The organism is Pseudomonas batumici (assembly GCF_000820515.1).
Taxonomy (GTDB): domain Bacteria; phylum Pseudomonadota; class Gammaproteobacteria; order Pseudomonadales; family Pseudomonadaceae; genus Aquipseudomonas; species Aquipseudomonas batumici.
In genome coordinates, this window is sequence record NZ_JXDG01000042.1 from 114,258 (window position 1) to 171,928 (window position 57,671).

Here is a 57,671-nt window from a genome sequence, read left to right on the forward strand (position 1 = left end):
TGGACTGCGACTACATTGCCGGCTGCGACGGCTTCCACGGCGTCTCTCGACAATCGATACCGCAAGAGACGCTGAAGATTTTCGAACGGGTCTATCCCTTTGGCTGGCTGGGCATCCTGGCCGAGACCCCACCCGTCAGCCACGAACTGATCTACTCCAACCATGAGCGTGGCTTTGCCTTGTGCAGCATGCGTTCGCCGACGCGCACCCGTTATTACGTGCAAGTGGGTGCCGAGGAACAGGTCGAGGACTGGTCGGACGAACGTTTCTGGGAAGAACTCAAGCGCCGTCTGCCGGCCACTGTCGCCGAGCAGCTGGTCACCGGCCCCTCGATTGAAAAGAGCATCGCGCCCTTGCGCAGCTTCGTCGTCGAGCCCATGCAATATGGCCGCCTGTTCCTGCTCGGCGACGCGGCCCATATCGTCCCGCCCACCGGCGCCAAGGGCCTGAACCTGGCGGCGAGCGATGTCAGCACGCTGTATCGCATCCTGCTCAAGGTGTATGGCGAAGGTCGCACCGACCTGCTGGAGAAGTACTCGTCAATCTGCCTGCGGCGGGTCTGGAAAGCCGAACGTTTCTCCTGGTGGATGACCTCGATCCTCCACCGCTTTCCCGAGACCGACGCCTTCAGCCAGCGTCTGCAGAAGACCGAACTCGATTACTTCACGGGCTCGGCGGCCGGACGCAAGACGATTGCGGAGAATTACGTCGGCTTGCCCTATGAAGCCATCGAGTGATGAGATTCGACCAGGCTCATGAGAGCCTGTCACGCCGGGCCTCGACTCGCTGCAGCGTCATGCTCGGCGTCTCATCGAACAACTTGCGGTATTCGCAGGAAAAACGCCCCAGATGACTGAAGCCCCAGCCCATCGCGATCACCGAGATATTGCGCGCCGAGCGGTCCTCGAGGATTTCCTGGCGTACGCCCATCAAGCGATATTTCTTCAAGTAGGCCATGGGCGACATTTCGAAGTATCGCTTGAAGTCTTCGAACAACTTGAAACGCGACACCCCGGCGGCGGCCTCGATATCGTCAAGGCTCAGCGCATCACGGGCATGGGAATGAATGAAGTCCTTGGCACGGACCAGGTAGTGCGGCAGCTTCACACCGAGACGCTCGCGTAACTCAGCGGAATAGTTGTGCGGCTGGGACAGGATCAGTCCCTTGAGCAAGGCGCTCTCCAGGTCACGATTGAAGAGCAGCTGGCCGTAAAGTTCGCTGCGCTCCATCTCTTCGATGAAGTGCTTGACCGTGCGCCACCAGGAGGCAACAGACCCGCTCACTGCATCCATTTCGGGCTCGAAACACAGGGGCGCGCCCAATGGATGCTGCAACAGGTCTTCCAGGGTCTTGCGCATTGCACTGCGGGTGATGACGACCTGCAGCTTGCGACAATCGCCGGTGATGCTCAATTGCTGGCTCTGGTTGGGCGAAACGATAACGCCATGGTCACGATCGGAACGTAACAGCACACCGCCCCTGCTCAGTTCCTGCTCGCCACTCAACGGCAGGCTCAGGCTGTAGCTGTTGAAGCTGTCGAGGTCCGTGACACCCACCGTGACATCGGTGCCGTACTCGATGATGCCCAGGGTGGTCGACATCGATTTGAGCACGTTGCCGCTGTGGTGGAACTGAATGCTGTGGGGTTTGCTCGCATGGAGCAGATGGGGACCGCAGATCGTGGACATCCATGAGTGCGCGCCGGCCAGATCGAAGTGATCGGCATGGATGTCTCGAAAATGATAGTTGGGCTTGCTACTCATCGGCGCTACTCAACAAGGCTATTTTCGATACGCGCTCTGTCGGCGCGCTGGCTTGTCCGGACGCAAGCTCTGTGCCATCACCGAGTCAAGGCAAGCACTCGATGATGTTCCGGATAGTCTTCGACCATCTTACACAACGCGCTGCCTGCGGAGGCTGCCCGGTGAACCGGCGGCTTTGTTTCGTGCATTTACTGTGCGATTACCGGCCACAAGAATGACTCGGACAGTTGAACGCCGCGCACCGTACACGCACACAAAATTTCCGGATGACCTTCGCCAACTATGTGGATAGACCGAAAGCGCCAGGCCCTCCTCTAATGCAGGTACCGATTCGCCCGATGAAACAGGTACCGACTCATGCATTATTCGAAAAGCGTCGCCCAATGGCAGGCCTTCATCCAGGGTTGCCTGGACTTCCGTCCGGTCGAGGGCATCTACCGTATCGCCCGTGACATGTTCACCGAACCCGAATTGTTCGATCTCGAGATGGAACTGATCTTCGAGAAGAACTGGATCTACGCCTGTCACGAAAGCGAGATCGCCCATCGGCACGACTTCATGACGATGCGTGCCGGTCGCCAGCCATTGATCATCACCCGCGACGGCGAAGGCCGGCTCAACGCCCTGATCAACGCCTGCCAACACCGCGGCACGACCCTCACCCGCGTGGGCAAGGGCAACCAGTCGACCTTCACCTGCCCCTTCCACGCCTGGTGCTACAAAAGCGATGGTCGCCTGGTCAAGGTCAAGGCGCCGGGTGAATACCCCGAGGGCTTCGACAAGGCAACCCGGGGCCTGAAAAAAGCCCGTATCGAAAGCTACAAGGGCTTTGTCTTCGTCAGCCTCGATGTCGAGGCCAGCGACAGCCTGGAAGACTACCTGGGCGACGCCAAGGTGTTCTTCGACATGATGGTGGCGCAATCGGCCACCGGCGAGCTGGAAGTGCTGCCCGGCAAGTCTTCCTATACCTATGACGGCAACTGGAAGCTGCAGAACGAAAACGGCCTGGACGGTTATCACGTCAGTACCGTGCACTACAACTACGTCGCCACGGTGCAGCATCGCCAGCAGGTCAACGCCGAGAAAGGCAGCGCCAGCGGCGATACCCTGGACTACAGCAAGCTGGGCGCCGGCGATGCCGAGACCGACGACGGCTGGTTCTCCTTCCACAACGGTCACAGTGTGCTGTTCAGCGATATGCCGAACCCGGCGGTACGCCCGGGTTACGCCAGCATCATGCCGCGCCTGGTCGAGGAATATGGCCAGGACAAGGCCGAGTGGATGATGCATCGCCTGCGCAACCTGAACGTCTACCCCAGCATGTTTTTCCTCGACCAGATCAGTTCGCAGTTGCGGATCATCCGTCCGCTGGCCTGGAACAAGACCGAGATCCACAGCTTCTGCCTGGGGGTCAAGGGCGAATCCGACAGCGATCGCGAAAACCGTATCCGCCAGTTCGAAGACTTCTTCAATGTCTCCGGCCTCGGTACCCCCGATGACCTGGTGGAATTCCGTGAAGCCCAGCGTGGCTTCCAGGCCCGCCTGGAGCGCTGGAGCGACATCTCGCGTGGCCATGACAAATGGGTCAGCGGCCCAACCCGCAACAGTGAAACCCTGGGCATCCAACCGGCCCTGACCGGCACCGAATTCACCCACGAAGGGCTCTACGTCAACCAGCACGGCAACTGGCAGCGCTTCCTGCTCGAAGGGCTGGCGCGCAAGGCCGCCGAAGAGCAACCCCTGAAACTGCGCGAGGTGTAACCATGAATTCGCAACTGCAATACCGTGTTGAACAATTTTGCTACCGCAAGGCCGAACTGTGCGATGCCCAGGACTGGGACGCCTACCTCGACCTGTTCAGCGAGGACAGCGAGTTCCACCTGCCGCAATGGGATTCGGAGCACGTCTACACCACTGACCCGAAGAAGGGCATGTCGTTGATCTACTACGCCAACCGGGGCGGCCTGGAAGACCGGGTATTCCGCTTGCGCACCGGCAAGGCCGCCTCGACCATCCCGATGCCGCGCACCCTGCACATGGTCAACAATATCCGCATCGCAGCGCTGGAGAACGACGAACTGGAGGTCAAGCTCAACTGGCAGACGCTGTATTACCGCATGGCCACCTCCGAGCAATTCTACGGTTACGCCACCTACCGCCTGCGGCCTGACGGCGAGAGTTGGAAGATTGCCCGCAAGCATGTGGTCCTGCTCAACGACACGATCAATTCGGTGCTCGACTTCTACCATTTGTAAGCCACGGAGTACGTTGCCATGAACCACAAGGTGGCTTTCAACTTTGCCGATGGCAAGACCGCGTTCTTCGAGGTCAAGCCCAACGAACTATTGCTCGACGCCGCCCTGCGCAACGGCGTGAACATTCCCCTGGATTGTCGCGAAGGCGTCTGCGGTACTTGCCAGGGACGCTGCGAGACAGGCCGGTACACGCAAGACTATGTCGACGACGAGGTGTTCAGCGAAAACGACCTGGCGCAAGGCAAGATGCTGTCGTGCCAGACGCGCGTGCAGTCCGCGGCGTCCTTCTACTTCGACTTCGATTCAAGCCTGTGCAATGCCGGCGCCACTCAGCGTATGCACGCCGTCATCACCCGGGTTGAACAGGTTTCCAGCACCACCGCCATCCTGCATGTCGACGCCAGCTCCAGCGAGCGGCTGTTGGACTTCCTGCCCGGTCAATACGCGCGCCTGAAAGTACCCGGCACCGATGCCTGGCGCTCCTACTCGTTCGCCAACCGGCCCAACCCGGGCAATCAGCTGCAGTTCCTTATCCGACTGCTGCCGGATGGCGTGATGAGCAACTTTGTCCGCGAGCGTTGTGAGGTCGGGCAAGCGCTGGAGTTCGAGGCCCCCCTGGGCAGTTTCTATCTCAGGCAGGTCAACAAGCCACTGGTGATGGTAGCCGGCGGCACGGGTCTATCAGCGTTTCTCGGCATGCTCGACGAGATGGCCGACCGGGGCGGATGTGACCAACCGGTCCAGTTGTTCTATGGCGTCACCCAGGACACGGACCTGTGTGAATTGAATCGCCTGGCGGATTATCGAACGCGCATCGAAGGTTTCGAGTATCACCTGGTGGTCAGCCAGCCGTCGCCGGCCTGGCAAGGCAAGACCGGCTGGATTCCCCAACACTTCGACCGCCAGGCGATGAACGCCAACCCGTTCGACATCTACCTGTGCGGCCCTCCGCCCATGGTCGAAGCCGTCAAGACCTGGTTCACCGAACAGCGTATCGACGGCTTCCATATGTATTACGAGAAGTTCATCGACAGCAACTCAGGGGCCTGAGGCAAAAAAGCAGATAGCGGGCCCTGGTGTTGGCTGACACCAGGGCCTCCAAGGCATTGGCCAGCGGGCCGACAGAGGCGGATCGGGATATAGCCCGATGCAAGCTTGTTATTCTACTTAATTAGTACAAATAGATTTTATAGTGCGTTTAAATCTATAGATTCTTCTTAAATAACCGCCCGAGTACCCGCCTTTGAAAAAGTCAGCCCTTCTGCCGCTTGGCCTCGCCCTGCTTGCTACCTGCTCGACCGCATTCGCCGGCTCCACGCTGGATCGAGTGACCCGGAAAGGTGAGCTCACCGGCGTCTTGATGGAGAACTATCCGCCCTTCTCCTTTCTTAACGCGCAAAACCAACTGGACGGTTTCGACGTCGATGTCGCCAAGGCCGTGGCCCAGCGCCTTGGGGTAAAACTCAAGCTGGAAACCCCGTCCTGGGACGTGATTGCCGCCGGCCGCTGGAGTGGGCGCTATGACATCTGCGTCTGCTCGATGACCCCCAGCAAGGCGCGCGCCGAAGTGTTCGACTTCCCGGTGGAGTATTACCAGTCGCCGGCGGTCATCGTGGTGAACGCCCAGAACAAGGACATCGCCTCGGGCAAGGACCTGTCGGGCAAGAAAGTCGGCGTGATCAGCGCCTCCACCTACGAGTCCTACTTGAACAAGGATCTGGTGATCGAGGGTGCCGAGGACAAACCCCTGAAGTACCCATTCGATCAGGTCCAGGTGGCGCCCTATGACAATGAAACGGTGGCCTTCCAGGACCTCGCCCTGGGGAACGGCGTACGCCTCGATGCCATGGTCACCAACCTCGTCACCGCCCGTGAACGCATTGCCCAGGACCCTCGCTTCAAGATCGTCGGCGAGACGTTGTATGCCGAACCCAACGTCGTGGCCATCGAAAAAGGCGATGGCGAATGGAACGCCAAGGTCACTCAGGTGGTTGCCCAGCTCAAGGCCGACGGCACGCTCGGCAAGATTTCGCAGAAGTGGATCGGTGCCGATATCAGCCAATGAACACCTTCGAACCCAACCCGCTGCAGGTGGCCTCGGCAGCCGACACCCAGCCGCGTCGCTGGCGCCCTCTGCTCAGTTTCCGGGCCCGACTTTATCTGACCTGGGCGATCATGCTCGGGCTGTGCCTGCTGTTTTTCATGAACTTCGACCTGAAGTTCTCGATCATTCTGGACAAGTGGCCGAACCTGGTCGGCCTGCGCCTGGGGCCGAACGGTTTTCTGCAGGGCGCCGCACTGACGCTGTTCCTGTGCTTCTGCTCGATCTGGCTGTCACTGCTTCTGGGTTTCGTCACGGCACTGGCGCGCCTGTCATCCAGCGCGGTGGCATTCGGCGTGGCCAGTTTCTACGCCTCGTTCTTTCGCGGCACACCGCTGCTGATCCAGATATTGCTGATCTATCTGGGGCTGCCGCAACTGGGTGTGGTCCCCGGGGCCATCAGCGCCGGCATCCTGGCGCTCTCCCTGAACTATGGGGCCTACCTCAGCGAGATCTTTCGTGCCGGCATCATGGCTGTGGCGCCCGGTCAGCGTGAAGCGGCAGCCGCCCTGGGCCTGCGACCCGCGGCGATCTTTGTGCGCATCGTCCTGCCGCAAGCGATGCGCACGATCATTCCGCCGACCACCAGCCAGTTCATTTCGATGCTCAAGGACTCTTCATTGGTTTCGGTCATGGGCGTCTGGGAAGTGATGTTCCTGGCGCAGTCGTATGGCCGGTCGTCTTATCGCTATATCGAAATGCTCACCACTGCGGCCGTCATCTACTGGCTGCTCTCCATCGGCCTGGAGTTGATCCAGGTGCGCCTTGAGCGGCACTACGGCAGAGGCTTCAAGAACCAACGCTGAGCCCACCCCTTCAACGACTTCATTCAGGAACGAAGATGTCTGATCCAAAACCGCTATTATTTGCCCTCTACGAACAAGCCAGCGTCGGCTGCGGCGGTGCGCCGAGCCTCTGGACGCACCCGGCCGACGAGCGCCTGGCAATCAACTCGCTGGGCTACTGGTCGAACCTGGCACGGATTGCCGACCAGGCCAACCTCGACATGCTGTTCTTCGGCGATGTGCTGGGTTTCTACGACGTGTTTGGCGGCAATGCCGACGCAGCGATGAAATGGGCCGTGGAAGCCCCGGCCAACGACCCGCTGATGATCATTCCGGCCCTGGCCGCGGTCACCGAGAATCTGGCCTTCGGCGTCACGGTCACCACCAGCTACGAACACCCCTTCACCCACGCCCGGCGTTTCAGCACCCTGGATCACCTGACCAACGGCCGCGTGGGCTGGAACATCGTGACCTCCTATCTGTCCAGCGCCGCCCGTAATTTCGGCCTTGAACAGATGATCAAACACGATGACCGCTATGAACGCGCCGAAGAGTTTCTCGATGTGGTGTACAAGCTCTGGGAAGGCAGTTGGGCCAACGACGCCGTGATCGCTGACAAGACCCGTCACCTGTATGCCCAAGGTGACCGGGTACGGCCGATCAATCATCTTGGCGAGCATTATCGAGTGGCCGGACCGCATCTGACCTCGCCGTCGCCACAGCGCACTCCCCTGCTGATCCAGGCCGGCTGGTCGGGTCGTGGTCGCGAGTTTGCCGCCAAGCACGCCGAGCTGATCTTCATCGCCAAATCCAACCCTCGGGAAATCCGCCAGGGTCTGGAAGATATATGGGCCAAGGCCCAGGCCCGTGGCCGTCAGCGCGAGGATGTGCGGTCCCTGACCGTGCTGCGCATTGTCACCGCCAGAACCGAGATCGAAGCCCAGCGCAAATATGACGTTCTGCAAAGCAACTACCATCTTCAGGCGCAACTGGTCAGTTACGCGGGCGATACCGGCATCGATATCAGCCGCTATGCCGACAACGAGGCCCTGTCGACCCATACCGAAGGCTTGACCTCCTATGTCATGCACCCCGATGGCAGTGGCAAGCCCTTGACCGCGGGCGATGTGAAGCAACGCTTTGCCAAGGTCACCCGCGGCAGCGACCTGATCCTGGTCGGCACCCCGCAGCAGGTCGTGGATCGGATCGAAGAGCATGCCCGTCTCTCCGGCACCAGCGGCTACATGATCAATCCGTTGATCAGTCCCGGCTCACTGGAGGATTTCGTGGAGTTGATCATTCCCGAATTGCGCAAGCGCGGCCTTTACAGAACCCAGCCGCACAGTGGAACCTTCCGCTCACGGCTGCGAGCGGACGGCGCCAGCCATTTGCCGGAGTCGGCTTACGGAGCCTCGTTCCGCTTCGACAATACACCACGCTGATCCCGATGAATCAGACCGTTCTACTGCGGGTACGGCTGGGAATGAACGACGTTGCTCGAGCGAAAGACCAGGCAACTGGCCGCCACTAGCACCCATGCCGCAACACCACCGTACAGCATGACCCAGCCGAACCCTTGCGCCAGTGCTGTGTTGGCGACATCAAGTGGAATCGCAGTCCTCTGAACAGTCTGCTCCACCCCTGCAAAGTTGCCGGCGGAAATACTCTCCGCCAGCAGCCTCAGTTGCACTCCCTCGGACAAGCCCGGCAACTGGTTGCGCAGGGAAGACAGAATACCTTCCACCAGAATGAACCCCATCAGGGCGATATTGATTGCAAGACTGATCATGCGCGCGCTGATATCGATGCCCGATGCCATGCCGGCACGCTCAACGGGCACCGATCCGGTGGTGGTATTGGTCACGGGCGTATTGGTCAACCCCAGCCCGGTCCCAGCGAGCAGGCAGCCCGGAAGCATCGTCAGCCAGCTGGCATCGGTGACACTGCTGCCCCATCTCATCAGCAGGAACCCCAGGCCAATGGTGAACAAGCCTGCGGGAATCACCACATCAGGTCGATAGCGCAGCGCCAACCGTTCTCCCAGCGGCGGAACCACGAGTGTCGGCAACGTATAGGCCAGCAATGCCAGCCCCGTGCCGACGCTCGCGTAACCCAGGCTATTCTGAAAATACAGAGGCAGGTAGATCATGAATGGCCAGAAGCTGAAGTTCATGCCCACCGCTCCCAGCAAAGCGCCCGAGAAGCGGCGAATGCGCAATACGGAGAAGTCGAACATGGGGGCGGCATAACGACGCTGCGCGACGACAAAGACAATGAAGCTGACCACCGCCACAATCAGACTGGCGATAGCCGAACCGTCGGAAAAACCCAAACCCGCGCCTTGAGTGATGAACCAGGAAGAACCCAACACTGCCAGCGACAATGAGATGATCCCCGGGATATCCAGCCTGCGACGTTCCGGATCGCGTGACTCGTCGACACCCGCGATCACCAGGGCCAGCGCGAGCACGGCCATTGGCGTATGCACCAGGAACACCCACTCCCAACTCGACAACGCCACGATAACGGCGCCGATAATCGGACCGAAGCCCAAACCGATGCCGAACACGATCCCCCAGGCACTGAACGCCTTGCCACGCACCGATCCCGACTGGAACCGCTGCGATAGCACCGCCACCTGACAGATCAACATGGCGCCACCGGACATACCTTGCAGGAATCGGCCGGCGATCAACACACTGGCGTTGTGTGCCAATCCGCAGACCAGAGAGGTCAGGCCGAAAAGCACCAGGCTAACGACGAACACCCGCTTGCGCCCATACCGATCCGCCAGTGTGCCGGTAGCCATCAGCACCGTGGTGCAGGCGATGGTGTAGGCATTCATGATCCACTGCAGCTCTTTGAAATCGCTGTGCAGAACCGACTCAAGCGTGGGCAGGATGGCCGGCACACTCGAGATTTCCAGGCCGAACATCAGCGAAGCCAAACAAACGGCGGCGATGGTGAAAACATCTTTTTGCGAAGAAGAGAGCGGCATCGTGATCTTCCAGATCCAGTTGATGGGCACTGGCAAGGCCCCCTGAATCCCCATCGGGGGAAGGTGCAATAGCCTCGCCAGCGTCACCCGGCACGAGTCCCAGTGACCGGCTGCATTCTGGAAACAATTAAAAAATGACAGAAATGATTTAATTTCGTACGTTTTATTAATATTCGTCATGAGTTGACTTAATGGACTTCGACCCCGCTCTTTTGCGTGCTTTTGTGGCGATCAAGGAGACCGGCAGTTTCACGCGCGCCGCGGAGCGGCTGCACTTGAGCCAATCAGCCATCAGTCATCAGATCCGACGCCTGGAAGAACAGGCCAATACCGCGCTGCTGGTGCGCACTACGCGACGCTTGACGCTGACAGAAGATGGAGAAGATTTTCTGCGCCATGCCGAGCACATCCTCAAGGCGCAAGACGCCCTCTCCCGACGTTTCGAGCCGTCCCCCGTATCCGGGGCCGTACGCTTCGGCGTACCGGAAAACTTCATCGGCGACGGCCTGCCGCCGTTACTCAGTCGGTTCGCCAGAAAATTCCCCGCCGTACGCCTGGATGTGACCGTCGGCACCTACCTTGATCTGCACGCGCTGGTGGATGCCGATGGGCTCGATCTGGCGGTGATCATGGCACTGCCAGGCGACCAGGTCGTCGGTACTGTACTGCGCGAAACCCGATTCGTTTGGGCGGCGGCGCAGACGTTCGAATGGACCGGGGATGCTGCCTTACCGCTGGCGTTTGCACCGGCCCCCTGCGTGCACCGCCAAGTGGCCGTCGATGCATTGGAACGTGGCGCCCTGGATTGGCGGGTTGCCTTCACCTCCCCGAGTCAACAAGGACTGCGAGCGGCGGTATTGGCGGGACTTGCCGTCACCGCCCTGCCGTTCGACGACCTGGCCCCCGGCATGGTGGTGATTGACGGCCAGTATGGCTTGCCACCACTGCCGGAAGCCGATTTCAGACTGATCTGGAGCATCACGGGAAAGACGCCGGCGGCCAATGCACTTGGGCAGCTACTGGTAGAGATGTCAGAGTCGCTATCAATCCAGAACACAAGCGCACATGACAGGTAAACACTTCAAAGTGATTCGCTGCATAAGCGATGGCGTGGAGGCCGTGGAAGCGGAAACCGACCGGGCCTTCGGACGCCATATGCATGAGCACTTCGGTATTGGACTGATCTCACGCGGCGCCCAGCAGTCGGCGAGCGGTCGCGGCAGGGTTGAGGCCATGGCCGGTGATGTCATCACCGTCAACCCTGGCGAGGTCCACGACGGTATCCCGATTGGAGACGGGGGCCGGCGCTGGCACATGCTGTATTTCGATCCCAAGTGGATCTCGGCGACTTTCGAGGAGATGGCGGAGAATGCGGGTATCCCGGCCCATGAATTCGCCTTTCCGGTCATTCGCGATACCCGAGCGGCGGATTCCTTTCGCGCCCTTTACCTGGCCATGGTCGACAACGGGGGCACGCCGGGCTCGTTGGAAGTGGACGAAACGCTGCTTTGTCTGTTCGATCACCTGTTGGAGCGAAAAAGCCCTGCATCGCGATCATGCAGCGGACGGATCACCCACGCGCAGGCCATGATCGACGACGACCCATTGGCATCGTTGTCGCTGTCGATGCTGGCGAAAGAGACTGAACTCAGCCGGTTCCAACTTGTGCGCGCCTTCGCGCGCCAGACCGGACTCACACCTCATGCCTATCTGTTGCAACGGCGTATCCAGCTGGCACGGCGCTTGATCGCTGCCGGCACTCCGCTGGCCGAAGCGGCGGCAGCCAGCGGCTTTGCCGACCAGAGCCATATGACACGACTGTTCGTGCGCAGTTTCGGTTTTTCGCCAGGTACCTACGCGAAGCAGGGCCGCTGACACGATCGGCCGGCCGCTGCAATTTCGTTCAAGAGCGAGATCCGTCCGACCGCCAGACTGATGCAGTCACTGTTGATCGGAGAACCCGCCCATGAAATCTGGCTATGCCCCTTCCACTCGCCACAACTCTCCCGCCCTGCCCAGCAGAGCGCGCCACGTCGAGGTCGGAATCGAATGACACTCGAATTTCTCATCACCTCACTGATCGTCGTCGCCTCGCCGGGAACCGGCGTGGTCTACACCCTGGCCGCCGGGCTCTCCCACGGGCGGCGAGCCAGTGCGGTCGCCGCCTTCGGCTGCACCCTGGGTATCCTGCCGCACATGCTGGCGGCGATCACCGGCCTGGCCGCCTTGCTGCATGCCAGCGCACTGGCGTTCGAGACCGTCAAATACCTGGGGGTTGCCTACCTGATCTGGATGGCCTGGAGCTCGCTTGGGGAACAGGGTGCGCTGCGGATCGAGCCGGATGCCGCGCCTCGTTCGAACGGCCAGGTGATCCTGTCCGGCATCCTGATCAACCTGCTCAATCCCAAACTCTCGATCTTCTTCCTCGCCTTCCTGCCACAGTTCGTCACGTCCGATGGCGCGTCCGCGGTACCGGGCATGCTGCAATTGAGCCTGGGGTTCATGGCGATCACCTTCGCGGTTTTCCTGCTCTATGGTGTGTTCGCCGCCTCGATGCGCCGTCATGTGCTCTCGAGCCCGGCCGTGCTGCGCTGGATGCGTCGCGGTTTCTGTGTCGCCTTCCTGGCCCTTGGGGCCAAGCTCGCCTTCATGCACACATGAACAGAAATGGATCGCCTATCGTCTGTTCGGCTTCTCCTGGGTTCTTTCTGGTCATGCTCTCGTGGAAAAGGCGTCCTGGATGAACTGCTCCAACTCACGCTCTTCGAGCAACTCGATGGAGAAGTGTCCAAAGCGCTTGGGTAGCCAGATGATCCGTACGCCGCTAGGCGATTGAAGGGCCTCGCGGGAAAGAGGCCTTCCGTTCTCATCCTCCGGCTGCACGCCGACGGCGACCAACTCGTCATAGGCCACCTCGATATCGGGTGTGGAGTAGCAGTGACGGTAGATCGTGCCCTCGCCGTTGGCGTCCATGAGGTCTCGCAGGTTCCCTGCGATGGGTTGGACCAGCATCACGCGCTCTGTTCCGAACATGACAATCGCATACCGCACATGGAGGCCGTCGCGCTCCCAGGTAAACGACTTCGAGATTCTGGCGCTGAAGACCTTGGCGTAGTAGGAACAGGCCACCTCAAGGTTTTCGACCAGAACATCCACATGGCTGAATTTCAGGTCCATTGTCTTTACTCTGTCGGGCGGAACAGCCAAAGCTCGGGGCTGCTCCGATGTCTATAAAAGCTGCCTTGGCGGCAGTGCGAAGTGGCCTGGAAAAGAAAAGCAAGCCCTTCATCCAGAAGCCATTGACGCAACCCGCCTGCAGGCGCTGAATTCTCCTGTAGTCACTACGGGGAGGACACCGTATGTCTAAGATAAAGATCTTGGCAGGAGATTTCCTTGATGGCCATGCAGAACATGAGGGGGGTTACATCATAGTAGAAACGGCTCTATACCCTTGGCCAGGGTTGAAGCTCCCCACCTCGGAAATTGCCGATATCAGGGCGGTCAGTGAGGCTTCACATCAGGGTATGCGAGGCACGATGAGCCTTAGCCTGGCAGGGGCAATGGTGCTTGGCCCGGTTGGCGCGATTGCAGGCCTGATGCTGGCCGACGAAGAGAAAGAGGTCACCTTTTCGCTGGACTTTAGAGATGGCAGATCGCTTCTGTGCGTGACCGATGGGCGTACTTATCGAGACATCGAAGCCGCTGCGGGCAAGCACGCGTTCTTCAAATGACTCAGATCGCAAAGCGGCAGCAACCCTACTCAGCTCAAGCCCGACCCAGTGTCGGGCTTGAGCTGAGCAAAGGCGATTCAAACCCTCATGCAGCGCTCATCTCCATTTCCGGACTTAAAGTACCCAACCAGGCAACCAGACACACGATGATGACTGCCATTGAGAACTCAAAGGTCATGCTGCGCCGCAAAGCGTTGACCGCGACAGAATACTCTCCCTTTCGAACTGAACGCTCCAATAGCGGACTTAGATGAAAACGATTGAGAATAGCCAGCACAATCATTGCGGAAAACAGTAGAACTTTCAAAAACAGCAATATGCCGTAAGTGCTCAGCATCACCTCATCGAAGGATGGACCTACGATAAAAAGGTAATTCACGACACCTGTGATACTCAGGACCACTACGATCAGCGCGCCAGCCGATTCGAACCCCGTCAGTACCCGAGCAAGGATTCGTGCCTCCTGCTCGCCCTTCAGTGATTTCAAACGCAGCAGTAGAGCGAACGCCGCGAGAGCTCCCAACCAGCCACCTGCGGCCAGGAGATGGAGGATATCGCTGGTAAAATGCCAATAGCGACGGCTACCTTCATCCATCGCACCATGCCCTGTCCACGCCAGGGTTGCCAGTGCAATGGCGCCGCATGCGGTGACGATCCAGAGGCTGAGCGCCGGAGAGCGCTTATTCAATGCGACGCCGATAATTGCCAATAGCAGAGCCGCTATTCGGACCATCCAGCTCAACCCGACATCAGTCCCCATGAGGACCATTTGAAAAATGTGGTGATGTAGCTCCATGAACCCCGACACACCGCTCATTGCTTTCGCAAGCAACAGTATGGCAGTAATGGAAAGCGCTACACCTGCCACAGTAGTGCCGTAAAGAAGCGACTCAAAATTCAAGACCGTGCCCGATGCTCTTTCCTTTCCCCTGAGACTGTACAAGCCAAAAATTGCCAATCCAAACAACAGCATCAAGTCAAAATAAAGAGCAAAGCGCACCACAATATTTACTGAGTCGCTCATGAATCACTTCACTTTGAACGAAAAGTTGCCGGTAATCGGGTGAGTGTCCGAGGAAACCGCACGCCATTCGACCTTGTAAGTACCCGTGGTCAATGGTGATGTAGGTGTAATAACCATCGTTTTCGGATCACCGCCACCCGAGACGCCTGCCTTAACGCCCATTGGAGAGTTTGGCATTCCAGGCATATCGGTCATGATCAGTTTTGCACCCGAGAACTGAGTCGTGAGATTCTCAGAAAAATGCAGCTCAATTTTAGAAGGCGCCGCCGCATCCGAACCTTCGGCTGGAGTGGAAGAAAGGAGTTTTGGATGTGCTTGAGCAACGGCACCCAGAAGCAAACCGGCGGTCAGCGTAACAACTATAGTGGTGGTTTTAAGGAATGACATGCAAGACTCCTCACAGCCTGAGCTGTTGGTTCGAGGTTTGGTTGGGGGTGGATCTAGTTTTTAGGTTCTTGTTAAAACCACAGACGAATACCCAGCGTATTCCGCGTCATGTTACGTACTTAACGCAGGAAAAATTGGCCAAGACTCCAGCGTCACAGTACGGATACACGATGCCACATGAACGCGCGCCGTTCGATTACATTTCAGTCAGCTTTAGATCTGCGCCCCGCTTACGCCTATGTCAAGAAGGAAGTCGCAACCTGACACAACGGTAATATTCACTTAAGGCTCCTGACAGGGGACGAGTTTTAAAGTTGTGTCGAGCCTCAAGCTCGCCCCCCAAGAATCATCATCCTGATGTGGATTCAAAGGGATAATCAAAACTCATCCGAGGATACCTAAATGAAATCCGTCAAAACCTTGCTTATTATTGCAGCCTTGACCGTCTCTTCTCTGGCGATGGCCGAAGGTGGTGGTGACCGGACATTCGGACGCATGGACGCGGCCATGAAAGACTCAATGGAATCGTACCAAGTAGCCCGAACTCAAGGTACACAACCTCCCGTCGCAGAAAGCAAAACCAAAGTGATGGACCACAAGAATTGCTGAATGGTCTGGCGCACAACCTGTATGAACCACTCACGGGTTGTTTCGCACAGTTTCCCTTTTGATTGATTGGGCATAAACGGCATGCACTCCAAAACCTCTAGGCGGACATTCGTCAAAGGCCTGGCCGCTGGTGGCATTCTCGGCGGTCTTGGCCTGTGGCGCACCCCGGTATGGGCAGTGACCAGCCCTGGTCTGCCGAGCGTACTGACTGGCAATGAGTTTGATCTGTTCATAGGTGAAACCCCGGTCAATATCACCGGCTCGCCACGCACGGCCATGACCATCAATGGCACTCTACCGGGCCCCCTGCTGCGCTGGCGCGAAGGAGAAACGGTCACGCTGCGGGTGAAGAACCGTCTGGACCAGGACACCTCGATCCATTGGCACGGGATCATTCTGCCGGCCAACATGGATGGTGTGCCGGGTTTGAGTTTCCACGGTATCGCACCGGATGGCCTGTATGAGTACAGATTCAAGGTTCATCAGAACGGTACGTACTGGTACCACAGCCACTCGGGCATGCAGGAACAGTCAGGCGTCTACGGTCCAATCGTGATCGACTCAAAAGAGCCTGAACCTTTCCAATACAACCGCGATTACGTGGTGATGCTGACCGATTGGACCGACGAGGATCCTGGTCGCGTCATGGCCAAGCTCAAGAAGCAATCGGACTACTACAACCACCACAAACGTACTGTTGGCGACTTCATCGACGATGTCAGCCAGCAAGGCTGGTCCGCGGCCGTGGCCGATCGGAAGATGTGGGCCGAAATGAAAATGAACCCCACCGATCTCGCAGACGTCAGTGGGGATACCTACACCTATCTCATGAATGGACTGGCCCCTGACGGTAACTGGACCGGGATTTTCAAACCGGGTGAGAAGCTGCGCCTGCGCTTCATCAACGGTTCGGCCATGAGTTACTTCGACGTCCGTATTCCTGGTTTGAAAATGACTGTTGTGGCCGCCGATGGCCAGCACGTCAACCCGGTCAGCGTCGATGAGTTCCGCATCGCCGTAGCAGAAACCTATGACGTGATCGTGGAGCCTGTCAGTGAAGAGGCTTACACCCTCTTCGCCCAATCCATGGATCGAACCGGTTATGCACGCGGAACCCTGGCGGTACGCAACGGGTTGAAAGCGCCGGTACCGGCGGTCGATCCCCGCCCTCTTTTGACCATGGACGACATGGGGATGGGCGGTATGGACCATGGCAGCATGGGCAGCGGAGACATGTCTGGCATGGCCGGTATGGACCACAGCAAGATGACCGGCATGGACAACGGTGATATGTCGAGCATGGCCGGCATGGACCACAGCAAGATGACCGGTATGGACAGCAGTGATATGTCGAGCATGGCCGGCATGGATCACAGCAAGATGGCCGGGATGGACCATGGCGATATGTCGGGAATGGCTGGCATGGGCGGCATGGGTGATATGCAGTCTCACCCGGCTTCCGAAACCAATAATCCCCTGGTAGATATGCAAGCCATGAGCACCACGCCAAAGCTCAATGATCCCGGCATTGGCTTACGAAACAACGGCCGTCGGGTGCTCACATATTCTGACTTGAAAAGTACTTTCCAGGATCCTGACGGCCGCGAACCCAATCGCACCATCGAGCTGCATCTGACCGGTCACATGGAGAAATTCTCGTGGTCGTTCAACGGCATCAAATTCTCCGACGCCGAACCGTTGCGCCTCAAGTATGGCGAACGTCTGCGCATCACGCTGGTGAACGACACCATGATGACCCACCCCATCCACCTCCACGGCATGTGGAGTGACCTTGAGGATGAGAACGGCAAATTCATGGTACGTAAACACACGATCGACATGCCGCCCGGAACCAAGCGCAGCTATAGGGTCACCGCCGATGCCCTGGGTCGCTGGGCCTATCACTGCCACCTGCTGTTCCATATGGAAATGGGCATGTTCCGTGAAGTACGGGTTGATGAGTAAAGGAGATTGAGATCATGACCAGTAAGCTTTTATGCCCTGCCTTGATTGCACTGGCAGTCTCCACCAGCCCTGCTTTCCCTGGCGTGGCCAACGCCGCTGAAGAGATGGATCACGGTTCGATGGGAACCATGGATCACAGCAGGATGAACATGGACCAGGGCCAAATGGACGGTATGGAGAGTATGGATTCAGGAGCGACCACCACGAGCCGTACCCCCATTCCCGCACTGACCGACGCTGATCGTGCAGCCGCCTTTCCACCGGTGGCGGGTCATGGCGTCCACGACAAAAAACTCAACGCCTTCATGCTGCTGGATAAGTTCGAGTACCAGGATGCTGACAACGGCAGCGCACTGAGCTGGGATGCAAAGGGATGGATCGGTGGAGACGTCAATCGTCTTTGGCTGCGTTCGGAAGGTGAACGTACCCATGGTGCAACCGAGAGCGCCGAACTCCAAGCGCTTTGGGGGCACTCGATCGGTCCGTGGTGGGATGTCGTCACCGGTTTACGCCAAGACTTCAAACCCGGCTCACCACAGACTTGGGGGGCTCTTGGCATTCAGGGCATGGCCCTCTACAACTTCGAAACCGAAGCAACCGTCTACATCGGTGAGAACGGTCAGACCGCTGCTCGGTTCGAGGGTGACTACGACATTCTGCTCACCAATCGCCTGATCTTGCAGCCGACTGCGGAAGCGAATTTCTACGGGAAAAACGATCCTCGGCGCGGCATTGGCTCGGGCTTGGCGAATACCGAAGTGGGCTTGCGCCTGCGCTATGAAATTGCCCGCGAATTTGCCCCCTATATCGGGGTGACTTGGAATCGCTCCTACGGCAAGAGCACCGACCTGGCCGAAGACGAAGGACAAAAAACCAACGAGGCTCGATTTGTAGCCGGTATTCGGATGTGGTTCTGAGTCATTTGTCTGAGCAACACCCTCAAAGCAGGCGCCGATCAGATCATCGCTGAATATCCTGGAACCTAATCTGAATGTGGCTACTGGTGGGCCACAACCGACTTGGCGGGAGCAGGCCTCTATTTACCCTGCCCCCTCGCCAACAGCAAGCCCAGTGCCGCACATGACAGCAAGGTCAAACCCAGAGCCTGGGACCAGGCGGCGAGCATCATCCCGACGCCAATCAGCAGGTAATACAACAAGCCGAACAGCGCACCGGCGGTACCCAATCGATCACCGTAGTTCGACAGAGCCGAACCGAGGATATTGGGAATCGCCATGCCAAACGCCAACACCACCGGCAGCATCGCCAACACGAACAGGACACTGCCTTGCATCAGCCACACGCCAGCCCCACCCAATAATCCCGACAACGCAGCGATACGGATCAACCGCGCACTGCCGAACCCTCGGCGCAACAGACGCTTGTTGAACCAGGCGCCAAGGCCGGACCCCAGGGCCAGAATCACGCCGCTGTAACCGAACGATTGCCCGCTCAAACCCAGGTCTTCAAAGATGAACGGTGCGAGGCTGTAGTAGCTGAACAGCGCGATGTTGAACAACGCCACCAAGAGCGCCGAACGCCAGATATCAAGGTCTTGCAGCATGCGCCACAGCGTCTCGAACACTCCGACAGCAGCCAGGTGATGAGGTCGGGTTTCTGGCAGTGCTCGCCAGGACCACAAGCACAACCCCAGGGATAGCAGCAGCAGACACCCCAGCACGCCTCGATAGCCGAAGGCGTGCACCAGGCTCGCGCCACCGAACAGTCCGATCGCCGGGCTGGCGGCCAACGCAACGCCCATCAGCGAAAATATCTGCGCCAGTTGCGCACCGTTGAAGCGGTCACGCAACAGGGTCTGCGTGACCACCGAACCCACCGCGGCAGCAAACGCGGCCAACGCCTGGGCGACCAACAAGGTATCGAAGGTGCGGGAGGTCAGCGCGAGTATCGATGCCACGGCGTAAAGCGAAAGACCGATAAGCATGGAGGGTCGTCGCCCGATCCTGTCGCACAGGCGCCCCCACACCACCACGCCGAATGCGAACGACAGGAAGTAGACCGAGAGGGTTTGCGCTGCCTGCTGCGGCCCCACGGCAAAGGCCCGGCCGATATCCGCCAGCGCTGGGCTGTAAAGGGTTTGCGCGAGTTGCGGGAACATTAATAGCGCAATGGCCAGCACCACCAGCCTTTTAGACTTCATCAGCACTTCACTCGCCAGAAAAAACAGGCGCCCAGTTTGAAGCCTGCCAAGTGGCGTATTATCAAAACCAGGACAATTAATCCTTGAAATCGGACAATCGATGGCCTGGCTCAACGCCCATGCAGCTTTCAACCCCGACCACTACCCGGCGCCGGTCATTGGCATTGCCGCCACCCTGGGCGATCACGACTCCGGCCTCCATCAGCATCAACGAGGTCAGTTGCTGTTTACCCATCAGGGCTGCACGCGCATCACGCTGGCGCAGCACTTGTGCCTGCTACCGCCGTCCCGTGCGGCCTGGATACCTTCGGGGGTGGCTCACCGCGCCGTGATGCAAAAGGCCGTGGACTATCGATCGATTTATCTGTCATCCGAGCTGTGCACCGAACTGCCGCAACAGGTCTGCGTGATCGAAGTCAGCCCATTGCTACGGGCAGTACTGGAGCCGATCGCTGCTGCCGACTTCGACACCGATTGGCGGCAAGGCAAATTCGTTCATTTGCTGGGACTGTGCCTCAGCGAAATTCGTGACGCGACGCAACAACCCATGCTGTTACCCCTGCCCCAGGACAGACGTTTAAAGCCACTGCTGGCAATGCCCGAACAACTGCCACCGACCGTCCAGGTACTCGAGCGGCAAATCGGCGCCAGCAGCCGGACCATCGGCCGCATTTTCCAGCGCGAGACCGGCATGAGCTATCAGCAATGGCGCCAACAGTGGCGCTTGATGCGTGCCATCGAGCTGCTTTCCACCGGGCGCAGCCTCAGCTACAGCGCTTTCGAATTGGGCTTTTCCAGCGATAGCGCGTTCATTGCATTCTTCAGGGACCTGACTGGCACTACCCCTGGAGCCTGGCAGAAATGATCGATTCGATCAAAAACAAACAATAACGCTCACAAAAATAATTTCATTGATTTTTTTAGTCATTTTTTACTTGCCATTCATGATCGAATCGATCACTCTCGCTCCAATTACAACAAAACAAGAGCGCCCTTCATGAAATTCCACGGCATCGTTCCCGCCTTAGTCACCCCGTTTACCGCCGACCAGCGCCTGGACGAAAAGGCCTTGCGCGGCCTGGTCGAAAGCCTGATCGAAGCCGGTGTTCATGGCCTGTTCGTGCTAGGCACCAACGGCGAGTTTTTCGCCCTGTCCGACGAAGAAAAACTCGAAATCACCCGCATCACCCTCGACGCCTCGGCGGGCCGCTTGCCCGTCATGGTCGGTACCGGGGCGTTCAGTACCCGCGAAGTGATTGAAATGAACAAACGCGTCGAAGGCATGGGCGCCGACGCGTTGTCCGTCATCACCCCGTACTTCAATGCCGTCAGCCAATCGGAACTGATCAAGCATTACGAGGCCATCGGCGACGCCACCTCGCTCCCGGTGATGATGTACAACATTCCGGCCAAGACCGGCATGTCCATCGGCCTGGGCGCCGTGGCCACCTTGTCCAAGCACCCACAGATCAAGGGCATCAAGGACAGCGCCGGTAACTTCGACAACCTGGTGCAGATGATCAAATACCGCAGTGACGACTTCGCGGTCTTCGCCGGTACCGACTCCCTGATCTACTGGAACCTGCTCGCCGGTGGCGACGGTGCCGTGGCCGCCACCGCCAACGCCGTGCCGCATGTGGTCATGTCCATCTGGAACAACTTCCAGGCCGGCAACCATGAAGCCGCCAAGGCCGCTCAGGAACTGCTGCGTCCGCTGCGCGATGCCTTCGCGATGGGCACCATGCCCTCGGTGCTGAAAAAAGCCACCGAACTGTTGAACGTGCCGGTCGGTCCCTGCCGCGCCCCGGTCGAGCCCCTTGATCCGGCGGCCGTGCAGAAACTCGCAGAGCTGTTGGCTGTTTATCGCCACACCGCCTGAGGGGACTGACATGACCGCGATCCATCACTTCCAAACCGTCAAGAACATCATCCATGGCCCTGGCAGCCTGGAGCAGTTGGGCGACAAGCTGTATCTACTGGATACCCCGCTCAAACAGGTCGTCCTGGTCACCCAGAACGCCATGCACCGTCTCGGTGTCACCGACAAGATCAAGGCGCAGTTCGCCAGGCGCGGCATCGCCGTGCATATGATTGATAACGTCGAAATCGAGCCGACCTTGGAAAACATCGAACGGGTCTTTCGCGAGGACGTCGCCCCGTTTGCACCGGACGCGTTGATCGCCGTGGGCGGCGGCAGCGTGCTCGATGCGGCCAAGCTGTTCGCGGTGATGCTGACCAACGACACCCCGCTCAAGGAGCTGCTCGGAATCGACAAGGTCAGCAACCCGGGCAAGCCGATGGTGCTGGTTCCGACCACCTCGGGCACCGGCTCCGAGGTCACGCCCAACGCCATCGTCACCCTGCCCGACGAAGAGTTGAAGATCGGTGTCGTCAGCCGTCACCTGCTGCCAACCCTGGTGATCCTCGACCCCTTGCTGACCCTGAGCCTACCCAAGGCGATCACCGCCGCGACCGGCATGGATGCCTTCACCCATTCGCTGGAATCGTTCATTTCCACCAAGGCCAATCCGCTCAGCGACACCTTTGCCCTGGAATCCATGCGGCTGATCGCCGGCAGCATCGTCGAGGCCTATCAACAGCCCGACTCGGTACGGGCCCGTGGCGATATGCTGCTGGGTTCGATGTATGGCGGCCTGGCCCTGACCGGTGCCGGCACCGCCGCCGTGCATGCCCTGGCCTATCCGCTGGGCGGCAAGTTCCATGTCACCCATGGCGTCGCCAATGCGATGCTGTTGCCCCATGTCATGGCCTTCAACCTGGACAGCTGCGCCGCCCGTCTCAAGCGCGCCGCCTGTGTCTGTGGCGTGGCCCTGGAGAGCGATAGCGACGAAGTGGCCGCCGGCAAACTGATCGAGCAGATCCACACCTGGACAGCGATCCTGAACATCCCGCAGAACCTGCGCGAATTCAACGTGGCGGAAGAACATCTGGCGGAAATGGCGGTGGCCGCGTCCAAGGTCACTCGCTTGATGGCCAACAATCCCAAGGTCCTCAGCCTCGACGATATCCAGCAACTTTATCGGCGCCTGCTGCCATGAGCACCACGCCCATGCCGCGCCTCCTGATCATTGCCGACGACCTCTCCGGGGCCGCTGACTGCGCCGCCGATTTCGCCGGGCGCATGGTCACCCAGGTGGTGCTCAGCCAAGTCGGGCTGGATGTCGGCGCCTCGCTGGGCGCCGAGGTGATCGCCCTCGACCTCGACTCTCGGCGTCTCGACGCGCAAGCCGCCGCGGCAGCGCATCGCGAGGTGTTGGGAATAGAGCCGGCGGGCGAGCTGCCGCTTTACAAAAAGATCGACTCTACCCTGCGCGGCAATATCGCCAGCGAAGTGGCCGCGCTGCAAGCCCTTCGCGGCATGGCCCTGGTTGCGCCGGCGTTCCCGCTGATGGGCAGGACGACAGTGGGCGGGGTTCAACAGCTCGATGACGTCCCCGTCGATCAAACGGACGTCTGGCGCAATGAGCACCTCGCGGGCACGGCCAACCTGGTGGAGTTGTTGAGGGCGCAAGGTCTGCGCTGTGCGTCGCTCTCCCTCGATGCAGTACGTGATATGCAGCGATTGCAGGCAGACCTGCTCATGCATCTAGCCGACGGTGTACAAGCACTGGTCTGTGATGCGCAAACCGATACGGACCTTGCGAATATCGCCCAGGCCTCGGCGGCTCTGCATGAACGACTATTCTGGGTCGGCTCTGCCGGGCTGGCCCGACAGCTGCCGCAGGCGTTGGGATTTCCAGCGGTCTCAACCCAGCCGAATACGTCGAGCAACGGACCGGTGTTGAGCGTGGTCGGCAGTATGTCCCGACACGCCCAGGGCCAGGCCAACTACCTGGCCGAACACAGCAATCAATTACGTGTGCGCCTTGCTCCCGCCACCTTGTGCGCGGGACCGACAGCAGCCGAATGGCAGGCCATCGCCGCCTCGATCGAGACGGCCCTGCAGCAGGGTCGGCATGTACTGGTCAGTCTGCAACAGGAACACCGCGACCCCGGCCAGGCCGCGCAGTTGAGCGCGGCACTGGCCCAACTGCTCCAGCCCGCCCTACCCCACGCGGGCGCGCTGATCGCCACCGGTGGCGAAACCGCCCGCGCCATTCTCGGCGCCGCCGGTATTCCGCGCCTGGACCTTCAGGGTGACTTGGCCCCCGGCGTGGTCTTCTCCCGCGCCCGCTGGCATGGGCGTGACCTGCCCATCGTCACCAAAGCCGGCGGCTTCGGCCAGCCGAGCAGCCTCTTCGATGCCTGGCGGCAACTGACCGCCACGTCGCAACCCTAACGAAGGAAGCCCCCTATGTCTGAACGTCCTGTCATCGGTATCACCATGGGCGATGCCACCGGCGTCGGTCCGGAAATCATCATGAAATGCCTGGCTCACGCCTCGCTGTACGAAACCTGCCGCCCGTTGGTGATCGGCGATGCGGCTCGACTGGCCGATGCCAACCGTATTGTCGGTGGCAGCCTGAAAGTGAACAGCATTGAACGTCCCGGTCAGGCGCGCTTTCAACATGGCGTCGTCGATTGCATCGATCTGGCGCTGATTCCTGCCGACCTGCCCTACGGCAAGCTTTCCGCCATCGCCGGCGATGCCGCATTCCGCTACATCGAACGTACCGTGCAACTGACCGAAGCCGGCGAGCTGGACGCCATTTGCACCGCGCCGCTGAACAAGGAAGCCTTGCATGCCGGTGGCCATATTTTTCCCGGCCACACCGAACTGCTGGCGCACCTGACCGGCATCGAAGAGGTCTCGATGATGCTGATGACGCCGACGCTGCGGGTGATTCACGTCACCACCCATATCGGCATCATCGACGCCATCGCCAGGATCGAGCCCGGCCTGGTGAAACGCACGATTGAACGCGCCCGCGAAACCCTCGTACGCGCCGGTATCGACAACCCGCTCATCGCGGTCTGTGGCATCAATCCCCATGCCGGGGAGAACGGCCTGTTCGGTTACGGCGAAGAGGCCACCAAGATCCAACCCGCCATCGACGAGCTGCGTGCACGCGGCTGGCGCGTGGAAGGCCCGCTGCCGGCCGACACCCTGTTCTTCCGCGCCGGGCGCGGCGATTTCGATGCGGTGGTGGCGATGTATCACGATCAGGGTCATGGCCCGGTCAAGGTCATGGGCCTGGAAGCCGGGGTGAATGTCACCGTCGGCCTGCCGGTGATCCGCACCTCTGTCGACCACGGCACCGCCTTCGATATTGCCGGCAAAGGCATCGCCGACGAACGCAGCCTGACCGAGGCCATGCGCCAGGCCGTGGAACTGGCCGCCCACAAACGCACCAGCACGGCAGCCTGATTGCCCGCGAACGCCTGAATCAGCAGAACCTTAAAGCATAAAAATAATATTGAGGACCGCTCCATGAGAATCGTCTCCACCTCCCCGTCTTTTGCCAAGTATTCGACAGAGCCGCTGACGCTGCTGGGCGAGCAGGCCATCGAATGCGTCAACCTGCCGGCCGACATCGGCGAAGACGAGTTCATCGCCCGGGCCAAGGGCGCACAAGCGGCGATCGTCGCGTTCAACACCATAAATGCCCGCGTGCTCGATGCACTGCCGGAGCTGCGTATCGTCTGCAAGCATGGTGTCGGCGTGGACAACATCGACCTGCCCGCCGCACGTGAACGCAAAGTGTGGGTCTGCAATGTGCCGGACTCCAACAAGCATGCGGTGGCGGACTACACCTTTGCCCTGCTGCTGGCCTCCGCCCGCAAGATCGCCCAGGCCGATCAACAAACCAAGGCCGGGGAATGGCCGCGCCTGTTCGGCGCCGATGTCCACGGCAAAACCTTGGGCATCATCGGCCTGGGCAATATCGGTAAGGAGGTCGCGCGGCGCGCAGCCGGCTTCTCGATGCGGGTGATTGCCCATGATCCCTTCCCGGACCAGGCCTTTGCCGAGGCCAACGGTATCGGCCTGGTGGCGTTGAACGCGCTGTTGGGCGAGGCCGACTACGTCACCCTGCATATCGGCCTGAACGACGCCACCCACCACCTCATCGGCGCCGAACGCCTGGCCTTGATGAAGCCGCACGCCCACCTGATCAATGCCGCGCGGGGCGGCATCATCGATGAAAACGCCTTGTTTGCCGCGCTGGAAAGCGGACACCTCGGGGGGGCCGCACTGGACGTGTTCGAAGAGGAGCCCGTCACCCGTCATCCCCTCTATGCCCTGCCGAACGTGATCGCTTCACCGCATATCGCCGGCTACACGCCGGGCGCGCTGGACATCCTGAGCCTGACTTGCGTGCGCAACATCGTCGCGGTGCTGAAGGCCAATGCGCGTCCTGAATTCGTGGTGAACGGCCTCTAGCTCGTCCGCCCCCCGACCTGAAGCGACTGTCGGCAGCGCAATGGGCAGGCGGTCCGAGCCCTCCCCCAGGTGCGATCACGCTGTCGTCAGGTCTTGCGATACATCCGAACCCGGAGTTGGAACCATGTACAACAATAATAAGGCTTCCTCGGTACGCTGGCTCATCGCCGGATTGATGTGGACCGCCATTGCGATCAACTACATCGACCGTGTCGTGCTTTCAGCCGCTGCCCCGATCATCAGCAAGGAGTTCGCGCTGAACACCGCGGAAATGGGCCTGATCATGTCGGCGTTCTTCTGGTCTTACGCCCTGCTGCAGTTGCCGGCCGGTTGGCTGGCCGACCGCTTCGGCCAGAAGCTCACCCTCGGCGGCGCGGTCCTGTGGTGGTCGGTGGCCACCGCAATGACCGGCCTGGCCAATGGCTTCAATTCCCTGTTCGCGCTGCGCGTCGGCCTGGGTGTGGGCGAAGCGGCGGCCTATCCCAGCAACGCCGGGATCGCCTCGCGCTGGTTTCCGGACAAGGAACGCGCCACCGTCGCCGGCATCTTCGACAGCGGCTCGAAATTCGGCGGCGCGGTCGCCATGCCCTTGATCGTCTGGCTGATCGCCCTGGTGGGCTGGAAGATGACCTTCGTCCTGAGCGGCTCCATCGGGATCGTCTGGGCACTGGTCTGGTTCGCGTTCTACAAAAACGATCCCGAACAGCACAGCGGCGTCAACGAAGCCGAACTGCGGCACATCCGCGAAGGCCAGCGCCGCAAGGAAGGCACCGGCGACAAGCCGACCCTGCGCTGGTACCACCTGCTGCGCTACCGCAATGTATGGGCCATGTGCCTGGGCTTCTTCTTCATCAACTACAACTCGTACTTCTTCATCACCTGGCTGCCCACCTACCTGGTGAAAGAACGCGGCATGGACCTGATCTCCATGGGCTTCGTCGCGGCGCTGCCGTTGCTGCTGGCCATGCTGGTGGAAGTCTTCGCCGGCTGGCTGTCAGACCGTATCTATCGCCAGGGGCGCTGGTCATTGACGCGGATTCGCAAGACCTTCCTGGTCGTCGGCCTGCTGATGGCCTCCTGCATCGGCTTCGCGGCCTTCGCCGAATCCTCCTGGCTCGCCATCGTCCTGTTGTGCATCGCCAAATCCGGCACCACGGTAGCAGCCACCCAGGTCTGGGCGATGCCCGGCGATATCGCGCCACGGGGCATGACCTCGATGCTGGCCGGCCTGCAAAATACCGTCTCCAACATGGGCGGCGTGGTCGGTCCGATCATCACCGGGTTCATCGTCGCCGCCACCAACTCATTCGTTCCGGCCCTGCTGTTTTCCGCCGGGTTGATTGTCGTCGCCATTCTCAACTATCTGTTCCTGCTGGGCGAAGTCGAACCGATCAAGGAGCAATCGGAAAATCCGCTCATTGAACCTGCCTTGAACCGTTGACCTACAAAACGCTCGGACACTTGGCAGTGTGTCCGAGCGTTTCACCCGGTAACTTTGCCGGGCGACCTTTTACTGCCCCGTTGAAAACCGTATAAAGACGGTCGAACCCGATATCCAGGAAATCCATGAAAGTTGCCACACGCCGCCAGGCCATTCTGAATCTTGTGTTGTCAGGCACCGCGAACGTCGAGGAGCTATGCCTGCGTTTCGGCGTCTCCGAGGCGACGATGCGCCGCGACTTGACCGCGCTGGCCGAGGAAGGCCTCATCCTGCGGACCTACGGCGGTGCCGCTCATGTCGGGCTGCGCGAGCCGGAGGCCTCCGTCGAGGAGAGGCGCTATCAGCACAGCCAGGAGAAGCTTGCCATCGCGCGTGCGGCACTGGCGCACGTGCGGGACAACGACACACTGCTGCTCGACGGCGGCACCACCACCTGCGCCCTGGCGGAGCTCCTGGTGGAGCGACGCGGCTTGCATGTCATCACCAACAATATCCTGGCATTGCCGGCCTTGGCTCGGCTTGCGGATGCAAAAATCACCCTGCTGGGCGGGGAACTGCGTGCCTCCAGTATGTCGACCTTCGGCGCAGCCGCGCAGGCGACACTGGAGCATTTGAGTGCCGACAAGATTTTTCTCAGCGCCGATGGCGTCGTGGCGGAGTTGGGACTTTGCGAGGCCAGTGCCGACCAGGCTTTCCTCAAGGAAAACATGATCCGGCGAGCGGCACAGACGTTCGTGCTGGCTGACGCCACAAAATTGGGGCGCGCCCTCCAACAACATTGGTCGCCCCTCAAAGGACCGTGGACGCTGATTACCGATTCAATCGCCGACGAGTCGCTACTGACGCCTTTCCGGGCGCACAAGATGATCACTATTGAAATAGCCGGCAGTTGAGGGTTCTGAATCCGCTCGCGCACCGGGAAGATGGGGATGCATCCTGTCCGAGGTCTGGGCCTCGGACAGGCGAATACCCTATGCATCACCAGAATGGCAGCGCGCTATAAAGGTTCTGCTGTCTGTATGAGCGAGTTCAATACCAGCTTTATTTCAGAGGCCGGGTCTTTATGTCCTTGCAGTATCAGGCCTTCCGACAGCGCGGTGAAGGTCCTTGCAAGAGCGGCATTGGTTAGAGGAGGCTTCTTGCCTGCGTGATTGAATATGATGGCAATCAACTTGCCCAAGGCTTCGCTGTTTTCCTGATGCAAATCATAGTAATGCTTCGAGAATTCCTCATCGCGCAAGGCAATCAGTTGCAGCTCAGCATCAAGAATCGCACAACTGGCATTGTTCTTGAGTGTGTCGATATAGGCATTCAAGCCGTGGGCCAGCTCTTCCGATGAATACCCAGCAGCCAGGGTCGTGCTCAACCGCTCTATCTCAACCCTCTTGAACCGCTGGGTCAATTGCAGAAGCAAGTCCGACTTACTTGTAAAGTTTGAAAAAAAGGCCCCCTTGGAAAAGCCGGCCTCCTCGGAAATCGCGTTGACGCTGGCGGCGTGAAAGCCCTTGCTAATCACAAGGTCAGTGGCAGTATCAAATAACTTGTCTCTGGTTACTTGCTGACTTTCTTCTCGCCCCAATCTCTTCTTGATCACGCCTTCGGTTCCTTTGGCCAAACAAAAACACCTATCTGTAACTGGATGTGAAAAATCGGCCGCTCATAGCACAAAGCTAGCTCCCATCACCCTATATGATACTAGCGATTTTCAATAATTTTACATTTAATTTTTTAAGGAGTGCCATGTATTGGGGGCAGAAGGAGAACTCAAGATGGCGAGTCATTGAGGTGACCTTGTGACGTCCCTGGCGCCAGATGACGAGTGGCGAAAAATTTCTGGCGACGACCTTGAACCGCTTGGTCCGGGCGGATACGCGTTACCGACAAGACACTAAACCGTTTGATTTCAGTGTCTTAGGCAAGACTCAGGAACCTCGATCTCACGCCTACTCAAATACCGTTTGATTTTCAGATACCGAATGGTTTTTAATTGCACCATTGGTACGCCCAACCCTGACAGAGCATCGAGTCGGCGACATCGATCTCGATGCAGTAGCAGGTGCCCCCACAGGAGCTGGAATTTAATGGAATATGCCTTTGTTACAGGCGCTACTGGCCTGCTCGGAAATAATCTGGTCCATGCGCTTTTAAAACGAAAGATCAAAGTAAAAGCGCTGGTTCGTTCCGTAGAAAAAGCCAAGAAGCAGTTCGGCAATCTGCCGGTCGAATGGGTCGAAGGCGACATGCTCAATGTCGACGCCTTCAGCCATGCCCTGCAAGGCTGCGATGCCTTGTTCCATACGGCGGCCTATTTCCGCGACAGTTACAAAGGCGGAAAGCACTGGCAGAAACTGCATGACACCAACGTGACTGGAACCGAGCGATTATTGCAAGCCGCTTATGCCGCGGGCATTCGTCGCGCCGTCCATACCTCCTCCATTGCCGTGTTGAAGGGCCATCGGGATCAAGTGATCGATGAAACCATGTCGCGCAGTGAACGGGAGGCTGACGATTACTACTTGAGCAAAATACTGTCCGAGCAAAAAGTTCAGGCCTTTCTGTCACAGCACCCGGACATGTTCATCGCCATGGTATTACCCGGTTGGATGTTTGGCCCCGGCGATATCGGCCCCACCTCATCAGGACAGTTCCTGCTCGACTTTGTTGGACAGAAATTACCCGGGGTACTGCCGGGCAGCTTTTCCGTTGTCGATGCCAGGGATGTGGCGGAACATCAACTCGCGGCCATCACACGCGGCAGATCCGGAGAGCGTTATCTGGCCGCCGGCAAACATATGGACATGAAAAGCATTTTCCAGGCGCTGTCCCGCGTCAGTGGCGTAAAAGCACCGGAGCGTAAAGTGCCACTGCTCATGCTGCGGATCATTGCCTTGATCTATGAAGGCTATTACCGGATTACAAAAAAGCCGGTGCTCATCAGTACCTCCACGGTCAAACTCATGGAGCAAGAGCAAGGGCGCACCCATTTCAGCCATGACAAAAGTCTGAAAGAGTTGGGGTGCGAATTCCGCCCCGTAACTGAAACACTATTCGATACCCTGCACTGGTATCGGAAAAATAACTACATAGATAGCTGACCGGCGCTGATCTTCGTCATCTGGGTAGTGTCATACCTCCATGTATTTTCTGTTCCAACTTTGCCTCGGTCTTTCGGGCATACAGGAGCCGCGCATGAATATCGCCAACTGGCTGGACGAAGCCGGCCTTCGCTACCCGATGCGTCCGGCCCTGTTCGAAGGGCAGCGGCAAGTCGCGAACTATGAGGCCTTTGTCGCTCTGGTCCGGCACCGCGCTGCCTACCTGATCGACGAGCACGGCATTGCCCCCGGCGACCGGGTCGCGCTGTTCATGAAGAACTGCTGTGAATACCTCGAGCTGCTCTACGCCATCTGGTGGGCCGGCGCCGTGGCGGTGCCGATCAACTACAAGCTGCACGCCGTCGAGGCCGGCTGGATCGTCGATAACGCGCAAGCCCGGCTGATTTTCACCGATGGCGGCCAGGTGTTCGCGCCCGGGGCCCTGCCCCAGGCCTGTCGAGAACTGGACCGAGAGGACATGGGAGCGCTCGCGTCGCTCATTTCGCCGCCGGACACGCCTTGTCCGCGCCATACCGATGACCTCGCCTGGCTGTTCTATACCCCTGATACCACCGAGCGACCCCAAGGGGTGATGCTGAGCCACGGCAACCTGACGGCCATGTCACAGGGCTGTTCGCCCGATGTCGATCCGATCGATGCCGATGAGGCCGTGGTGTATGCAGCGCCGATGTCTCACTGCGCCGGTCTCTACAGCCTGATCCATGTGCGCCGGGCCGCGCGCCATGTCGTCCCGCAATCCCGCGATTTCAACCCCGATGAACTGTTCGGGCTGGCAAACGGGTTCGGCACTGTCATGCTGTTCGTCGCCCCCGCCATGTTCACGAGCATGGTCGAGCAGGCCCGCCACCAGCGCTACGACGGCGAAGGAATCAAGACCATCATCTATGGGGACACCCTCATCTACCCGACAGACCTGCGCAACGTGCTGCTCAGGAACAGCTACGGCGATCTCCTCAAGACAGAGCTGCGTCTATGGTTGAAGGGCAGCGCCAATGACACCGGTGTTCCCTGAATCAGCGACATGAGCGGCATCGCTCAGGGCTTGAGCGTGGACACGCTCAAGCTGGCGGCAGCAACATCCCGACCTCCCCTTATGGAAAGTCGAGATGAGTGTCTACAAGTGCGCGATGAAGGCCGTCACTTACCGCTCGGATACGTCAATCCAGATCGTCTTGATCTCGGTGTACTGATCGTGAGCCCAGATGGACTTGTCGCGCCCACCAAACCCGGACTCCTTGTATCCGCCAAACGGCGTCGAGGCGTCGCCCTCGCCAAAGCAATTGACTGTCACCACGCCCGCGCGTATCTCGCGCGACAGCTTGATGGCGTTGCGCAGGTTGTCGGTGTAGACCGAGGCTGCCAAGCCATATACCGAGTCATTGGCCAGGGCGATGGCCTGGTCAATCGTGGTGAAGGTGGTCACGGCGAGTACCGGGCCGAAGATCTCTTCCTGGAACAGGCGACTTTCAGCGTCGACACCATCGATCACGGTCGGCTCAACGAAAATACCGCTCTCGGTCCTGCCACCGAAAACAACCTGCCTCTTCTCGACGGCAGCGTGTTCGAGGTAGGAGCGAACTTTCTCGAAGTGCGCCTTGCTGACCATGGAGCCGACGCGGTTTTCCGGATCCAGCGGGCTGCCCATCTTCCATTCGCGCATTTGCACGCCAATACGCTTCAACAGTTCATCCTTGATGTCGGCATGGACGATCAGCCGCGAAGACGCCGAGCAGTTTTCGCCCATGTTCCAGAACGCGCCATTGACCACATGGCTCGCCACCAGATCCAGGTCTTCGACGTCGTTCATCACCACCGCCGGGTTCTTGCCACCGCACTCCAGCACGATGCGCTTGAGGTTCGAATCGGCCGCATAGTTGAGGAAGCGGCGACCGGTCGCGGTCGACCCGGTGAAGCTGACCATGGACACGTCCATGTGCCGCCCCAGTGGCTCCCCTACTTCGCTGCCACCGCCCGACAGCACGTTGAACACACCGGCCGGCACGCCGGCCTCATGGGCCAGTTCGGCGACGCGCAGTGCCGTCAGCGTGGTTTCCTTGGCCGGTTTGACGATGATCGAGCAACCGGCGGCCAGGGACGGACCGATTTTCCACGCCAGCATCAACAGTGGGAAATTCCACGGCAACACCAGGCCCACGACACCGATGGCTTCGCGCACCACCAGGGTCAACGCGCCGGAACCGACCGGAGCGGTGTTGTCGTAGATCTTGTCGATCAGCTCGGCATGCCAGCGGATCATGTGGATGGTCTCGGGAATGTCCGTGAGTTGGCATTCGCGAATGGGTTTGCCGCTGTCCAGGCTTTCCATGACCGCCAGCTCGTGGGCGTTGCGCTCCAGCAGATCGGCAAAGCGCAACAGCACTTTCTTGCGCTCGCCGGGACTCAGCTTGTGCCAGCGGCCGTCATCGAAGGCTTGCTTGGCTTTGGCCACGGCAAAATCGACATCATTGGCGTCGCACGCCGTGATCTCGGCCAGCACTTCGTCGGTTGCCGGGTTGGTGGTGGTAAAGGTCTTGCCCGAGCCCGATGTGTAGGGCGCACCGTTGACGAAGGATTCAGTGGGAAACTTCAGTTTCCGGGCGATGGCGGCATATTCGGCCGTGCTGAGAAGATCAGACATTGTTCGAACTCCCGATCACTTGAGCGACTTCCTGCTTGAGGGTGGCGATGATGTCCTTCAGCGCCTGCTTTTCGTGCTCGTACAGCGGTTGCAGCGGCGAACGCACACTGCCGGTGTACAAGCCATTGAGTTCACAGCCGTATTTGATCGACTGGACAAACTTGCCGCTTTCCAGGAAGTCCATCAGCGGCATGAACGCACTCATGATCTTGCGGCCTTTATCGAAATCCTTTTCGATCACGCAGGCTTCGTAGAGCGCAACGTGTTCGCGGGGGATGAAGTTCGACCCGGCACACACCCAACTGCGCGCACCCCAGGCAAAGAACTCCAACGCCTGGTCGTCCCAACCGCAGGACAGGCCGATGTTCGGGTAGTTGCGCGCCAGACGATGGACTTGCGCCATATCGCCGGAGCTTTCCTTGATGGCGACGACATTTTTCGATTCGGACACCGCCGCAAAATACTCCTCGCCCATGCTGACGCCCATGCGCGCCGGGTAGTTGTAGAGCATGATCGGCAGGTCGGCGGCGCGGTCGACGGTCAACGCATGGATGGCGTTTTCCTTCTCGGTCGGCAGCGCGTAGGGTGGCGAGCCGACCAGGAGGGCGTCGGCCTTGATAGCGCGGGCGGCCTTGGCGTATTCGACCGAATCTTCGGTGCGGATGGCGCCGGTGCCGATAACCAGGGGCAGGCGCCCGCCGATCACGTCCTTGGCCTGGGCCGCCAGCGCGATGCGCTCTTGAGAGGTATGGGCGTAATACTCGCCGGTCGACCCCCCGATGATAATGCCGTGCACCTTCGACTCGACCAGGTATTCGAGTACCTCAGCGAATGCTGACTTGTCGATTTCCCCCGTTGGGGTCAAGGGAGTAATTGCCGGGGTATAAATGCCTTCGAACTTCATGATTGCCTCTCCGTCAGTAAGGGGAATGTTTCCTAACCTGGCGCCCGCCGCCATGTTTCGGGGACAGCCGATTGCCTTCAGCTCAACTGCTCAGTGCCGCGGCGTCGCGCAAGTTCAACGAACGTGTTTCAGGTGCCATGGCCCAGGCCGCCATCAACCCGATAAAGGTGACGACGGCTGCCACATACATGGTGTTGCCGATACCCAGCGTCTGCAGCGAAACAGGTACCAGGTACGTACCAACCGCCGCCCCGACACGGGACAGCGAAGTGCCGATGCCGACGGCAAATGCGCGGACTTCCGTTGGAAAAAGTTCGTTCGGATAGACCAGTTGCAGAACCTGCGCCCCACCGATAAAGACCGCATAGGCGCCAAACAGGAAGAGGACGAGCATTTCGTTGCCGTTTGAAAACACGGCCAGCATCAACAACGAGAGCCCCGACCACAGAAAGCTATGGATCAGCATGCTGCGGCGGCCAATCGTATTGATCAGCCGAGTGGCCAGTACACAACCGACGACAAACAACAGGGTAATGGCCATCGAGCCATAGGACGCCCACTCGCCTTTCAGATTAAGCGCCTGGAGCACTTTGGGCGCGAAGGCATAAACAGCGAAAACCGGAATGATCGAGCACGACCAGAATACCGAGACAAAGAACAAGCGCTTGCCATAACCGGAATGCAGCAAGTCACTGAAGGTCATTTTCTTTTCGTCCGGCTGCTCGGGCAGATCCCGAAGCGAATAGCGCGGGCCATACACGCGCTGAATCACGCCCTCGGCCTCGCGCTCACGCCCTTTGCTCAACAGCCAGCGAGCGGATTCCGGTGTGCCGATGCGCAGCAACAACAGCACCAGCCCGATGACCGCGGCGCTCGCCAGTGCGTAACGCCAGGCATCGTCACCAACCGAATTGAGAATCGCATTACCGACAACGTAGGCAAATGCCGCACCGGCAAACCACAGGATGGTCAGTGCCGCGAGTCGGGGGCCGCGTTGTTTCTTTGGCAGGAACTCCACCAACAGTGACGTGGCCACCGGATATTCGATGCCCACCGCCAAACCGATAATGAACCTGAAGGCGAACAAGGCCGCTGCCGACTCCACCCAGAATTGTGCGAGCGAACATAGGATGAACAGTGACGGGCCGATAAAATAAACGGTCTTGCGGCCTAACCTGTCAGTCAGCCAGCCACCGATAAAACCGCCAAAAAACACTCCCATCAATGCCGATGCCGCAATCATCCCCTGCCAGAACTCTGTCAGGTTCAGCGCAGCCGTAACTTGCAACATGGCGATGCCGATAATACTCAACACATAACCGTCGACAAACGATCCGCCTCCCGAACGGACAGTCAATAAACGGTGAAAATTATTGAGAGGAACATCCTCGATGGATGTATTAGGACTTGTCATTATTGTCTCCTATTTCGCCTCGGTCATTCGAAGGGCTGAAGCGCAAACCCGAAATCCAGGCAAACGAAAGCCGTCTCGATCAGAAACAGTCAACCGCCATGGGCGAACCCATAGCACTCACAACTTCCAATCGATTGTTTAAATTCGAACGTATCTATCAAACGTGTTACTGGATCAGCTTTCCTTGCCCGCGCGGCACTGGCCCCATAAAAGGTTCATGTTGACGCCTGCTGACAGCAGGGGCTCGGGTGGATTTCTATTCGGCCCCGGGGAGGACAACAGAAAGTCGATCAGATGATTGCGTTTGCCCGCCAGCCAGTCCGCCAGCAGCGTTCCCGTCACCGTGCCCCGCGTGACCCCAAGTCCATTGCAGCACAGCGCGCCGTAGACATTGCTCGTCAACTGTCCGAAGTGAGCCATATGATTCCTCGACATCGCCAGCGAGCCACCCCAGGTGTACTCGAAGTTGACATCCGGGAGCATGGGGAATCGGAGCGCGAACGAGTTTTGATGCCGTTGCTTGAACCGCTGCAGATACTTGGGATGGCTGCGCCCATCGGCATTGAAGCTGAAGCTGTTACGCACCAGCAGGCGGTTATCCGGTGTGCGACGCAACGTGGTGCCAAAAGGATCGGCGGGAATCACCCCCCAATAAGGTCGACCTCCCAGGCGTGCCTGCTCGTCTTCCGTCAACTGCCGGGTCAGGCTCGCGTAAGTGAAGATCGGCAGCATGCGACCTTTCAAGAAACCGAAACTCATGGCGAATGCGTTATTGGTCAGGATCAGCTTGTCGGCAACGATACGGCCGAACTGATGGGTGAGGACGGTCTTGTCGCCATACTCCACTTCGGTAATCGGGGTGTTTTCATAAAGCGTTACGTTGGCCGGCAGGCTGTCGGCCAGGCCTTTTACCAAAGCCGCCGGCTGGACAAGTGCGGTGCCAGGGGTGAACAAGGCCTTGCGATAGAAGTGCGTACCAATATGCGTCGGCAAGTCTTGCTCTTCGATCATTTCGTACTCCTGACCGAGCTTGTCCAGGCCACGGCGGTAGGCATCCAGCACCGCAATACCGCGGTCTTCGATGGCCGCCTGGTATTTGCCGCACAGACTGAACTGGCACTGGATCTGGTGCTTTTCCACCAGCCCCTTCAAAATCGACTGCCCGGCCAAGTTCAACTCCATGCTGATTTTTGCCGTCCCGATATCACCGATATAGTCATCGGCGCCGATATCGTGCGGCAGGTCGATGGCGAATCCGGCATTTCTTCCGGAGGCGCCGTAACCGACCTCCTGAGCTTCGATCAACACAATCTCGTCATCAGGAAAGTTCAGCGCCAGTTGCCGTGCGGCAGCCAGCCCGGTAAACCCGGCCCCCACCACGACCCAGCGGGCCGAACGAATCCCTGAGTGAGACGGACGAGGCACTCGGGGCTGGCTCAGGTGGAACCAGCCACAAGTGGAGTCATCTGCAGGCGTGTATCTTATTCTTGCCATTTTCGCGACCTGGGTTCTTTATAGTTGTAAGCGCTAAAAAGCGTCCCGGCTGCACGATCCAATCACATGATGTGTAGTGCTTATGCAAGTAGTACCGGTACTGCCGATTAGTATTTAAGTGCCACTTCCAAACCTTCCGGCGCGGCGTATTCGGACATTCTGCGACGCGACAGTTCAAAGTGCGCGCGCACGATATCTCCCACCAGAGCCGGGTCATGGTTTTCAATGGCACTGATCATTTCGTCATGCTGCCGAGTCGCCAACTCCAGGTCTTCCTGCATATCGACCGTGGTCGGATGGCGATAAAAGATCTTCCCTAACCGGGCATGGTCGATCAGCAAGCGCTGCAAGCTCGGCATCAGATAAGCGTTATGCGCCATCCTGCCGATCTGCAAATGGAATTCATCGTTGTAGAGCACACGCTTCTCCACATCCTTTTCTTCGATCGCCTCACGGAAACATTCCTGTATGCGTTTCAGCTCGGCAATCTCGGAGGGTGTTGCGTGGGTCGCGGCCAGTTGGGTCGTGGCGATGTAGATCAGCGGCGCAGCGAGGAAAAAGCTGCGCAAGGATTGATAGTTCATCGACGACACGCGGGCAGCCCGATTCGCTTCGAGGTCGATATAGCCCTCAGCCGCCATCTGCCGCATGAGCTCACGCACAGGTGGGCGAGAAAGCCCGAACTCGTCGCACAAGGCCAGTTCATCCACCACGGCGCCAGGTGCCAATTCCATGCTCAGGATCCGGCGGCGCAACGCCTCCCCCAATACCGCTTTACGATCAACAGGCAGCTCGGAGGACGCCTGCGATTCGAGTTCTTTTGTTGCCATCATGGAAACCTTCGTACGGGTAAGTGAGCATGGTCTACTACCTGTATTCGCACTATAAAACAACATTATTCTTTATGTCTACAATTAAAATACAAGCTTTGAGCAACCTTCCATGGTGGGGTGACAGACGGCGGCTGAACACGTCCGTCCCACCCCACTCGGAGCACTGGTTTTGATTTCAACTGGCGCGTTTTACTTGACCAGCCTGACTTCCTTGGATGGACGATATCCAAAATAAGCGCTGTAACATTTACTGAAATGACTGGGTGAAACAAAGCCACAGGCCACCAGCACATCGACCTGGGACAGCTCGGTGTGCTGAAGAAGCCGCCGCGCTTCGGTGATGCGTAGTTCCATGTAATAACGCTGTGGCGTGGTGCCCAATTGCTCCTTGAACAGCCGCTCGAGCTGTCGACGCGAACGACCCGCGTAAACCGCCAGTTGCTCCATTTCAAGAGGCTCCTCGAGGTTGGCGTCCATCAGCTTCACCACCTCACGCAATGGCGCACTCACACATCTATTTTCAGCCGGTTTTATGCGCCGGTAGCGAGACGCCTCGAACGCGAGGATGTCCTCGATCCCTTCAACCAGTGCCTTGCCGTGCAGGCCCCTGATCCAGTCCAGCGCCATGTGGAATGCTCCCGACGGGCTGGACGCCGTGAGCCGGTCTCGATCGATCACATAAGGCTCGCTGCTGACCTGGGTCACCTTGCAGAACTCCGCAAGCGCGGGGCGATGTTCCGGGTGAATCGCACAACGGTACCCGTCCAGCAATCCGGCGCGCCCCAGGAACCAGGCGCCATTCCACAACCCGGCCAGACTGACACCCAGGTCGCCAGCCATTCTCAGCAAGCCGATCAACTCGTCCGGCACTTTCAGCTCGGTCCGGTAGCCACCGCAGATAACCAACAGATCCAGGTCTTTGATCATTGAATAGTCGATGCGTACATCGGGTCGAATGACCAGGCCCAGATCGCTGACAACCTCACCGGTCTTCATACCGTAAGTTCGGGAAGAGAACAGCCTGGGGCGCAGAAGATTCGCCGTGACAATCGTATCCAGAACCTGGGTAAACGCCGGGAGCGAGAAGTGCTCAAGCAGCAGAAATCCCGCCCTGACCATTTGAGTCGCTCCATTGGGGTTGTCATTCAAATAGCGAAGATTCTTCCCTTTCATGCCTCCGCTGAATTGGCGTCGTTCGATCACGGGTCGACCCACTCTTTTACGTTCGAGAACACGTCGGTTGGTTCGTAGGTCAATCGCAACGACAGCACCCGAAATTATTTTATCCCCGGCGCTGTCTGGCGATCGGTCAGGCAAGTTGAAAACCGTGGCGTAGAGGGTCTCTATCGTCCACAAAAATGGTGTTATGCCCCGTAATCTGGGCCCAACCACCAATACTGGGCCTGATGCCATCGAACGATCCAACGTTGATGGCGAACTCGACTTTGCCTTCAAAGATCGTCCCGATCAGACTTTCATTGCGGAACGTATCGCCCAGCTTCAACCGCCCTTTGCCATAGAGTTGAGCCATCCGGGCAGAAGTACCGGTTCCACCGGGGGACCTATCAATGGCTTTGTCCCCGTAAAACACTGCACTGCGGCCATCTGCTGCCGAGCCGTGTTCGTCATCACACCAAATGATGTGGTGAACGCCACTGATTCGGCTGTTCTCAGGGTGCACGGGATCACAAATCCCGGCCAAGGCCGAACGAAGCTTCTGACTCAGGCTGACAATGTCTGCAGTCGTCATTCCTTTCAGGCCGGCCCAGCTTTCCTGCGGCTCAACCACTGCGTAGAAATTGCCGCCATACGCAATGTCGACAATGAACGTACCCATACCAGGCACATCGACTTCCAAATCCGCGCAGTGCAGATAGCTGGCCACGTTGTACAGGCGAATCGAATCAACATATTCGCCGTTCATGGTGTAGTCGACATCAACTCGCCCGGCAGGCGTCTCGATGGCCAGCTTGCCGGGTTCCCGGGGGGTGACCAGGCCCTCTTCAATCACGACGGTCGCCAGCCCGAGAGTGCCCGCCCCACACATGGGCAGACAACCGCTGACTTCGATGAACAACGCCGCAAAGTCACAATCATCACGTGAGGGCGGATAGACAATGACGCCCGACATGATGTCATGCCCCCTGGGTTCGAACATCAACGCCGTTCGAACCCAGTCATGCTCGCGAACGAAAATCTCCCGCCGCTCGGCCATCGAAACGGACGGCAACAGCGGCCCACCGCCTGCCACCACCCGAACCGGATTTCCGCAGGCGTGGGAGTCGATGCAGAAAAAGCTATGCCTCATGCTCGCCCCCTCTCAATTGAGTCTGGCTGGAGAGTGACGCTGCAACGCGCCGCGTGACAGTCGATCCAACAGCAGTGCCACCGCGACAATCGCCAAGCCGGCACGCAACCCCAAGCCCATCTCCATCCTTGTGAGCCCCCTGGTCACTTCAGCACCAAGACCGCCCGCCCCCACCAGACCCGCCAGCACCACCATCGCCAGGGACAGGAGGATGCATTGATTCAGCCCGACCAGCAGTGTCGGTGCGGCAGTCGGCAATTCGATCTTGAACAGAATCGACCTCGGCGAAGCACCAATCGCCTGCCCCAGTTCCAGGAACTCCTTGGGCAGTTGCTTGAAGGCCAGGGTCGTCAACCGGAGCATCGGTGGAATGCCGTAAACGATGGTCGCGATGATTGCCGGTACGCGCCCCAGGCTGAACAGCATGACGGCGGGAATCAGGTAAACCCAAGGCGGCACGGTTTGCATGATGTTGAGCACAGGTAAAAAAGCCTCATCGACCTTCTTTACCCGCGCGGCCAGCACACCGAGCGGAAAGGCAACGGCCACGGAGATCAATACCGCAACCGAGACCAGTGCGATGGTCTGCATGGACGCAACCCAAAGCCCGGAGAACAAGCAGAATGCCAACATCGATACGGCAAACAAGGCCACTCTCTTGTTCGCGAAAAAGAATGCCAGCCCCCCGACTATGCCGATCATGAGGTACGGATGCGGCGCCAGCAGCGCACTTTCAACACCGCCCAGTACGGTTTCGATCACTTGGCTGATCGCCTTGAACACCCCATGCAAATTGGCGTTCAGCCAATCGACCGCGGGTGCCAGGAATTCACCTGGAGAAAAATGGATGTCTGCTGAAGTCATTGGGATTCTCCCTTCCGGGAACGCACGGCGCTCTGCGCCAATCGATCCAGAATCATGGTCAAGATCACGATGGCAATGGCCGCGTTGATCGACTTGGCAATATCCAGTGTGCGAACGGCACCATAGATCGATTCACCCAGGCCGCCGGAGCCGACGATGCCGGCGATCACCACCATGCCGAAGGCCATCATCAGGCTTTGATTCACCCCGGCCATGATGCTGGGCATGGCGAACGGCAAGCGGATCTTGAAGAACATCTGCCATCCGTTGACGCCGCTGGCCTCCCCTAGCTCGATAAACTCTTTTGGCGTCATGCGGATCCCCAGGGAGGTCAAGCGCATGGCCGGAGGCACCGCAACGATAAAGGTCGCCAACAGCGCCGTGGCCGTGCCATAGCCGAGCAACGCAATGGCTGGTAGCAAATAGATGTAAGGCGGCATGGTTTGAACCAGATCCAGGCAGGGATCCACGACCCGATCAAACGAAGGCGCGAGCCCGGCCAGCACGCCCAGTGGTATGGCCACCAGCAATGCGAGCACCGTAGCGGTCAGCACCAACGCGAGGGTACTGACCGTCTCCGGCCACAGGCCAATGACCTCACAGGACAACAATGCCAAACCTGTCAGTATCGCGAAGCGCAGACCCACCGCGCGCCAGCCGATCAGGGCCATGAGCATCGCGATGACGTAATACGGAGGATAGGCAACACACCATTGCACGCTTTCGTAAATGCCCTTCAACACCGTATTGGCCGTGTTGAACACAAAGTCGCCGTTGTCCATGAGCCATTCCAGGCTCGAGTCAATGACTGAGTCGAATTGGCTGGAAAAGTCAGGAGTGCTCATGTCGACGCCTCCAGAGCGGTGCCGGCGGATGAAGCCGAAAACTCATTCGGAATGCCTTGAACACCGCGAAGCAGATCGCGCGGTGTAATGATCCCTACCACCGTACCGTTATCCAATACGGCGAGTGCGTCGCGTTCGGACTTCATCGTCAATCCGATGAGTTCGTTGATATCGGCATCCAGCGTGGCCTTGGGGAGCCTGGCGATATCACAGCCCGGGTTGGCCACCCTGAAGGGCTCGACAGGGGTCATGACCGAATGAGCCCTGACCAGATGCAACCTGGAAATGCCTGCCACAAACTCCGCGACATAGTCGTCAGCCGGATTGAGCACGATCTCCTCGGCCGTACCCACCTGAATGATCACGCCGTCTTTCATGATCGCGATCCGGTCGCCGATGCGGATGGCCTCGTCCAGGTCGTGGGTGATGAACACAGCGGACTTGCCCAGCTCCTTGGTCAGTTGACGGAACTCATCCTGCAACTGCCTACGAATCAAGGGGTCAAGCGCACTGAACGGCTCGTCCATCAAGATCACTTCGGGGTCGGCGGTGATTGCCCGCGCCAGCCCGACCCGTTGTTGCATGCCACCGGAAAGCTCGCTTGGATAGCGAGACATCCAATCGCTCAAGCCAACCTTGGCCAAGGCCTGCTCGGCCACCTTGTAGCGCTCGGCCTTGCCAATGCCTTGCACTTCCAGACCAAACGCGGTGTTCTCCAGAACCGTACGGTTAGGCAGCAGAGCGACGCTCTGGAAGACCATGCCGATATGCCGTGCCCTCACCTCCCGCAGCTGTGCGGAGGTCAAGGACGACAGATCCTTGCCTTTGACCAGGACCTTTCCGGAGCTGGGTGTGATGAGTTTGTTGAGTAACCTGATCAGGGTGGATTTGCCACTGCCGGACAAGCCCATGATGCAAAAGATTTCTCCTCGGCGAACCTGGAGACTGACGTCGGAGACCCCGACCACGCAGCCGTAGTTTTGCAGGATCTGGGTCTTGGTCAGCCCTTGCTGAACGACAGCATTCATCGCCGCAGGTGCGCTTTTACCGAAGATTTTCCAGACGGACTGGCAATCTACCAGCACTTCGTTAGTGTCTATTTTGGCCGTTGTCATTTTGTAACCCGTCGAACCAGTTTTGCTGGTCTCTCTAATTGAATCAAAGGGCGGCAGTGGCAAACAAAAGTGCTGGGTTATTTCTTTATATTTTCCCAACGCTTCAACAGCTCGGCGTGGCTATCGGTCCAGTTCTTGACCGCCTGATCCATGGTCTTGCCATCCTTGACCTCGCCGTTGATCGAGGTGATATCGGCAATCGGCACGTACACGCTGGCCATCACCTCGCGCGCCCGCGGGTAATCCCCGGTGAAGCCTTTGTGGCCGATCCAGTAATAACCTTGGGGTGGCGGGAAAACGCCTTTTGGATCCTTGAGGAACTTCAGATCAAACTTTTGCGCCATCCACGATGGCTCCCAGACCGTCACCGCGACCCACTCTTTACGATCGACGGCCGACTTCAACGCGGCGGTCATGGCGGCGGTACTGCCTTCCAGCAATTTCAGCTTGATACCGTAGGTGTTGACGGCCGTGTTCGCATCGTTCATCAAACCGGAACCTGGCTCGATGCCAATGATCTTGTCGCCCAGCTTCTGCGCGTTGTCATTCAACTGATCGATGGAGTCGATACCCACATATTTAGGAACGGCAATGCCCTGGTAAAGACCGAAAGACACCGGGGACAGCTTTTCCAGGCGGTTCTTGTTCTTGTTCCAATAGTCGTTCGCCGCATAGTCGGTTTGCGAAGCGAGCACCTGGATATCGCCCTTGCTCAAGGCCGCGTAAGCAATGCCCCACTCGGAAAACTCAACCACTTTTACGCTATAACCGGAATCCTCGAGCACCTTCTTGGTAATACCGGTAATCGGAGTTAAGTCCTCCCACGACAGCGTCCCCATCGTGATGGTTTTTTCTTCCGCGTGAACGGGTAAACACATCATGCCCGTCACAGCGACAGCGCAGACGGCCTTCCAAATCTTCTTCATGGCGTTCCTCGATCTACGTTTGAATTTATTATGTTAGCTTCTGAAAAACCGAAGCCCGTGCGGTGTAACAGCAAGCCACCTCTATTTCAGGTAAACCTCTGTCATTCCATGACTGATTGACACTCATTGCGCTTTGCCTTTTCGGCAAACTTCTTATTGAACTTCAGCGTGAGTTGGCCAAGATCAATAGGATTCAAGACTCCATCGGCACAAGCGCCTTCATCGCCGGCGGAGCAAAGGTTTCCAGGTTGCCGAAGCGCTCTTGCCCTTCTTCACTACGTTCTTCCAAGGCTGCCTGTACGGCGTTTCCGGCTGGGTGTGGAGCCCAGACTCGCATGCGATGGTGGCATCGTCAACGCTTAGTATTCTTTATGTATACACATAGAATACTGTAAAAATTCACATAGAATTTTATGATACCTCAATAAAAACAATAGGTTATAGACTTGATGTCGATTCACACGGTCGTTAACAGGAATGTTTTTTGTCGTGAATTGAACGTATTTTCAGCCCGGATTTCATGCCGTTGCTTGAGCGGGCAGTCTGAGCACGCCACTCTGACGACCGTATGCGACATTGCAGAGCCACCACGCAAACGACTGAATTGATGCTTCAGCCAACGGCTGCGGGAAGAGGGAGAAGTGCTCTTCCAGAATGGCTGCTACAGAAAGAAGATGGGAGGCTACCCTTACGAGCCGTGCGTATGAGTCCGCACGGCATTCATGAATCGCTCGTGCCCAGGCTGAAGCTCAACGGGCCATTCCCTGCATGAAGAACACGGCCTTGGCCACCTGGTCGGACTTGTTGCGCCAGGCATGGCGGGTGCCGTTCTGGATCACCACCTCGCCGCTGCGCAGCAGGCGTTCCTCGCCGTCATCCAGCTCCAACCACAATTCACCTTCGATAATCACCACATAGTCGAGTGTCGGGGTGCGGTGCATGCCCGGCGCCTCGGGTTCGAAGCACTCGATCAGCCCGGGCAAGGCTTCGACCATCTCGGCAAACGCCCGTTGCGGGTCCAAGGGCGCGGCCATCACCGAATCCGGCGGGAAGCTGACCATCAGCAAGGAGGAGCCGCCGACACCCGGCAACAACGAGCCGCCCTGCGTGCTCTGATCGCCATCGAGCGCCGCCTCACTGCACCAGACCTGGCTGAAGCCATAACCCGGGATATCACTGAAATCCTTGGCCCGAGGGGCACTGGCGTCGCTGATAAACACCGACTTGCCCTGTCCGTCGTGACCGGTAACCACCCTACGAATCTGCATAGCGCCCTCTCCTGCCCTGGCGTTGGCCGGTGGTAAACCAGGCAGAGCCGCTGAGCTGGATATCGTTGTCCCTCATCCAGTGTAGGTCTTAGAAACGAGCGCGATGCGCCAGGGACATCCGGCCGCGCAGGATCTGACACTGGAGCGTTTCTGTGCGCTCGTGTCGTATTCGGGAGGAGGCTTTCATGGCGTCACCGGCGACGCACTCGCGCAGCCGGGCTGGAACGTTGCTATTCGACACGTGCAATGCATTTGCCGAAAGCAACAATTTTCGACCGGTATCAAAACCGGTTCCGCGCTGATATCCCAGCCCACTTTACGTCTGATCTGCAGTCGACGTCGGGGCACCTGCAAGCGCTGTAACTGCTACTTGGGCTTGTCCGCGCAGTGGCAGCTGGAAGAGGCCGTGCAAGGTTCGCCATGCGGGTGATGCTCGGCGCAGGCCTGGCAGCAGTAGTGCTTGCCATGACGCACGACCGCGTGCTCGCCAAGCTTGCAGTTGCAGTGCGGGCAGGCGCAGGTTTGCTCATTCATGATCGGACTCCGGTTGTCGGGTGGTCGCCAGACGTTGTGGTACAACGTACATGAACAATGAACTGACTCGCCCCATGATCGGCCTCCCCCCTTGCCCGTGCAATGCCCTTTCGTCGTTGCCCCGAGCCTTGCAGTGCCTGCTACGCTTGCTCTTCGCACGTCGAGTGCGCCCTCCCCTCAAACCATCGAAAACCTGAGGAATGCAACATGGGATCAAATGGAAATGGTCATAACTGCACCCATTGCGGCTGCGAAAACCCGGTATGGAATGCGCTCAAACACACCATCGACCTGAAAGCCCTGGCGAACCAGGTGGCGAGCCAGCTACCGGAGCCCGGCAGCGAATCGCTCATCTTCACCGACGGCATCATCTACCCCCTCAAGAACGGCAACATGGATGAACAGGTCGAAGCCCTGGGCATCCATGGCGGCGATGTGGTCGCTTCGGGCACCCTCGCCGACGTCCAGGCCCGCATGCGGGCCAAGGGCATTGCCTACACGATGTATCCGCTGAAGGGCAAAACCCTGTTGCCAGGCCTGATCGAGCCACACATTCACATCGTGCAGTCCAGCGTCATGCAGGGCTGGCTGGATCTGGGGGCCATCGATGAGAAGACGCAGCAGTTGCGTGAAATCTATGACTGGAATTATCTGAAGACGACCATCGGCGATAACTTGCCTCCTGACGATTCGACGTGGATTCTGGGACACATGGTCGATCCAGCGCTGATGCCGTTTACGCTCAACCCCGGCGGGCAAAACCAGCTGACAACCTTTAAATGCGACATCAACTTCAATCCGACTGACGCTAACATCGGCAACCTTGACAGCATCGTCAGCAAAAACCCGTTGCTGATGATGAGCGCGTCCATGCACACCGTCTACCTGAACACCGCCGCGTGCAAGGCTGTGTACGACCACAACAATAAACTCAGCCAGGCGTTGCGAACGCAATATCGGACCCTCCAGGAGTTCATCGTCAAGACCGGCGGCACCCTGCAGGAACAGACCGGTGTCATGACCGCCATCCAGTCGATTCCGCTCGCTCAGGCCATGGATCTGGTCAACATCTTCAAGTACATAAAGAATTTTTTCGATCAGGCCTCCAAACGCGGCGTCACCTTGGTGTACGACGCCCTGATGGATTCGCCGTCCAAGGCGATACTGGACATCTATGGCCTGACGCACCCGCGCAATCTGCGGATCGGTTATGCGGCGGCGTACAACGGCAAGGATTTCAGCGATCTGCCGCCGTACCGTCCCGTGACCAAGGAAGCCGCCAGGCACTTCTACCAGGCCGGGGTCAAATTGATCTCGGATGGTTCAAATCAGGGGCTGACGGGCTATCAGGCCCAGCCATACTGCTGCGAAACAACGCCGCCACTGGGCAACTTCAACTTCTGTGATGCTAACAACAAGACCCCGGACACCCTTCCCGATGCGTACAAGACAACCCTGGAGAAGGCTGTCGCCACGGGATGGCCGCTGATGATTCACGCCAACGGCGACCGGGCCATTCAGTTCACGCTCGACGCCTACGCCAACGCACTGGGCAAGCAGAGCGGCCTGGAGAAGCGGCATCGCATCGAACACTGCTCGCTGCTGACAAAGGAAACCCTCGATCAACTGCAAAACCTGGGCATTTCTCCCAGCTTCCTGATCGGTCACGTGGGCTACTGGGGTTATGTATTCGAAAAGGCCATTTTCGAGGACAAGGCCACCGACATGCTCGACCTGTGCAGGGACGCCCTGGACAGGGGAATGCGCATCTCGTTGCACAGCGATTGCTCGGTCACGCCACTGGGCCCGTTGCGCTCGATGGAGCAGGCCGTGACCCGCAAGATGGAAGGCATACGTGGCAAGGACGGCAAGTTCGTGAAGGATGCGCGTCTGCAACCGGTGCTCAATGAAAGCCAGTGTCTGACACGGCAAGAGGCACTCAAGGCCATTACCTATGACGCCGCCTGGCAATGCCATGCCGATCAGTGGACCGGCTCGTTGCAAGACGGTCACTTCGCCGACTTCGTGATTCTTGCGCAGAATCCGCTTGATGAGAAAGTTCCGGCGACCAAGATCCGCGAAATCCAGGTCTGCGAAACCTGGAAAGGCGGACGCAAGGTGCATTTCCTTCCTGACAACTGACCGCTGAAAGCGCGGGTCGGGTCAGTGGCAATGGGCACATCTGTGAGTGCCGTCGACCACGCCGATCCGCAGCTATTGAAGCCCTCATGGCCGGCGCAGCGCCGGCCTCCTTCGTGTCAGATCTGCTCCAGCAACCAATTGCGAAACGCCCGCAGCGAGGGCAGCGTCTCGTTGCGTGGCGGGTAAATCAGATAGTAACTGCGCTGGCTCGCGAAGGGATGGCCGGGACTGAACAGCTCGCCACTGTTCAATTCGTCCTGCACCAGGATGCGTGGCACCAGGCCGATGCCGATGCCGGCGCGCACAGCCTGGATCAAGTGTGACGTCAGCTCGAAGCTGGGTCCCAGGCGCATCGCCCGGTGTGGCAGGTCGTGGTGAGAAAACCATTCGCCCCAGGCGTGAGGGTTGTTGGCGACGTTCAGCAATACCTGTTCGCTGAGCCGCACAGGACTCCAGTGCGCATGTTCCCGGGCGGCGTCCGGCGAGAGGATCACCACCAGTTCCTCGGCATGCAGACGATGGCAGATCAGCCCCGGCAGATTGTGATTGGCCACGCCGATGGCGGCGTCGATCTCGCTGGTGTCGAAGTCGATGGCTTCGATGCGTGAATGTATATGCACCAGCATGCCCGGGTGGGCGCCATAGAATGCATGCAGGCGCGGCAGCAGCCATTTCGAGCCGAAGGTGGGCAAGGTCGCCAGGCGCAAGGTCCCGACCCCGGACTGGTAGGCCAGAGCCTGCAGCGTGGCGCTGCGGATGCGCCCGAGTGCCTCGCTCACATCGCGCTGGTACAGGCGGCCGACGTCGGTCAATTGCACCTGGCGCCCTTCGCGGCGGAACAAGGTGAGCCCCAGCAGCTGCTCAAGCGCCTGGACCTGGCGACTGACGGCGCTCTGGGTCAAGGACAGTTCGGCGGCGGCACGGGTGTAGCTTTCATGCCGGGCGGCGGCCTCGAAGGCCAGCAGCAACGACATCGAGGGCGTCAGGTGGCGGTAATTCATTCATAAAAGTCATCGATAGCGGCAGGATTATCCGTTTGCCCCTGACGGGAAGGTACAGGAACATTGGCTCATTCGTCATCCCGTGTCTGAGGCACTCATGCCGCAGCGACACGTTTTCCGTGAATCAGCCGATAAAGAGGCCATCCTCCGATGATCGCCCAACTGCCGACCCAGCCGCCGGCCGCCCACTACCCCGAGTTCCTCGATGCCCTGCGTGCCAGTGGCTTCCGCGGCCAGCTCAGTGCCGACTACGGCACCCGTACCGTACTGGCCACGGATAACTCCATCTACCAACGCCTGCCCCAGGCCGCCCTATTCCCCCTGGATGCCGACGACGTGGCGCGCATCGCCCGGCTGATGGCCGAACCGCGCTTCCAGCAGATCAAGCTGACCCCGCGCGGTGGCGGCACCGGCACCAACGGCCAGTCGCTGACCGATGGCATCGTCGTGGACCTGTCGCGGCACCTGAACAAGATTCTCGAGATCAACGTCCAGGAACGCTGGGTACGGGTCCAGGCCGGGGTGGTCAAGGACCAGCTCAACGCCGCCCTCAAGCCCCACGGGCTGTTCTTCGCCCCCGAGCTGTCCACCTCCAACCGCGCCACCGTCGGCGGCATGATCAACACCGACGCCAGTGGCCAGGGCAGCTGCACCTACGGCAAGACCCGCGACCATGTGCTCGAGCTGCACAGCGTGTTGCTCGGTGGCGAACGCCTGCACAGCCTGCCGATCGATGACGACGCCCTCGAGCAGGCCTGCGCCGCGCCCGGTCGCGCCGGCGAGGTCTACCGCGTGGCACGCCATATCCAGGAAACCCAGGCCGAGCTGATCGAAAGCACCTTTCCCAAGCTCAATCGCTGCCTGACGGGCTACGACCTTGCGCACCTGCGCGACGAGTCGGGCCGCTTCAACCTCAACAGCGTGTTGTGCGGCGCCGAGGGATCGCTGGGCTACGTGGTCGAGGCCAAGCTCAACGTCCTGCCGATTCCCAAATACACCGTACTGGTCAACGTTCGCTACGCCAGCTTCATGGACGCCCTGCGTGACGCCAATGCACTGATGGCGCACAAGCCGCTGTCGATCGAGACCGTCGACTCCAAGGTGCTGATGCTGGCGATGAAGGATATCGTCTGGCACAGCGTCGCCGAGTATTTCCCGGCAGAGGCCGAGCGCCCGACCCTGGGGATCAACCTGGTGGAGTTCTGCGGGGACGAACCGGCGGAGGTCAACGCCCGGGTGCAGGCTTTCGTCGCACACCTGCAGGCCGACGCCGGCGTTGAACGCCTGGGCCACACGCTGGCCGAAGGCTCCGAGGCGGTGACTCGGGTCTACACCATGCGCAAGCGCTCGGTGGGCCTGCTCGGCAATGTCGAGGGCGAGGTGCGCCCGCAACCCTTCGTTGAAGACACCGCCGTACCGCCGGAGCAACTGGCCGACTACATCACCGAGTTCCGCGCCTTGCTCGACAGCCATGGCCTGGCCTACGGCATGTTCGGCCATGTCGATGCCGGCGTGCTGCACGTGCGGCCGGCACTGGACATGAAGGACCCGGCCCAGGCTGCGCTGGTCAAGCCGATCTCCGACGCCGTGGCAGCGCTCACCCGGCGCTACGGCGGCCTGCTCTGGGGCGAGCACGGCAAGGGCCTGCGCTCGGAATACGTGCCGGAGTACTTCGGCGCGCTGTACCCGGCGCTGCAGCGCCTGAAGGGCGCTTTCGACCCCCATAACCAGCTCAACCCAGGCAAGATCTGCACCCCTCCAGACAGTGCCGAAGGGCTGATCAAGGTCAACGAGGCGCCCCTGCGTGGCGACTTCGACCGGACCATCGACGAGCGGGTCTGGCAGAGCTTCGGCAGCGCCGTGCACTGCAACGGCAACGGTGCCTGCTACAACTACGACCCCAACGACGCCATGTGCCCATCGTGGAAAGCCACCCGCGAGCGCCAGCACTCCCCCAAGGGCCGTGCCTCACTGATCCGCGAGTGGCTGCGCCTGCAAGGGGTGGCCAACGTCGACGTACTCGCCGCCGCCCGCAAGCCCGCCTCCTGGCTCAAGGGCCTGCCGGCGCGACTACGCAACAATCGCGCGCGCCAGCAAGGGCACGAGGACTTTTCCCACGAAGTGTATGAGGCCATGGCGGGCTGCCTGGCGTGCAAATCCTGCGCGGGGCAGTGCCCGATCAAGGTCAACGTGCCGGAGTTCCGTTCGCGCTTTCTCGAGCTCTATCACGGCCGCTACCAGCGCCCGCTGCGCGACTACCTGATCGGCTCGTTGGAATTCACCATTCCATACATGGCGTACGCACCGGGCCTGTACAACGCGGTAATGGGCTCAAGATGGGTCAGCAAGCTGCTGTCGGACCAGGTCGGCATGGTCGACAGTCCCTTGATCAGCCGCTTCAACCTGCAATCCACCCTGACCCGTTGCCGCGTCGGCGTGGCCTCTGTGCCGGCCCTGCGCGAGCTGACCCCGGCCCAGCGTGAGCGCAGCATCGTCCTGGTCCAGGATGCCTTCACCCGCTACTTCGAGACGCCATTGCTGGCGACTTTCATCGACCTGGCCCATCGTCTTGGGCATCGGGTGTTCCTCGCGCCCTACAGCGCCAACGGCAAGCCGCTGCACGTACAAGGCTTCCTCGGCGCCTTTGCCAAGGCAGCGCTGCGCAATGCCGGCCAGCTCAAGGCCCTGGCCGATTGCGGCGTGCCGCTGGTGGGCCTGGATCCGGCCATGACCCTGGTCTACCGCCAGGAGTACCCGAAGGTACCGGGGCTGGAGGATTGTCCGAAAGTGCTGCTGCCACAGGAATGGCTGATGGATGTGCTGCCTGAACAGGCCGCGGTCGAAGCCGGCAGCTTCCGCCTGATGGCCCACTGCACCGAAAAGACCAACGTGCCGGCCAGTACCCGCCAATGGGAGCAGGTGTTCGCACGCTTGGGCCTGAATCTGGTCACCGAGGCAACCGGTTGCTGCGGCATGTCGGGTACCTACGGCCACGAAGCACGCAACCAGGACAACTCGCGGATCATCTTCGAGCAGTCCTGGGCGACCAAGCTGGACAAGGACGGCGAGGCACTGGCCACCGGCTACTCCTGCCGCAGTCAGGTCAAGCGCCTGGCTGACCGGCAACTGCGTCATCCGCTGGAAGTGCTGCTGCAAAAGGTTCTCCTTGAGAAACCACGGCAGAGCCCGCCGAAGGCCGACGCACCCTGAACCAGGCCGCGTACAGTGCCGGAACGAAGAAGATGGTCAATAGCGTGGCCACGGTGAGACCGCCCATGATCGCGATCGCCATCGGCCCCCAGAACACGCTGCGGGTCAGCGGGATCATCGCCAGCACCGTGGCCAGCGCCGTCAGGATCACCGGACGGGTTCGATGGATTGCGGCGTCCAACACCGCATTCCACGGGTCGCGTCCTTCTTCGATCTCGATCCGCACCTGGTCAATCAGAATCACCGAGTTGCGCATGATCATGCCGCCGAGGGCGATGATGCCCAGGATCGCTACGAATCCCAGTGGCGCGTGGAACACCAGTAGCGCCGGTACCACGCCGATCAGGCCCAGCGGCGCGGTCAGCACCACCATCAACATGCGTGAGAAGTCCTGCAATTGAAGCATCAGCAGCAGCAAGATGCTCACCAGCATCAGTGGCGCCACCGCCAACAGCGCCTGGTTGGCCTTGTCGCTCTCCTCCACTGCACCGCCCACGTCAATGCGGTAGCCCGAGGGCAGCTTCGCCTCGATGTCCTTGAGCAACGGCTGAATCTCCTGCGTCACCGACACCCCCTGCTCGCCGTCCTTCACATCGGCACGAACAGTGATCGCCATGTCACGGTTACGACGCCACAGTACCGGCTCTTCAAGCTCGTTGCCTAGATGGGCGACCTCCGACAGCGGCACCACGGTCCCACTACGGGTGTACAGGTTGATGTCCTTCAGCGTGTCGAGGTTCAGGCGTTCCTCGGGCACGGCACGGGCGACGATATCGATCAGGTCCTCGTGCTCGCGCAGCTGCGACAGGGTCGCGCCGTTCATCGCGGTCTGGGTTGCCAACGATACGTCAGCCGGCGTGAGGCCCAACGCACGCGCCTTGTCCTGGTCCAACGCCACCTTCAGTGTTCGCACCGGGTCGTTCCAGTCGAGCTGGACGTCACGTACCTTCGCATTCGAGGCCACCACGTGCTCCACCTCACGGGCGATCTTGCGCACCCTCTGCGTGTCAGGACCCACGATGCGAAACTGCACCGGGAAACCGACCGGCGGCCCCAGCTCCAGCCGGGTAACCCGCACCCAGACCTGTGGGAACTGCTGATCGACCGAGGCCACCAAGCGCGAACGGACTCGCTCCCGCGCCTCCAGGTCCTTGGTCATCACGACGAGCTGGGCAAAGCCCGGGTTGGGCAGCTCGGGGTTGAGCGCCAGATAGAAACGGGGCGCGCCGGCACCGGTGTAAGCGGTGTAGAACTTGACGTCCTCGTCCTTGGCCAGCACCGTTTCCATACGCTTGACCTGCTCGGCTGTCGCCGCGAAAGAGGAGCCTTCCTTCATACGCAGGTCGACGACCAGTTCGGGACGTGAACTGCTGGGAAAGAACTGTTGCGGCACAAACTTCAAGCCCATCAGCGCCAGGACCAGAGCACCCAGCGTCACGCCGATGACCACCCAGCGACGCTCAATGGCCCGGTCGATCATAACCCGCAGCTTGCGGAACAATCGGGTGTCATACGGGTCGCCGGCATGTTGGTGCTTGCCGAAGTCCTTGGGCAGCATCTTGACCGCGAGGTAAGGCGTGAAGATGCCCGAGCAGATCCACGAGAACACCACCGCTGCGCCGACAATCCAGAAGATGCCACCGGCATATTCGCCCGTGGTCGATTTCGACAGACCGATCGGCATGAACCCGGCGACGGTGATCAGCGCACCGGTCAGGCGTGGCATGGCGGTGGACTGGTAGGAAAAGGACGCCGCCTTCACGCGGTCCCAGCCCGCCTCCATCTTCACCAGCATCATCTCGATTGCGATGATCGCATCATCGACCAGCAGGCCCAGCGCGATAATCAGCGAGCCGAGGGAAATACGCTCCAGGTTCCACCCCATCGCCAGCATCAATATCGCGACGCCACCCAGCACCAGCGGCACCGAGGTCGCAACCACAAGACCGGTACGCCAGCCCAGGCTTGCCAGGCTGACGGCAATCACGATGACCAGCGCTTCGACAAGCGAACGCCCGAAGTCCCAGACCGCATCCTTCACCGTGGTGGGCTGGTCGGCCACCCGCTCCAGCTCGACGCCATGGGGCAACTCGGACTGGATCTTCGCGACCTCCACGTCCATCGCCTTACCCAGCTCGACGACGTTGCCGTCGTCGGTCATCGAGATACCGAGCATCAGCACCGGCTGGCCGTTGTGACGTACGGTGTAGGTCGGCGGATCCTCATAACCGCGCTTGATGGTGGTAAAGTCGCCCAGCTTGAGCATCCGGCCGCCCGCCGCAACAGGCACATTGCGAATGTCGTCGTCGCTGGCAAACTGGCCACTTACCCGCACGACTACGCGATCCCCTTGCGTGTCGATCTGTCCCGCCGCCTGCAGGGCGTTCTGCGCCCGCAAGCTTTCGGCGATCGCCAGCGGCGTGATGCCCAGCGCGGCCAGACGCTCGTGGGAAAACTCGACGTAGACACGCTTGGCCTGCTCGCCGACCAGGTCCACCTTCTTGACCATCGGCACCTTCAGCAGACGGCGCTTGATGTCCTCGGCCGCATTCGACAGGTCGGCGTGGTCGATGCCGTCGCCCTTGACGGCGTACATCAGGCCGTACACGTCGCCATATTCGTCGTTGACCACCGGACCGGTCACACCGTCAGGCAGCTCCAGGCGCAAGTCGTTGAGTTTCTTGCGTGCCTGATACCAGGCCTCGCGCTGGTCGGCCTTCGAGGTGCCGCCGCGCACGGTCAGGGTCATGCCGCCGTAGCCCTGCCGAGCGAAGGTGACGACCTTTTCGAAGTGGTCGATCTGCTCGAACTTCTTCTCCATGCGGTTCAGGACTTCGTCCTGTATCTGCTGGGCGGTCGCGCCCGGCCAGACGACACCGGCGGTCATCGACGGCACCGAAAAGCTCGGGTCTTCGAGCTGGCCAAGCTTGGTGAAGCTGAACAGGCCGGCCACTGCAACAATGAGAAGCAGGAACAGGACGATGGCGCGGTGACGCAGCGCCCAATCGGTGAGGTTGAAGTTGTTCATCGCGTAACCACTGCCTTCGTTTCATGGGAAACAGCACCTGGCAGTGTCACTTTCAGGCCAGGCGCCATTTTCTGTACACCGGCGGTCACGACAAGCGCACCAGCCGCCGGGCCGGAGACGAGCACCTCGTCATTGCGATAGCCCCACACCGCCACCTGCACCAGTTCGACGGTGCCGACCGATTCCTTATCCGTCGGCGTGACCACCCACAGCGCCGGCTGTCCGGCGATTTGCGTCAGCGCCGTGGCCGGCACCGCCGCCACCGAGAGCCCCGCCATCTTGCGCTCGACCTGCAAGGTGGCGGTCGCACCGAGCGGCAATGGCTGAGCGCCCAGGAGTTTCATGCGCGCGCGGTAGGTACGCGTCTGCGGCGCCGCTTGCGGCGACAGTTCGCGCAAGCCGACCTCGAAGGTCTTGTCCGGCGCGCTGGCCAGTGAGGCCTTGAAGGCTGACTGCTTGAATGCAGCCAGTTGATCCTCCGGCACATCGACAACGATCTCGGGCATGCCAGGGTCGGCGATCGAAACCACCTCCGCTCCCGGCGTCACGACCTGCCCGACCTCGAAATGCACGGCCGTGACCACACCGCTCCACGAAGCGCGCAGCACCGAGTAGTTGAGTCGGTTACGCGCCAGCTCGAGCTTGCGTGCCTCGCCCTCGGCGTTCGCCCGGGAGGTCTCGGCACTGGTCCGCGCACGCTCGTCGTCAGCCACGCTGACCGAGCCATCGGCCTTCAGTGCGCCCAGGCGCTGGTGGTCCGAGTCAGCCTGACGGGCCTGCGCGACAGCGGCGGTCCACGACTGCCGCGCCGCCTCCACGGCCAGTCGGTAGTCGCTGTCGTCGAGCGTGGCGAGCACGTCGCCCTCGTGCACGAATTGGCCGACCTCGACCTTGCGTTGGACGACCTTGCCGTCCACCCGGAAAGCCTGGCTCACTTCATGGCGCGACTGCACGGTGCCGACATAACGGTTGGCTTCGTGGGCGCCTTCATAGCGCAGTTCGACGGTACGTACGGGACGCAGCGCCTGCACCGGCGGTTGCTCCGGACTGCATGCGCAGAGTAGCGCGGCGACGGCGATAGAGCCGACTGCAGCAATTGAGTTCTTCAAGACCATTCCTCGTTGTAGGCGACGGGATTCAGGAAAGTGGGTGGACAGCGGCGGCCGTTACGGTGGAAGGCGCGGGTTCGAAGACCTGCCAGCCTCCGCCCAGCGCCTTGTAAAGCTGTACGCTGTCGAGCAGCAGACGGGTGTTGCTGTCGTTGGCGTTCAAGCGCATCGTCAGGCGCACACGGTGCGCGTCCAGCAGCGGCAGCAGGTCGATCTGGCCATGGTCGTAGAGCGATTGAGCGCGGCCCAGCGCGGAATCCGCGGCCGCGACAGCCGACTGCAGCGAGGCCGAGCGCTGGCGTTCATGGGAAAGGCCGACCAGTGAGTTCTCGACGTCTTCGAGCGCATGCGCGATGCCGTCCTCGGTACGCAGCAGCGCTTCGCGCTGGCCGCTCTCCGCGACGTCGTTGATGGCACGGGTGCGCCCGGCGTTGAACAGCGGCATCGTCAACAGGGCCGCCACATTGGTATAGCGGGCAGCGCCCAGCCCCACACCGTTCAGCTCCAGCCCCTGGTTGCCGTAGGAGGCACCGAGGAACAGGCGCGGGAACCATTCGGCGGCAGCCTGCTGGCGGCGCGCGTTGGCCGCATCCAGTTGCGCCATCGACTCCAGCACGTCGGGGCGACGCTGCAGCAGCGTGGCCGGCTGCCCGGGCTGCGGCTGAGGTACAAGCACATCGCCGTGCGAGGGCACGATGGCGGCGGCATTAAAGGCCTGGTCACCGATCAGTACGGCGATGCGATGACGCGACACCGCCGCCAGCGTTTCCAGTGGCGGAATCTGTGCGCGCGCGGATTCGGCGTCGGCCCGCGCACGCTCTACGTCGAAGGCGGTTGCCAGCCCCACCCGCTGGCGCGCGGTGACCAGGCGCAACGTCTCATCCTGCATCGCCGACATGGCCCGCAGCGTATCGACCTGGCGCAAAGCACCGACCAGCGTGAAGTAGTGGCTGGCAACATCGCTCATCACCAGCAGGCGCACACCGCGCACGCTGTGTTCCGCGGCCAGCGCCTGCGCCTGGGCGGCGCTCGCGCCAGCCCGAAGACGACCGCTCAGGTCAAGCTCCCAGGAAACGTCCAGACCCACACCGCCACTCTTGACGTCGGGATAGCCCGCCTTGGTGGCGGCACTGTATCCAGTGCTGTGGTCGATGCCGGAGGCGGACCCGCTGACGCTCGGAAACAGCCAGGAACGACTGATTGTCTCGCCGGCACGTGCGGCGCAGAGGCGCTCGGAGGCGATCTTGATATCGCGGTTCTCGCGCATCGCGCGGCGTACCAGATCCGTTAGAACCGGATCCTTGAAGGCCTCCCACCACGCGGCCTCGGGCTCCATCTCGGAGGCCGTGGCCGCGGCG

General features: G+C 59.8%; 49 protein-coding genes and 1 pseudogene (2 of these 50 cut by a window edge). 26 read left to right on the forward strand and 24 right to left on the reverse strand.

The features are described from left to right. On the forward strand, positions 1-737 hold the 3' portion of the coding sequence (gene pobA / locus UCMB321_RS16855; RefSeq protein WP_040068874.1) for a 4-hydroxybenzoate 3-monooxygenase. 448 nt of this gene lie to the left of the window's left edge; 737 of the gene's 1,185 nt are visible here — the last part of the coding sequence; the start codon falls outside the window, past its left edge; its stop codon occupies positions 735-737. Between the two features lie 16 nt (positions 738-753). Here the strand turns inward: pobA and UCMB321_RS16860 are convergent, their stop codons facing one another. After that, positions 754-1,764 (reverse strand): AraC family transcriptional regulator, encoded by a 1,011-nt coding sequence (locus UCMB321_RS16860; protein ID WP_040068876.1) that lies wholly within the window; start codon positions 1,762-1,764, stop codon positions 754-756. A 357-nt stretch (positions 1,765-2,121) separates the two neighbouring features. On the opposite strand from UCMB321_RS16860, the gene antA reads away from it, so the two are divergent. The 6 genes from antA to UCMB321_RS16890 all read left to right on the forward strand — a co-directional run bounded on the left by antA (position 2,122) and on the right by UCMB321_RS16890 (position 8,347). After that, positions 2,122-3,525, forward strand: coding sequence for an anthranilate 1,2-dioxygenase large subunit (gene antA, locus UCMB321_RS16865; RefSeq protein WP_040068878.1), 1,404 nt, complete (start codon positions 2,122-2,124; stop codon positions 3,523-3,525). Between the two features lie 2 nt (positions 3,526-3,527). Beyond that, a complete protein-coding gene (gene antB, locus UCMB321_RS16870) occupies positions 3,528-4,019 on the forward strand; it encodes an anthranilate 1,2-dioxygenase small subunit (RefSeq protein WP_040068880.1) in 492 nt (163 codons plus the stop codon). Between the two features lie 18 nt (positions 4,020-4,037). Then, positions 4,038-5,069, forward strand: coding sequence for an anthranilate 1,2-dioxygenase electron transfer component AntC (antC, locus tag UCMB321_RS16875; protein ID WP_040068882.1), 1,032 nt, complete (start codon positions 4,038-4,040; stop codon positions 5,067-5,069). Between the two features lie 193 nt (positions 5,070-5,262). After that, complete coding sequence (locus tag UCMB321_RS16880; protein ID WP_040068884.1) at positions 5,263-6,084, forward strand: transporter substrate-binding domain-containing protein; 822 nt, start codon at positions 5,263-5,265, stop codon at positions 6,082-6,084. Then, on the forward strand, positions 6,081-6,926 hold the full coding sequence (locus UCMB321_RS16885) for an amino acid ABC transporter permease (RefSeq protein WP_040068887.1): 846 nt from the start codon (positions 6,081-6,083) through the stop codon (positions 6,924-6,926). The genes UCMB321_RS16880 and UCMB321_RS16885 overlap by 4 nt, the downstream gene beginning before the upstream one ends. 35 nt (positions 6,927-6,961) lie before the next feature. Beyond that, positions 6,962-8,347, forward strand: a complete 1,386-nt coding sequence (locus tag UCMB321_RS16890) for an LLM class flavin-dependent oxidoreductase (protein WP_040068890.1) — start codon at positions 6,962-6,964, stop codon at positions 8,345-8,347. A gap of 20 nt (positions 8,348-8,367) precedes the next feature. Here UCMB321_RS16890 and UCMB321_RS16895 read toward each other — a convergent pair whose 3' ends face one another. Continuing rightward, entirely contained in the window at positions 8,368-9,903 is a 1,536-nt protein-coding gene (locus tag UCMB321_RS16895) for an MFS transporter (protein ID WP_040069031.1), read from the reverse strand. Positions 9,904-10,094: 191 nt separating this feature from the next. Here UCMB321_RS16895 and UCMB321_RS16900 point away from each other — a divergent pair, with 191 nt between their 5' ends. From UCMB321_RS16900 to UCMB321_RS16910, 3 genes are all read left to right on the forward strand, one after another. Continuing rightward, a complete protein-coding gene (locus UCMB321_RS16900; RefSeq protein ID WP_040068892.1) occupies positions 10,095-10,979 on the forward strand; it encodes a LysR family transcriptional regulator in 885 nt (294 codons plus the stop codon). Positions 10,980-11,022: 43 nt separating this feature from the next. Continuing rightward, positions 11,023-11,778, forward strand: coding sequence for an AraC family transcriptional regulator (locus UCMB321_RS16905; protein WP_245220818.1), 756 nt, complete (start codon positions 11,023-11,025; stop codon positions 11,776-11,778). 174 nt (positions 11,779-11,952) lie between these two features. Next, positions 11,953-12,564 (forward strand): LysE family translocator, encoded by a 612-nt coding sequence (locus UCMB321_RS16910; protein ID WP_040068896.1) that lies wholly within the window; start codon positions 11,953-11,955, stop codon positions 12,562-12,564. A gap of 51 nt (positions 12,565-12,615) precedes the next feature. Here the strand turns inward: UCMB321_RS16910 and UCMB321_RS16915 are convergent, their stop codons facing one another. Then, positions 12,616-13,080 carry a VOC family protein gene (locus UCMB321_RS16915; protein ID WP_040068898.1) on the reverse strand — a complete coding sequence of 155 codons (465 nt, stop codon included), beginning with the start codon at positions 13,078-13,080 and terminating at the stop codon, positions 12,616-12,618. A gap of 182 nt (positions 13,081-13,262) precedes the next feature. On the opposite strand from UCMB321_RS16915, the gene UCMB321_RS16920 reads away from it, so the two are divergent. After that, positions 13,263-13,634, forward strand: coding sequence for a hypothetical protein (locus UCMB321_RS16920; RefSeq protein WP_040068900.1), 372 nt, complete (start codon positions 13,263-13,265; stop codon positions 13,632-13,634). Positions 13,635-13,719: 85 nt separating this feature from the next. Here the strand turns inward: UCMB321_RS16920 and copD are convergent, their stop codons facing one another. Then, complete coding sequence (gene copD / locus UCMB321_RS16925; RefSeq protein ID WP_040068902.1) at positions 13,720-14,658, reverse strand: copper homeostasis membrane protein CopD; 939 nt, start codon at positions 14,656-14,658, stop codon at positions 13,720-13,722. Positions 14,659-14,661: 3 nt separating this feature from the next. After that, on the reverse strand, positions 14,662-15,045 hold the full coding sequence (gene copC, locus UCMB321_RS30190; protein ID WP_084615081.1) for a copper homeostasis periplasmic binding protein CopC: 384 nt from the start codon (positions 15,043-15,045) through the stop codon (positions 14,662-14,664). 402 nt (positions 15,046-15,447) lie between these two features. On the opposite strand from copC, the gene UCMB321_RS16930 reads away from it, so the two are divergent. From UCMB321_RS16930 to UCMB321_RS16940, 3 genes are all read left to right on the forward strand, one after another. Further along, positions 15,448-15,654, forward strand: a complete 207-nt coding sequence (locus UCMB321_RS16930) for a co-regulatory protein PtrA N-terminal domain-containing protein (RefSeq protein ID WP_040068905.1) — start codon at positions 15,448-15,450, stop codon at positions 15,652-15,654. 81 nt (positions 15,655-15,735) lie between these two features. Further along, positions 15,736-17,619 carry a copper resistance system multicopper oxidase gene (locus UCMB321_RS16935; RefSeq protein ID WP_040068907.1) on the forward strand — a complete coding sequence of 628 codons (1,884 nt, stop codon included), beginning with the start codon at positions 15,736-15,738 and terminating at the stop codon, positions 17,617-17,619. Between the two features lie 14 nt (positions 17,620-17,633). Continuing rightward, positions 17,634-18,536 (forward strand): copper resistance protein B, encoded by a 903-nt coding sequence (locus tag UCMB321_RS16940; protein WP_040068910.1) that lies wholly within the window; start codon positions 17,634-17,636, stop codon positions 18,534-18,536. Between the two features lie 119 nt (positions 18,537-18,655). Here UCMB321_RS16940 and UCMB321_RS16945 read toward each other — a convergent pair whose 3' ends face one another. Next, positions 18,656-19,780: an MFS transporter gene (locus tag UCMB321_RS16945; protein WP_040068912.1), complete on the reverse strand. Its 1,125-nt coding sequence runs from the start codon at positions 19,778-19,780 to the stop codon at positions 18,656-18,658. Positions 19,781-19,880: 100 nt separating this feature from the next. Between UCMB321_RS16945 and UCMB321_RS16950 the strand changes: the two genes are divergently transcribed. The 8 genes from UCMB321_RS16950 (at position 19,881) to UCMB321_RS16985 (ending at position 28,457) form a co-directional block, all read left to right on the forward strand. After that, positions 19,881-20,645 carry an AraC family transcriptional regulator gene (locus tag UCMB321_RS16950; protein WP_040068914.1) on the forward strand — a complete coding sequence of 255 codons (765 nt, stop codon included), beginning with the start codon at positions 19,881-19,883 and terminating at the stop codon, positions 20,643-20,645. A 132-nt stretch (positions 20,646-20,777) separates the two neighbouring features. Continuing rightward, positions 20,778-21,659 (forward strand): 4-hydroxy-tetrahydrodipicolinate synthase, encoded by an 882-nt coding sequence (gene dapA / locus UCMB321_RS16955; protein WP_040068916.1) that lies wholly within the window; start codon positions 20,778-20,780, stop codon positions 21,657-21,659. A gap of 10 nt (positions 21,660-21,669) precedes the next feature. Further along, positions 21,670-22,839, forward strand: a complete 1,170-nt coding sequence (locus UCMB321_RS16960) for an iron-containing alcohol dehydrogenase (protein WP_040068918.1) — start codon at positions 21,670-21,672, stop codon at positions 22,837-22,839. 11 nt (positions 22,840-22,850) lie between these two features. Then, positions 22,851-24,080, forward strand: a complete 1,230-nt coding sequence (locus tag UCMB321_RS16965; RefSeq protein ID WP_245220819.1) for a four-carbon acid sugar kinase family protein — start codon at positions 22,851-22,853, stop codon at positions 24,078-24,080. Positions 24,081-24,095: 15 nt separating this feature from the next. Next, on the forward strand, positions 24,096-25,109 hold the full coding sequence (pdxA, locus tag UCMB321_RS16970; RefSeq protein WP_040068922.1) for a 4-hydroxythreonine-4-phosphate dehydrogenase PdxA: 1,014 nt from the start codon (positions 24,096-24,098) through the stop codon (positions 25,107-25,109). Between the two features lie 63 nt (positions 25,110-25,172). Beyond that, complete coding sequence (locus UCMB321_RS16975) at positions 25,173-26,123, forward strand: phosphoglycerate dehydrogenase (protein WP_040068924.1); 951 nt, start codon at positions 25,173-25,175, stop codon at positions 26,121-26,123. A gap of 124 nt (positions 26,124-26,247) precedes the next feature. After that, positions 26,248-27,564 (forward strand): MFS transporter, encoded by a 1,317-nt coding sequence (locus tag UCMB321_RS16980; protein WP_052451277.1) that lies wholly within the window; start codon positions 26,248-26,250, stop codon positions 27,562-27,564. 125 nt (positions 27,565-27,689) lie between these two features. Further along, positions 27,690-28,457 (forward strand): DeoR/GlpR family DNA-binding transcription regulator, encoded by a 768-nt coding sequence (locus UCMB321_RS16985; RefSeq protein WP_040068926.1) that lies wholly within the window; start codon positions 27,690-27,692, stop codon positions 28,455-28,457. Between the two features lie 104 nt (positions 28,458-28,561). Here UCMB321_RS16985 and UCMB321_RS16990 read toward each other — a convergent pair whose 3' ends face one another. Continuing rightward, positions 28,562-29,158 (reverse strand): TetR family transcriptional regulator, encoded by a 597-nt coding sequence (locus tag UCMB321_RS16990; RefSeq protein WP_040068928.1) that lies wholly within the window; start codon positions 29,156-29,158, stop codon positions 28,562-28,564. 487 nt (positions 29,159-29,645) lie between these two features. Here UCMB321_RS16990 and UCMB321_RS16995 point away from each other — a divergent pair, with 487 nt between their 5' ends. Both UCMB321_RS16995 and UCMB321_RS17000 read left to right on the forward strand, forming a co-directional pair. After that, positions 29,646-30,659 (forward strand): SDR family oxidoreductase, encoded by a 1,014-nt coding sequence (locus UCMB321_RS16995; RefSeq protein ID WP_040068930.1) that lies wholly within the window; start codon positions 29,646-29,648, stop codon positions 30,657-30,659. A 94-nt stretch (positions 30,660-30,753) separates the two neighbouring features. Further along, positions 30,754-31,608: pseudogene (locus UCMB321_RS17000) on the forward strand (AMP-binding protein); the annotation flags it as partial. A gap of 213 nt (positions 31,609-31,821) precedes the next feature. Here the strand turns inward: UCMB321_RS17000 and UCMB321_RS17005 are convergent. The 13 genes from UCMB321_RS17005 to UCMB321_RS17065 form a co-directional block, all read right to left on the reverse strand. After that, positions 31,822-33,318: an aldehyde dehydrogenase gene (locus UCMB321_RS17005; protein ID WP_040068933.1), complete on the reverse strand. Its 1,497-nt coding sequence runs from the start codon at positions 33,316-33,318 to the stop codon at positions 31,822-31,824. Continuing rightward, positions 33,311-34,222, reverse strand: a complete 912-nt coding sequence (locus UCMB321_RS17010) for a dihydrodipicolinate synthase family protein (protein WP_040068935.1) — start codon at positions 34,220-34,222, stop codon at positions 33,311-33,313. The genes UCMB321_RS17005 and UCMB321_RS17010 overlap by 8 nt, the downstream gene beginning before the upstream one ends. An 82-nt stretch (positions 34,223-34,304) precedes the next feature. After that, positions 34,305-35,636, reverse strand: a complete 1,332-nt coding sequence (locus UCMB321_RS17015) for an MFS transporter (protein ID WP_040068938.1) — start codon at positions 35,634-35,636, stop codon at positions 34,305-34,307. A 174-nt stretch (positions 35,637-35,810) separates the two neighbouring features. Then, positions 35,811-37,130 (reverse strand): NAD(P)/FAD-dependent oxidoreductase, encoded by a 1,320-nt coding sequence (locus tag UCMB321_RS17020; protein WP_040068940.1) that lies wholly within the window; start codon positions 37,128-37,130, stop codon positions 35,811-35,813. Between the two features lie 107 nt (positions 37,131-37,237). Then, positions 37,238-37,960: a GntR family transcriptional regulator gene (locus tag UCMB321_RS17025; protein ID WP_040069037.1), complete on the reverse strand. Its 723-nt coding sequence runs from the start codon at positions 37,958-37,960 to the stop codon at positions 37,238-37,240. Positions 37,961-38,152: 192 nt separating this feature from the next. Further along, positions 38,153-39,136 carry a GlxA family transcriptional regulator gene (locus tag UCMB321_RS17030; protein ID WP_052451285.1) on the reverse strand — a complete coding sequence of 328 codons (984 nt, stop codon included), beginning with the start codon at positions 39,134-39,136 and terminating at the stop codon, positions 38,153-38,155. Between the two features lie 136 nt (positions 39,137-39,272). After that, on the reverse strand, positions 39,273-40,271 hold the full coding sequence (locus UCMB321_RS17035) for a 4-hydroxyproline epimerase (protein WP_040068946.1): 999 nt from the start codon (positions 40,269-40,271) through the stop codon (positions 39,273-39,275). A 12-nt stretch (positions 40,272-40,283) separates the two neighbouring features. Beyond that, entirely contained in the window at positions 40,284-41,135 is an 852-nt protein-coding gene (locus UCMB321_RS17040) for an ABC transporter permease (protein WP_040068948.1), read from the reverse strand. Beyond that, positions 41,132-41,980, reverse strand: coding sequence for an ABC transporter permease (locus tag UCMB321_RS17045; RefSeq protein WP_040068951.1), 849 nt, complete (start codon positions 41,978-41,980; stop codon positions 41,132-41,134). The genes UCMB321_RS17040 and UCMB321_RS17045 overlap by 4 nt, the downstream gene beginning before the upstream one ends. Beyond that, a complete protein-coding gene (locus tag UCMB321_RS17050; protein ID WP_040068954.1) occupies positions 41,977-43,095 on the reverse strand; it encodes a quaternary amine ABC transporter ATP-binding protein in 1,119 nt (372 codons plus the stop codon). The genes UCMB321_RS17045 and UCMB321_RS17050 overlap by 4 nt, the downstream gene beginning before the upstream one ends. Positions 43,096-43,172: 77 nt before the next feature. Further along, on the reverse strand, positions 43,173-44,021 hold the full coding sequence (locus UCMB321_RS17055; protein ID WP_040068956.1) for a glycine betaine ABC transporter substrate-binding protein: 849 nt from the start codon (positions 44,019-44,021) through the stop codon (positions 43,173-43,175). 749 nt (positions 44,022-44,770) lie between these two features. Then, on the reverse strand, positions 44,771-45,289 hold the full coding sequence (locus tag UCMB321_RS17060) for a cupin domain-containing protein (RefSeq protein WP_040068958.1): 519 nt from the start codon (positions 45,287-45,289) through the stop codon (positions 44,771-44,773). 366 nt (positions 45,290-45,655) lie between these two features. Continuing rightward, positions 45,656-45,823 carry a metallothionein gene (locus UCMB321_RS17065; RefSeq protein ID WP_040068959.1) on the reverse strand — a complete coding sequence of 56 codons (168 nt, stop codon included), beginning with the start codon at positions 45,821-45,823 and terminating at the stop codon, positions 45,656-45,658. A 102-nt stretch (positions 45,824-45,925) separates the two neighbouring features. Here UCMB321_RS17065 and UCMB321_RS17070 point away from each other — a divergent pair, with 102 nt between their 5' ends. Continuing rightward, a complete protein-coding gene (locus UCMB321_RS17070; RefSeq protein WP_245220821.1) occupies positions 45,926-47,965 on the forward strand; it encodes an amidohydrolase in 2,040 nt (679 codons plus the stop codon). A 116-nt stretch (positions 47,966-48,081) separates the two neighbouring features. Here the strand turns inward: UCMB321_RS17070 and UCMB321_RS17075 are convergent, their stop codons facing one another. Beyond that, entirely contained in the window at positions 48,082-48,966 is an 885-nt protein-coding gene (locus UCMB321_RS17075) for a LysR substrate-binding domain-containing protein (protein WP_040068963.1), read from the reverse strand. 150 nt (positions 48,967-49,116) lie between these two features. Here UCMB321_RS17075 and ydiJ point away from each other — a divergent pair, with 150 nt between their 5' ends. Next, the gene (gene ydiJ / locus UCMB321_RS17080) at positions 49,117-52,176 is read left to right on the forward strand and encodes a D-2-hydroxyglutarate dehydrogenase YdiJ (protein ID WP_040068964.1); all 3,060 of its coding nucleotides are present in this window, start codon (positions 49,117-49,119) and stop codon (positions 52,174-52,176) included. Here the strand turns inward: ydiJ and UCMB321_RS17085 are convergent. The 3 genes in view from UCMB321_RS17085 to UCMB321_RS17095 are tightly spaced (at most 28 nt apart) and all read right to left on the reverse strand, a layout consistent with a single transcriptional unit that may run on beyond the window. Next, the gene (locus UCMB321_RS17085) at positions 52,070-55,204 is read right to left on the reverse strand and encodes an efflux RND transporter permease subunit (protein WP_052451279.1); all 3,135 of its coding nucleotides are present in this window, start codon (positions 55,202-55,204) and stop codon (positions 52,070-52,072) included. The genes ydiJ and UCMB321_RS17085 overlap by 107 nt on opposite strands. Then, positions 55,201-56,313 (reverse strand): efflux RND transporter periplasmic adaptor subunit, encoded by a 1,113-nt coding sequence (locus UCMB321_RS17090; RefSeq protein ID WP_052451286.1) that lies wholly within the window; start codon positions 56,311-56,313, stop codon positions 55,201-55,203. The genes UCMB321_RS17085 and UCMB321_RS17090 overlap by 4 nt, the downstream gene beginning before the upstream one ends. 28 nt (positions 56,314-56,341) lie before the next feature. Beyond that, positions 56,342-57,671, reverse strand: partial view of an efflux transporter outer membrane subunit gene (locus tag UCMB321_RS17095; RefSeq protein WP_040068966.1) — the 3' portion only. It continues 179 nt past the right edge of the window; only the last 1,330 of its 1,509 coding nucleotides appear in the window; its start codon lies off the right edge, out of view; its stop codon occupies positions 56,342-56,344.

Bases quoted from the DNA above. Each gene is read 5' to 3' on its own strand.
- UCMB321_RS16860 (WP_040068876.1), bottom strand. From the start codon at position 1,764: ATGAGTAGCAAGCCCAACTATCATTTTCGAGACATCCATGCCGATCAC.
- antA (WP_040068878.1), top strand. From the start codon at position 2,122: ATGCATTATTCGAAAAGCGTCGCCCAATGGCAGGCCTTCATCCAGGGT.
- antB (WP_040068880.1), top strand. From the start codon at position 3,528: ATGAATTCGCAACTGCAATACCGTGTTGAACAATTTTGCTACCGCAAG.
- antC (WP_040068882.1), top strand. From the start codon at position 4,038: ATGAACCACAAGGTGGCTTTCAACTTTGCCGATGGCAAGACCGCGTTC.
- UCMB321_RS16885 (WP_040068887.1), top strand. From the start codon at position 6,081: ATGAACACCTTCGAACCCAACCCGCTGCAGGTGGCCTCGGCAGCCGAC.
- UCMB321_RS16890 (WP_040068890.1), top strand. From the start codon at position 6,962: ATGTCTGATCCAAAACCGCTATTATTTGCCCTCTACGAACAAGCCAGC.
- UCMB321_RS16895 (WP_040069031.1), bottom strand. From the start codon at position 9,903: ATGCCGCTCTCTTCTTCGCAAAAAGATGTTTTCACCATCGCCGCCGTT.
- UCMB321_RS16900 (WP_040068892.1), top strand. From the start codon at position 10,095: ATGGACTTCGACCCCGCTCTTTTGCGTGCTTTTGTGGCGATCAAGGAG.
- UCMB321_RS16910 (WP_040068896.1), top strand. From the start codon at position 11,953: ATGACACTCGAATTTCTCATCACCTCACTGATCGTCGTCGCCTCGCCG.
- UCMB321_RS16915 (WP_040068898.1), bottom strand. From the start codon at position 13,080: ATGGACCTGAAATTCAGCCATGTGGATGTTCTGGTCGAAAACCTTGAG.
- UCMB321_RS16920 (WP_040068900.1), top strand. From the start codon at position 13,263: ATGTCTAAGATAAAGATCTTGGCAGGAGATTTCCTTGATGGCCATGCA.
- copD (WP_040068902.1), bottom strand. From the start codon at position 14,658: ATGAGCGACTCAGTAAATATTGTGGTGCGCTTTGCTCTTTATTTTGAC.
- copC (WP_084615081.1), bottom strand. From the start codon at position 15,045: ATGTCATTCCTTAAAACCACCACTATAGTTGTTACGCTGACCGCCGGT.
- UCMB321_RS16930 (WP_040068905.1), top strand. From the start codon at position 15,448: ATGAAATCCGTCAAAACCTTGCTTATTATTGCAGCCTTGACCGTCTCT.
- UCMB321_RS16935 (WP_040068907.1), top strand. From the start codon at position 15,736: ATGCACTCCAAAACCTCTAGGCGGACATTCGTCAAAGGCCTGGCCGCT.
- UCMB321_RS16940 (WP_040068910.1), top strand. From the start codon at position 17,634: ATGACCAGTAAGCTTTTATGCCCTGCCTTGATTGCACTGGCAGTCTCC.
- UCMB321_RS16945 (WP_040068912.1), bottom strand. From the start codon at position 19,780: ATGAAGTCTAAAAGGCTGGTGGTGCTGGCCATTGCGCTATTAATGTTC.
- UCMB321_RS16950 (WP_040068914.1), top strand. From the start codon at position 19,881: ATGGCCTGGCTCAACGCCCATGCAGCTTTCAACCCCGACCACTACCCG.
- dapA (WP_040068916.1), top strand. From the start codon at position 20,778: ATGAAATTCCACGGCATCGTTCCCGCCTTAGTCACCCCGTTTACCGCC.
- UCMB321_RS16960 (WP_040068918.1), top strand. From the start codon at position 21,670: ATGACCGCGATCCATCACTTCCAAACCGTCAAGAACATCATCCATGGC.
- UCMB321_RS16965 (WP_245220819.1), top strand. From the start codon at position 22,851: ATGCCGCGCCTCCTGATCATTGCCGACGACCTCTCCGGGGCCGCTGAC.
- pdxA (WP_040068922.1), top strand. From the start codon at position 24,096: ATGTCTGAACGTCCTGTCATCGGTATCACCATGGGCGATGCCACCGGC.
- UCMB321_RS16975 (WP_040068924.1), top strand. From the start codon at position 25,173: ATGAGAATCGTCTCCACCTCCCCGTCTTTTGCCAAGTATTCGACAGAG.
- UCMB321_RS16980 (WP_052451277.1), top strand. From the start codon at position 26,248: ATGTACAACAATAATAAGGCTTCCTCGGTACGCTGGCTCATCGCCGGA.
- UCMB321_RS16985 (WP_040068926.1), top strand. From the start codon at position 27,690: ATGAAAGTTGCCACACGCCGCCAGGCCATTCTGAATCTTGTGTTGTCA.
- UCMB321_RS16995 (WP_040068930.1), top strand. From the start codon at position 29,646: ATGGAATATGCCTTTGTTACAGGCGCTACTGGCCTGCTCGGAAATAAT.
- UCMB321_RS17005 (WP_040068933.1), bottom strand. From the start codon at position 33,318: ATGTCTGATCTTCTCAGCACGGCCGAATATGCCGCCATCGCCCGGAAA.
- UCMB321_RS17010 (WP_040068935.1), bottom strand. From the start codon at position 34,222: ATGAAGTTCGAAGGCATTTATACCCCGGCAATTACTCCCTTGACCCCA.
- UCMB321_RS17015 (WP_040068938.1), bottom strand. From the start codon at position 35,636: ATGACAAGTCCTAATACATCCATCGAGGATGTTCCTCTCAATAATTTT.
- UCMB321_RS17020 (WP_040068940.1), bottom strand. From the start codon at position 37,130: ATGGCAAGAATAAGATACACGCCTGCAGATGACTCCACTTGTGGCTGG.
- UCMB321_RS17025 (WP_040069037.1), bottom strand. From the start codon at position 37,960: ATGGCAACAAAAGAACTCGAATCGCAGGCGTCCTCCGAGCTGCCTGTT.
- UCMB321_RS17030 (WP_052451285.1), bottom strand. From the start codon at position 39,136: ATGAAAGGGAAGAATCTTCGCTATTTGAATGACAACCCCAATGGAGCG.
- UCMB321_RS17035 (WP_040068946.1), bottom strand. From the start codon at position 40,271: ATGAGGCATAGCTTTTTCTGCATCGACTCCCACGCCTGCGGAAATCCG.
- UCMB321_RS17040 (WP_040068948.1), bottom strand. From the start codon at position 41,135: ATGACTTCAGCAGACATCCATTTTTCTCCAGGTGAATTCCTGGCACCC.
- UCMB321_RS17045 (WP_040068951.1), bottom strand. From the start codon at position 41,980: ATGAGCACTCCTGACTTTTCCAGCCAATTCGACTCAGTCATTGACTCG.
- UCMB321_RS17050 (WP_040068954.1), bottom strand. From the start codon at position 43,095: ATGACAACGGCCAAAATAGACACTAACGAAGTGCTGGTAGATTGCCAG.
- UCMB321_RS17055 (WP_040068956.1), bottom strand. From the start codon at position 44,021: ATGAAGAAGATTTGGAAGGCCGTCTGCGCTGTCGCTGTGACGGGCATG.
- UCMB321_RS17060 (WP_040068958.1), bottom strand. From the start codon at position 45,289: ATGCAGATTCGTAGGGTGGTTACCGGTCACGACGGACAGGGCAAGTCG.
- UCMB321_RS17065 (WP_040068959.1), bottom strand. From the start codon at position 45,823: ATGAATGAGCAAACCTGCGCCTGCCCGCACTGCAACTGCAAGCTTGGC.
- UCMB321_RS17070 (WP_245220821.1), top strand. From the start codon at position 45,926: ATGCCCTTTCGTCGTTGCCCCGAGCCTTGCAGTGCCTGCTACGCTTGC.
- UCMB321_RS17075 (WP_040068963.1), bottom strand. From the start codon at position 48,966: ATGAATTACCGCCACCTGACGCCCTCGATGTCGTTGCTGCTGGCCTTC.
- ydiJ (WP_040068964.1), top strand. From the start codon at position 49,117: ATGATCGCCCAACTGCCGACCCAGCCGCCGGCCGCCCACTACCCCGAG.
- UCMB321_RS17085 (WP_052451279.1), bottom strand. From the start codon at position 55,204: ATGAACAACTTCAACCTCACCGATTGGGCGCTGCGTCACCGCGCCATC.